This is a genomic window from Cupriavidus sp. DL-D2 (assembly GCF_039710735.1).
Lineage (GTDB): Bacteria > Pseudomonadota > Gammaproteobacteria > Burkholderiales > Burkholderiaceae > Cupriavidus.
In genome coordinates this window covers 1-57671 of record NZ_JBDKXK010000054.1, presented here as the reverse complement: position 1 = coordinate 57671, position 57671 = coordinate 1, and the positions used below count along the sequence as shown (strand labels likewise).

The window sequence follows — 57671 nt, the reverse complement described above, 5'->3', positions numbered from 1 at the left end:
TGTGCCACCACATCGCGGAAATGCGCCTCCAGCACCAGCGCCGCTTCATCGGCCAGCGCGAGCTGGTCGGCATCGAGCGGTGCCAGATCGAGCGCCGACGCCAGCCGCGCGGCGTGTGCGCCCAGGCGTTCGCCGTGCTCCAGCGGAATATCGAGCATGCGGCAGATGATCTCCACCGGCAACGGGAGCGCAAAATCCGCCACGATGTCGAACTCGGCCTGCGGCCCGATGCGATCCAGCAGTCGCTGCGTGGTGGCGGCAACGATCTGTCGCATGGCTTCCACCTGCCGCTGGTTGAACGCCTGCATCAGCAGCGCCCGCAGCCGCGTATGCGCGGGCGGATTCATCATCAGAAAGGTGCGGCTCAACGCCTGGAACACCGGCTGCTGCGTGGCGGCCTCGCCGTAGCGCGCCTGCACGCTCTGCAGATACGTCTTGCCCATGCGCCGGTCACGCAGCAGTGCGTCGATCACGGCATGGCGGCCCGTTACGAATACATTCGGACCAAGCGGCAGCAGCGGCCCGGCCTGGCGAATCTGTTCATACAGCGGATAAGGATTCTCGAAGAAAGCGGGGGAGGAAAACGACTGCAGATTCATGAGGGGAGATCGCGCATTGTTCTTGTTCGATCCGCGTTATATCAGCCACCCCTGCCTGCTTCCATGCAGGCTTTGTATCGTAGTGTGTCTGGCAGGGCCCAAGATACATGAGGATGCGGACGGTTTCGAATGGTTGCAAATTTGGAGCCATCCCTGTGTTTGCACCCCTCTCCCACTTCATGGGAGAGGGGTGCAAACCCGCGCTAGAATGGCCCCTCGCCCGCCGTCCCCGCCCTGCCATGCCCCGCCGTTCCGCTCCCCGCAAACTTCCGCGATCCCTGCGTATTGCCGCCATGGCCACGGCGGGCGTGCTCGCGTTGATGGCGGCCGGGCAGGCGTTCTTTGGCAAACCCGCGTCGAAGCCCCGTACGCCGCCGGTGGTCTCGAAACCTGCAGCCCCGGCCCCGGCGCCGAGCATCGAAACCGTTGCCTGGGAGACGCTGCGTCCTGCGGACTGGGATCCGATGAAGCCGTTCAAGGGCCTCGACATCGCGAAACTGGAGGACGACGATCCGCGTGCGCAGCAGGCGCTCGACGAGGCCAAGGTGTACTGGCAGAACGCGCCGATGAATCCTGCGCTCGACGGCCGCGGTGCGCGGATGACGGGGTATGTGGTGTCGCTCGAAGGCGAGGGGGAGGCGATCCGCGAGTTCCTGCTCGTGCCCTACTTTGGCGCATGTATCCATACGCCACCCCCGCCAGCCAACCAGGTGGTTCACGTGGTGGCGAACGAAGCGTCACGCAATTTCCGCACGATGGATGTGGTGACGGTCAGCGGCACGATGCGTGTCAAGGCGTCGCAAACGATGATGGGCGATGCCGGCTACCAGTTGACCGGTGCTGCCGTGGAAAATGTGAAGCCCGCATTCTGACGCTGGGCTCGCACGGACGCTCGATGTCATCGGTGACCGCTGGCCGCTGCGGTTCCCGGTCGTGGTGGCGCACTGGGCCAATGGGGCGAGCCGCAGCGCTTCACGCGTGGCGAACGTCACTCGGTATTGACCGACACGCGCACCGGCAAACCTGTGCCGCGCATGGCGCCCATGGACAAGGACGGCAATATCCTGTCGCCCGCCAATACCGAAGTGCACAAGGTGACCTGAGCCAACCTCGCGCAGCAGGCCGCTTATGCCGAGAGTAAGGTGACACTGGACAAGTAGATAGTACGGTCCACCCGCCCCGGTTTGCGGATCGGCCCCGAGGCGTGGCATCCCTGAATCGTGCGTGCGAATCTGAAAATCGCACCCTCCTTGCGCGAGCAATATGACTTCCGACGCTTCCACAACGTCGCATCACTTGAAGTCCTAAACCTCTGTGCAAGGAGCACATCATGAAGAAGTTGACCCTGCTCGCCAGCGCCGCAATCCTCGCATTGCCCGCCATGGCTTTCGCCCAAAGCACCGTTCAGAATGGCGCCGAAACCCGCGCACAGGTGCGTGCCGACCTGATCGCCGTGGAGAAGGCTGGCTACGATCCGGCCCTGTCGAACGACAACTATCCGGCTGACATCCAGGCCGCCGAAGCCAAGGTATCGGCCGAGGAAGGCATCCGCGCACCGAAGCCGCTGACGCGCGCCCAGGTCCGTCAGGATCTGGTCAATGTGGAGAAGGAAGGCTACGACCCGTTCCGCACGGACTACAACTACCCGGTGGATCTGCAGAAGGCCGAAGCCAAGCTGTCGCAGGCGCAGGCATCGACGGTGTCGAACGCGACGTATGCCACGCAGCCGCAGGTGCAGGCGAAGATGACGTCGATGAAGGCAGCCACTTACGTGCCGCGTATCGACCGTCCGCGTAACCCGTTCTTCGACGGCGCCTGAGTATGGGTGCAAGGCCACATGACCTGATCGTCGAGCCCGCCGCCGCACGCAATGTTCCGCGTGGCGGCTGGCGCCTGCCCCTGGTAGCGGCGCTGACCGCCGTCGGCGCCGGACTGGGCGGCATGGCCCTGGCGATGCTCCTGCACGCCATCCAGCATCTGGCCTATCACTACAGCCTGGCCGAGGTCATCGGCCACCAGAGTTTTCTGTCGGGTGTGGAACATGCCACGCCGCTGCGCCGGCTCGCTGCACTTGTTGTGGCCGGCATCGTGGCAGGCGCGGGATGGTTCCTGCTCTATCGTTTCGGCCGCCCGCTGGTGGGTATCCGGCGCGCGGTGGGCGACGCGGACGTCTCGCTGCCTGCACCACCCCGCATGCCTGTCTTCACCACGGTCTGCCACGCTTTGCTGCAGATCGTCACCGTCGCGCTAGGTTCGCCCCTGGGCCGCGAAGTGGCACCGCGCGAGATTGGCGCGCTCATCGGACAACGCCTGTCGGCAGCATTCGCCCTGCCCGCCCCCTGGCAACGCCGGATAGTCGCCGCAGGTGCGGGCGCCGGACTGGCCGCTGTCTACAACGTCCCGTTCGCAGGCGCCCTGTTCACGCTCGAAGTCCTGCTGCAAAGTTTTCAGCCCTCCACGGCGGTATTGGCGATTTTCATGTCGACCGTCGCGGCATTGGTCGCTTCGATGGGTCTCGGGTCGGAAGTCCAGTACACGCTGCCCGCATTCACGCCGGGCTTGCCGCTGCTTGCATGGGCCGCACTCTTCGGACCGATCGCCGGACTCGCCGCCCACCTGTTTGCCAAAGTCACCGCCACTGCACGCCTGCACGCCGCGCGTTCCTGGCGCCTGCCTGTGTTCTGCCTGCTGAACTTCACATTGATCGGTCTGCTGGCGATGGTCTTTCCCGAACTGCCGGGCAACGGCAAAGGTCCCGCGCTGCTCGGTTTCACTGGCCAGATCGCCATCGGCCTCGCCATCACACTGCTGGCGCTCAAGCTCGCGATCATCTGCTCCTCGCTGCGCGCGGGTGCGATGGGCGGACTGCTGACGCCCGGGCTGGCTTGCGGCGCGCTGATTGGCGTGATCGCCGCAGGGTTCTGGAACATGTTCCTGCCCAATGTCCCGGTGGGCGCCTGCGCCGTCATCGGTGGCGCAGCCTTCCTCGCCACGTCGATGCAGATGCCGCTGACGGCCATCGTGCTGGTAGGCGAGTTCACGCATCTGCAATACGACATGCTGCCAGCCGTGGCACTCGCCGTGGTGGGATCGGTGTGTGCGCAGCGGCTGTACGCCGCACACGTGTCCACGCCGGTGCCGGCAGCCGTCGTCCCGGCAGGCACCCGCGGCGCGGCCTAATCCTTGATCTGCGCGATCACCACAAGGATCACCGCTGCATTGCCGGGCTGCTGCGTCTGCGAATAGGCCGCGCGCGCATGTCCGGCCTTGTCGCCCAATACCTCCGCAAACAGGTCCGATGCACCGTCGAGCACGGCGGGTTGATCGAACACGCCCGGCGCGCTCGTAACGTGCCCTTCCACGCGCACGATGTGATCAAGCCGGTCGAAACTGCCGAGATACGCACGAATCTGCGCCAATACATTCAATGCGGCCAGCGCCGCCGCTTGCTTGCCTTCTGCAACGCTCAGGTCGCGGCCCACCTGCCCGGTCCACGCCACCTTGCCATCACGCAACGGCAACTGTCCTGATATGAACAACAGATCGCCCGCACGGCTGACGGCGGTGTAGCTGCCCAGCGGTTGGGGCGGCGGCGGCAGTGTCAGGCCGCGCGCGGCCAGTTTCGATTCGATGGTGCTCATGGCAGTCTCCGGGGTAGTCATTGATCAAGGGATGCGAACCTGCGGCCAACTATAGGAACCGCCCCGCCGCGGATAAACCCCGGCGCTGGCACATGACTTGATACGCTGAGGAACAACTCAAGTCGCACGCTTTCCCCTATCATCGCGAAATCAGCATTTACATTGCATCTTTCATCTTGTTTCGAGATGAAATCCATCTCGCCGGCTGCGCCTTATCTGGAGACTGCAACATGACTTCGCCCACCTGGTCCGCTTCGTCCGCTTCGATCTTCCTGAACCGTCTTGGCCTGACCTCACCGATCATCCAGGCGCCGATGGCCGGCGTGAGCACCCCGGCACTGGCCGCCGCCGTGAGCAACGCGGGCGGCCTTGGGTCTCTCGGGGTCGGTGCGATGGATGCCGAGGCCGCCCGCAAGGCCATCGCCGAAACCCGCGCGTTGACGTCCAAAGCCATCAATATCAACCTGTTCTGCCATACGCCCGCGCAGGCCGACAGCCAGCGCGAACTGGCATGGCTCGACTACCTCGCATCGGTCTTTGCGGAATTCGGTGCCAAGCCGCCCGAATCGCTGCGTGAGATTTATCAGTCGTTCCAGACCGATAAAGCCATGCTGCAGATGTTGCTCGAAGAACGCCCTGCCGTGGTCAGCTTCCATTTCGGGCTGCCCGACGCTGCCAAGATCCGCGCGCTGCACGACGCCGGCATCTACCTGATGGCGTCGGCCACCTCGCGGGAGGAAGCACGGCTGATCGAAGCGGCGGGCATCGATGCCATCGTCGCGCAGGGTATCGAAGCCGGCGGCCATCGCGGCGTGTTCGATCCGAAGCAATACGACGAAGGACTCGGCACGATGGCGCTGGTGCGCGTGCTGGTACGTGAAACACGCCTGCCCGTGATTGCGGCGGGCGGCATCATGGATGGTGCCGGCATCGCAGCGGCGCTAGCCCTCGGTGCGGCGGCCGCCCAACTCGGCACGGCTTTCGTGGCGTGTCCCGAAACGTCGTCCGATGCCGCGTATCGCGCCATCCTGGCCTCGGCGCAGACACCACCTACCACGCTGACCCAAGCCATCTCGGGCCGCGCCGCACGCGGTTTCACGAACCGCTTCACGGCACTCGGCATGGCGGCTAACGCGCCAGCGGCCCCGGACTATCCGATCGCCTACGATGCCGGCAAAGCGCTCCACGCCGCCGCCAAGGCACAAGGCTCGGCAGCTTTCGCCGCGCAATGGGCGGGACAAGCGGTGCCGCTGGCGCGAGCGCTGCCGGCTGCGGAACTGATGCGGGTGTTGAATGGGGAGTTGGCCGAAGCCGTTGATGGGTTGGCGGGATTGCGCGCGACGTTGCGCTGACCACCGGCGATCGTTCGCGATCGCAACCGGTTTTTTTCAGGAGGCTGGTGCCAGTGGCACCGGCCTTTTTTGTTGCGGCGTTGACTGGCCTCGGACTGCACTTGTTCCCCCCACGCACAAGTCTTTGTGCCGCCAGGCCGTTCAACTGAGGCGGATCGTCACCTAAATTTGCATCCATCGACCACGTCGGTTCGATTGGCAAATCGCCAAGGTCAACCTAGATACGAGATCCCATCATGAGCACGCAAACCACCTCCTCCTCCAACGAAACCAAGGTCGCCATCGTCACGGGCGCCTCGCAAGGCATCGGTGCCGAGCTGGTCAAGGCCTATCGCCAACGCGGCTACCGCGTGGTGGCCACGGCCCGCAGCATCAAGCCGTCCGATGACGCCGATATCCTTGCCGTGGCAGGCGATATCGCCGATGCGGACACGGCCCGCCGCGTGGTGTCCACCGCCATCGAGAAATTCGGCCGCGTGGATGCGCTGGTGAACAACGCCGGCATCTTCATTGCCAAGCCGTTCACGCAATACACCGCCGAAGACTTCGCCACCAAGACCGGCGTGAACCTGGCTGGCTTCTTCCACATCACGCAGCTCGCCATCAGCCAGATGGAAAAGCAGGGCCGCGGCCACGTGGTGAGCATCACCACGAGCCTGGTGGACCACGCCATCGACGGTGTGCCTTCGGTGCTGGCCTCGCTGACCAAGGGCGGCATCAACGCCGCTACCAAGTCGCTGGCTGTGGAATATGCCAAGCGTGGCATTCGCGTGAACGCGGTGTCGCCTGGCATCATCAAGTCGCCGATGCACGCCCCTGAAACCCACGCTGCACTGGGCGCGCTCCACCCGATGGGCCATATGGGCGAAATGAGCGACATCGTGGACGCCGTGCTCTTCCTGGAATCGGCACCGTTCGTGACCGGCGAGATCCTGCACGTCGACGGTGGTCAGAGCGCCGGCCACTAAGACGCATCACACATCAAGGGTAAACCCTTAATCATCCTTCAGGTAGCCGTGAGCGCACTCTCCTAGACTGGAAGCTTTCGCCACGGCTACCTAAGGAACCCTAATGGCCACGATCGAAGTGAAGGTGCCCCAGCTCTCCGAATCGGTTTCGGAAGCTACGCTGCTGCAGTGGAAGAAGAAGCCCGGCGAGGCCGTGGCCATCGACGAGATCCTCGTGGAACTCGAAACGGACAAGGTCACGCTCGAAGTGCCTTGCCCCGCAGCCGGTGTACTGGCGCAGATCGTTCAGCCAGATGGGGCGACGGTGCAGGCCGAACAGGTCATCGCCGTGGTGGACACCGAAGCCAAGGCCACGGCGGCGGCCCCTGCACCTTCCTCGCCTTCTGCTTCTCCAGTCCCTTCACCAGCCCCCTCCCCTGCACCCTCCTCAACACCTGCACCGGTCGCAGCTTCAGGCGGCGGCGCTCCCGCATCGGCCACGGCCGACTACGATGTGATCGTGATCGGCTCCGGCCCCGGCGGGTACATCGCGGCCATCCGCGCGGCGCAGCTCGGCAAGACCGTGGCTTGCATCGAAGAGTGGAAAGACCCCAGCGGCAAGCCTCGCCTCGGCGGCACATGCCTCAACGTGGGCTGCATCCCGAGCAAGGCGCTGCTGGCATCGTCCGAACATTTCGAGCAGGCGCAGCACGATCTTGCGGATCACGGCGTCAACGTCAAGGGTGTCTCCCTGGATCTCGCCAAGATGATCGGCCGCAAGGCGGCTATCGTCGACAAGTTCACGGGCGGCGTGGAGTTCCTGTTCCGCAAGAACAAGGTCACCTGGATCAAGGGACACGGCAAGTTCAAGGGCCGCGCGGCGGACGGCGTGGTCACCGTGGAAGCCATCGAGGGCAAGGACGCCAATTCCTATACCGCACGCAACGTCATCATCGCCACGGGCTCCAAGGCGCGACACCTGCCTAACGTGCCCGTGGACAACAAGATCGTTTCCGATAACGAGGGCGCACTGTCCTTCGATTCGGTGCCGAAGACGCTGGCCGTGATCGGCGCTGGTGTGATCGGACTCGAACTCGGGTCCGTCTGGCGACGGCTGGGCGCGGAGGTGACGCTGCTCGAAGCGCTGCCGACGTTCCTGGGCACCGTGGACGAAGCCATCGCCAAGGAAGCCGCCAAGCAGTTCAACAAGCAGGGGCTGGCGATTCACCTCGGCGTGAACATCGGCGAGATCAAGACCTCGGCCAAGGGCGTGAGCATCGCCTACAAGGACCGCGATGGCGCGGACCAGAAACTCGACGCCGACCGTCTGATCGTCTCCATCGGCCGCGTGCCGAATACCGACAACCTCGGTCTCGATGCCGTGGGCTTGTCAGCGGACGCACGTGGCTTCATCCCGGTGGACGACCAGTGCCGCACGTCGGTGCCCGGCATCTACGCGCTTGGCGATGTGGTGCGCGGACCGATGCTTGCCCATAAGGCCGAGGACGAAGGCGTGATGGTGGCCGAAGTCATCGACGGCCAGAAGCCGCACATCGACTACAACTGCATTCCGTGGGTCATCTACACCGCACCGGAAATCGCCTGGGTCGGCAAGACCGAAGCCCAACTCAAGGCCGAAGGCCGTGCCTACAAGACCGGCCAGTTCCCGATGACCGCCAACGGCCGCGCGCTCGGCCTGGGCCGCCCCGAAGGCTTCATCAAGATGATCGCCGATGCCAACACCGACGAACTGCTGGGCGTACACATCATCTCGGTCAACGCCTCGGACCTGATCGCCGAAGGCGTGGTCGCCATGGAATTCAAGGCAGCATCGGAAGACATCGGCATGATCAGCCACCCGCATCCATCGCTGTCGGAGGTCATGCGCGAGGCCGCGCTTGCGGTGCAGAAGCGGGCGTTGAATATGTAGTTCTATCGACCGCTTCTTGGTTGACTCCCCTCTCCCACTGGCATGGGAGAGGGAGCGCATAGCAGAGGACGTTGGCCTTTACGACACGCTTGTTTTTCTCCCATAGCGAAGGGCGTTGGAATACTCCGAAACGCCCTACCCCAACACCCCCACAAATCGCTTCCGATAGTCCGCCGGCGTTACCCCCACCACGCGCAAAAATGCCCGCCTGAACGTATCGATGTTCGTGAAGCCGCAGGCTGCCGCTGCCTGCTTCGGCGCGATGATGCCTTCCTCCAGCAATTGCCGCGCGGCGGCTACGCGGGCGCCCTCCACCCAACTCGCGGGTGTGACACCGACCTCTTCCTGGAACAGACGAGACAGATGCCGTGGACTGACGCCGAGGCGTGCAGCCAGGCTGGGGACATCGTGCGGTTCGGCGGGATGGGCGGCGACCCAGCGCTGGAGTTCCTGCAGTGCCGAACGATTGGCAGCGGGTGTTTCGCGGCGACTGAACTGCATCTGGCCACCGGGCCGTCGAAAGAACATCACCAGTTGGCTGGCGACGCGCATGGCGATATCCCGGCCCAGGTCTTCCTCCACGAGCGACAACGCCAGATCCATGCCGGCCGTGACCCCTGCCGCGGTACGCAGCTTGCCATCGCGCACGTGGATGGCATCGGCATCGACAGTGACATGCGGGAACCTTGCGGCCAGCGCGTCGGCGTCGGCCCAGTGCGTGGTGATGCGGCGTCCATCGAGCAGACCGGCCTCGGCCAGCAGGAACGCCCCGCTGCACACCGAACCATAACGCCGCGTCGTCGGCGCCACACGGCGCAGCCAGTCGAGCAATGCCGGGGCCACCTCCGCGTCTGCGGCGTGGGGTGCGCCCGCCACAAGCAGTGTGTGGATGCGAGGCAGTTTGCGCGCCCTGGGATCGTCCTCGATGACGATGTCCGGCATCAGGCGCACCCCCGACGAGGCCCGCACCGGCCCGCGACCAAGCGCCACGAGATCGAGGTGATAGATCTCGGCCCCGGCCTGGCGGTTGGCCTCGGCAAACACATCGAGTGGCCCCGAGACGTCCAGCAACTGCACACCCTCGATGGCGAGCAGGCCAATGTTTCGCGAAGCCGGCATGGCAGCGTCCTGTTAACGTCAGTTTGTCCTATATCGTCGTATTACGACGATTGAAGCCATCCTACCGCGCTCCTACACTCGCTTCAACCCCAAGCGAAGGAGTCCACCATGCGCTTCACCACCGGCGACATCGCCATCCCCGACAGCCAGCTGGCTCGCGAGATCACCGAACTCGTGCGCGATACCGAATCACCGCTGTTGTTCCATCACTCCAGCCGCGTCTATTACTGGGCAGCGTTGGCCGGTAAGCATCGCGCCCTGTGCTATGACCCCGAACTGCTCTACGCAGGCGCCATGTTCCATGACATGGGGCTGACCCATGCACATGGCAGCGCCGACAAGCGATTCGAAGTAGATGGTGCCAACGCCGCCGCGGACTTTTTGCGCAGCCGGGGCATCGGCGAGCGCGAAGTGGAAAAGGTATGGACGGCCATCGCGCTGCATACCACGCCGGGCGTCCCAGAATTCATGGCACCTGAAATTGCGCTAGTCACGGCGGGTGTGGAGATGGACGTGCTTGGCATCCGCTACGACACGTTCGCCGATGCGGATCGCGAAGCCGTGGTGCATGCGCATCCACGCACCGAACACTTCAAGGAGGACATCATCCAGGCGTTCTACGATGGCATCCGTCACAAGCCCGATACCACGTTCGGCAATGTCAAGGCCGATGTCATTGCCGACAAGGAACCGCACTTTCATCGTGGCAACTTCTGCAGCGTGATCCGCTGTTCGGCCTGGAAAGGGTGAAGCCGTCGACTCAATCGGTATGAGGAAGACAGGCACGCAGGACACCGGCCAGCATCTCGGCGCTAGCCGGCTTTTCCAGCACCAGATCGATACCGGCGGCCCGGCACGCCTGTTCTATGGCCGGACTCACAGTGGCCGAGATGGCGACGATCGGTAGATGCGGTACTTTGTTACGTTGTTCCCGGCTCCGGACGGATCGGGCCAGCGTGAGGCCATCCATGCCGGGCAGGTCGATGTCGGTCAGCAGCATGGCAACATCCTGCGCCTGCAGCGCGGCCCAGGCCGCATGTCCGTGCTCGCACGACACGACCTCGCACGGCATGGCCGCGCGCAGTTGCTCCGCCAGCGCCATCAGGCAAAACGGATGATCGTCGGCCAGCACGATGCGCGGCAGCTTGTTGACGCGCACGGCAGACGATGCCGTACGCGTGGTGGTGGCCGGCGGCGTAGCGAACGTGGGCTGGACGAACAATGCAAGGCTGGGCATGGCGCGGACCGGACGCATTCCGGATAGAAACAGTGATGGTTGCGATCCCTGTATTGTGCGCGCCACGCTCTCTCGCAGGTTGCGGAAATTTCCGCAAATCACGGTGGAAAGTTCTCAATTTCTCATTTTTTCGACTTACCCCGTGACCCGGTTCATCAGAACATCGCCGCGTGTCCAGCGCCGGAGATTGTCGAGGAACATTTCCACCACGCGCGCGGCGTTGCCATCGGAGAATCCCGCGCTGTGCGGCGTGGCGATGACGTTGGGAAGCATCCAGAGTGGCGACGTGGCCGGCAGCGGTTCATGCGCAAAGACATCCAGATAGGCGCCGCCGAGATGACCATTGCCCAATACCTCGATCAGCGCCGTTTCGTCCACGATCTCGCCACGTGCCACGTTGACCAGTCGCGCACCCGCTGGCAGGCGCTGTAGCGCGGCGCCATCGATCAGCCCACGCGTGCGGTCGGTCAGCGGGCAGGCCAGGATCAGCCAGTCAGTCTGCGGGAGGATCGCGTCGAGGACATCGAACGTGGCCGTGGCGAACCCCTCGCCGGCCGGCGTGGCACGCTGCCTGATCACGGTGACGGACAGGCCCAGCACGCGCAGTACCGCGCCAATCTGCTGGCCGATCGGACCCCACCCCAGGATCGTCGCTCGCTGGCCCTGCAGATCGCGCGGCATGCCGCTACCGATCAGCGGCGCCCATCGTTGCGTGCGCTGGGCATCCATCAGTTGCGGAAAATGCCGGGCCAGCGCGAGCACACCCGCCAGCGCGGTTTGCGCCACGACTCCCGCGTTAGATCCCGACGACGTGGTCACGTCCACGCCACGTTCCCGCAGTTGCAGGAAGATCGCGCGATCCGCGCCGGCCGAGTGCGTATGCACCCAGCGCAACGACGGCGCCTCGCGCATCGCGTTGTAGAACCGTTCCGTGGCCGGCAGGACCTCATGCTTGGTCGACAGTCCCGTGACGTCGCGGGAGACGAAGGCGACATCGGCATCGATGGAACGCGGATCGTCGATGTCTGGTGCGGACACCGGCTCCCACGCATGACCAGCCATGGCGTTGTCGATGGCATCACGATGGGCATCGAGCGCTGCCATCGACAACAGGATGCGCAGCGGTGCCGCGCCGGATTCGGACCTCGTCGCCATCGATCAATCCACCGTGGCGCCGGACGCCTTCACCACGGCCTTCCACTTGACGAACTCTGCCCGCGTGAAGTCCCCGAACTGTTTTGGCGTGCCGCCCACGGGATCGGCCCCCTCGCGGATCATCTGCGCCTGCAGGGACGGCAGGATCTCGTTGACCGTCTTGTTCAACCTCGCCACCACCTCGGGCGACGTACCCTTCGGTGCGAAGAAGCCAAACCACGATCCCGCCTCGAACCCCGGAAAGCCCTTCTCCGCGATGGTGGGCAGATCTGGCAGCGAGCGTGACCGCTTGGCGCTGGTCACTGCCAATGCCCGCAGCTTGCCGGCCTGGATATGGGACATGACCGAAGGAATCGTCGCAAACATGAACTGCACCCGGCCGGAGAGCAGGTCGTTAAGCGCATCGGCGCCCTTGTAGGGGATATGCGTGGCCTGCGTGCCCATACGCTCGGTCAGCATGAATCCCGACAGATGCGATGACGTGCCCACGCCGGTAGAGCTGTAGTTGAGCTTGCCGGGATTCGCCTTGGCATAGGCCGCGAATTCTTCGAACGTCTTTACCGGCAGCGACGGATGGACCACCAGCACATTCGGCACATCGGCGATCTGCACCACAGGGACGAGATCGGTCAGCGGGTCGTAGTTGAGCTTCTTGTAAAGCGTCTGGTTGATCGAGATCGGTCCCACCGAGTTCACAAGCAGCGTGTATCCGTCAGCCGGCGCACGCACCACGTACTCGGTGCCGATATTGCCGCCTGCACCGGGCCGGTTGTCCACCACGAACGACTGCTTCAATCGTTGTGCCATCTGCTGGCTGACGCTGCGGGCGAGCATGTCTGTTGTGCCGCCGGCGGTGAAGGCCACTACTACGCGAACGGGCTTGACGGGATAGTCGTCGGCCATGGCAGGCGTGGCCACTGTCACGCCCAGGGCCAGCGCGCAGGCCGTGAGCAATCGGGAATGCAGCGTTGGGGGGACGATTCGATGCATGGTTGTCTCCGTAGAATTTTTTGTTTTGTATTGTTTTGCTCCCCTCTCCCACGCAGTGGGAGAGGGGTTGGGGGAGAGGGCAACGAGGTTCTGCTTGCCGACCTGTCTCAATTTGCACTGCTGGCCCTCTCCCCCGCCTCTCTCCCGCTTGCGGGAGAGGGGAGAAACCGGGAGAAAACCGAGGCTCAATCCCGATATCCCGGGTCCATCCGGTCCAGCTTGCGCAGCAGAGCTGGCCACTCCATCACGCCATAAGGCCGACGCGTGCCGGGCTGGTAGTTGTTCCACGTTTCCTGCAGCACATCGGCGGGCACTTCCTGGAAAGGCGTGTTGCACGACATCGCCGCTACCTGCGAGCGGCAGGCCAGTTCGAGCCGGTGCATCCAGTTGAATGCCTCGCCCACGGTGTTGCCCACGGTCAGCGCGCCGTGGTTGCGCAGGATCAGTGCCTCGCCCCGGCCCAGGTCTTCGATCAGCGATGCCTGCTCGGCGGTGTCGAGCACCACGCCCTGGTAGTCGTGGTAGCCGATCTTCAGGAAGCGCATGGACGTCTGCGTGATTGGCAGCAGTCCGCATGCGAGCGAGGACACCGCCATCGACGCCCAGCTATGGGTGTGGATCACGCAGGCCACTTCGGGGCGCGCATGGTGGACGGCGCTGTGGATTACGTAGCCCGCCTTGTTGATGCCGTAGTTCAGCTCACCGAAGTCAGGCTTCGACAGAATCTTGCCGTCATGGTCCACCTTGATCAGGCATGAGGCGGTGATCTCCTCGTACATCATTCCGTAGGGATTGATCAGGAAGGCATCGTCCTCGTCCGGTACGCGCACGGAGATGTGGTTCGCCATCATGTCGGCCATGCCGTAGAGCTCGACCAGCCGGTAGCAGGCGGCCAGGTCCACGCGCGCCTGCCACTCCGCCTCGCTGCACTGGTCGCGCATCGACGGAATGTTCAGCACACCGGGTTTCGTCATGGGGTGTCTCCTGGATGGGGTTCGATTGGGTATGTTGTTTGCCCGAGATTCAATCCGAGCCGAGGGCAAGGTCAGCCGGCCGGCGTTTCTCGATATGGAACTTGAGCAGCGCAGCACTGCGGAAAATGCCGTGCGCGAACTTGCCATAGGGCAGCGTGGCGAACAGTGCCATCACGATGCCCAGGTGTATGGCCAGCAGCGCGGCCATGGCGCCGGTATCGCGGAAGGCAAGCAGAGCCAGTCCGCTCGCGCTGGTCAGCAACAGCAGCGCGATAAAGCCACGGTCCATCGGCTTCTGCGCAGCGTCCATCGTCTTAGGGTCCCGACGCAGGTTCAGCCAGAGCAGCCCGGCCGGCCCGATCAGCAGACCGATACCGCCTGCAATGCCCAGCAGCACCGGCACGCTCGTGACTGGATATGGCGCGTGGAGATCCAGCAGGTAGTGATACAGCGTAGCCACCGTGGTAGCGGCAAAGCACAGCATGAAGCCGTAGAACGTGAAATGGTGGAAGCGGCGACGCAACAGCGTGAACGCATCGTCATCGTTGTTGCAGCCCTTGCCATGACCGCCATCCAGATACTTGAGCCGCAGCGCATCGTGTGCTGCACCACCGGCCGCCGCACCGTGCGATTCCCCGTCGCGCGTGCCCGGCGTGACCTGCCGCCAGAACCGCGTCACGCCGATACCCAGCGCGAGCATCGCGAACAGGAATACCGCACCGAACATCGCGGCCAGCAGGTTGTGCGGAAAGATCGCGTAGAAGTTGCCGGCCAGCGGCGCATGCCACAGCGAGCCGCGCATGGCCAGCACCATCAGCAGGAACAGCACCAGACCACCGGCCAGCGCCAATGCCACGGTCATACCGGCGCGACGATAGAGTCCGCCGAGCGCCGCCGGGAACGCGAAATCTCCGTAGGTCTGTACGCGCACCTTCGCCATGGCCTGCGGAATGTTGACCGCGAATTCGTGCGGCGGCGCGTACTGGCAGGCGTGATAGCACGCGCCGCAGTTGTGGCAGAGATTGGCAAGGTAGTGGATATCGGCTTTCGGGAACTCCAGCCGGCGCGTCATCGCCGGGAACACGGCGCAGAATCCTTCGCAATAGCGGCATGCGTTGCAGATCTGCAGCGTGCGTGCCACTTCCTCTTCGTCCGCAGTCAGCGGCAGCAGGCCATGGAGTCCACTGGCGCCAATGGTGTCGATGTCGCCGTTGGCCAGCGCCGCCGCCTCGCGCGTCAACGCTTCAAGATGTTGCATAGTCCTTTTCCTGTGATGCCACACCCGTTGCAGCGCGTGCTGCCTGGGTGCCCGCGATCCGGCCGAATGCGGTGCCGATGGCCATGCCCACACCGGCCGTGTAGCCCTTGCCGAGCACGTTGCCGGCCATCATCTCGCCCGCCACGAACAGGTTGTCGCTAGGCTGACCGCCAAAATGCACGGCCGCCTGGTCGTTGACCTTCAAACCCAGGTACGTGAACGTGATGCCGGGCCGCAAGGCATAACCATAGAACGGCGCGGTATCGAGCGGACGCGCCCAGTGCGTCTTGGCCGGGGTCACGCCCTCGGTGTGGCAATCGTCCAGCACGGTGTGATCGAAATTTCCCACGCGGCAGGCGGCGTTGTATTCGCCGATCGTGCGCATGAAAGTGGCCTCGTCCAGCCCGAGCTTGCGGGCGAGTTCGGGCAGCGTGTCGGCCTTGACACCGGGGAACACCGGCGGCATGAAGCGGCCCACGGCCTTGGCGTCGATGATCGAATAGCCGATCTGCTGCGGCTGCTGCGCCACGAGGCGGCCCCAGATGGCGTAACGCTTGGGCCAGAAATCTTCGCCTTCATCGTAGAAGCGCTCGGCATTGGCGTTGAGCACCACGCCCAGCGACACACAATCGATCCGCGTGCAGATACCGCCGTCATAGAGCGGCGCGCGCGCGTCGATGGCCACGCAGTGCGATTGCGACGGATCGCCGATGGCGTCGGCGCCCGCCTCGATCATGTGCTTGAGCAGCACGCCCATGTTGAAACGCGTGCCACGGATCAGGAAGTTGTCGGCCGGCCATTCCCCGCGCTCGTTCTGACCCCAGGCTTCGCGCAGCCATTCACGATTCGATTCGAAGCCACCCGCCGCCAGCACGCAGGCACGCGCCGCAATGCGCTCGTTGCCGATGTACGCCGCGACGAAGCGACCTCCGTCCAGTTCGATGCGATCGACCGGCGCGTTGTAGCGGATCCTCACGCCCAAACGCTCCGCGCTGCGGTAATACGCGTTGACCAGCGCCTTGCCACCACCCATGAAGAACGCATTGGTGCGCGCCACATGCAGCGCGCCCGACAGCGGCGGCTGGAAATTCACGCCATGGCTGCGCATCCAGTCGCGGCAGGTCGATGACGCCCGAATCGCCAGGCGCGCCAGCTTTTCGTCCGTCAGGCCGCCCGTGACCTTGAGCAGGTCCTGCCAGTATTCCTCTTCGGGATAGGCATCGATCAGCACGTCCTGCGGCGCGTCGTGCATGCAGCGCAGGTTACGGGTATGCGAGGAATTGCCGCCACGCCATTCGCGCGGCGCGGATTCGAGCAGCATCACGCTGGCGCCCGCTTCACGGGCCATCAGCGCCGCGCACAGCGCAGCATTGCCGCCGCCGATCACCAGTACATCGATCATCGGCGAACTCATGCGCAAGCATCCTGCCGGCAGGTCTTTTTGAGGAGTGGGAACACGATGTTTCATGCCTTCGTGGGTCTGTGCAGCGACTGTATCCGCGCGACGGATCGCTGCTAAGCCCTTGTCTGGCATGGGGGCATCACGATTTGTGATGGCTGACGGGAGACCGGCAAGTGCTGCCGGGGCCCACTACGCGCCCGAGTAATTCCTGCCTTTCAGGCAACCCCCTCCACCAACCTCGCTCCCCGCCACTCTCCTGATCGCACCAGTCCGCGCGCGATGTCGCCCAGCACTACGCGCAGGGCCAGGGCGGCTGGCGAGAGTTCGTCGTCGGATAGGCTGCAGAGCAGGTTGCGGCGCATGACGGCCGGGTCGTCTATCTGGGCGAGGTGGAAGCGCGTGGCCGCGTCGGGATAGCGGCCCACGGCGGCCCACGGTTGCAGCGTGGCGCCGAAGCCCATGTCGACGGCGTCCATGAGCATGGCCAGGGAATCGACTTCCTGCGTCACGTGCGGCGCCACCTTGGCGCGGGCGAAGGCGGCATCGAGCGTGCTACGCAAGCCGTGTACACCCGTGGGCATGATCAGCGGCACCTCGGCGAGGCCCGCCATCTGGCACAGCGTTGGCGGATCGGCCTTGCCTTGTGGCAGTGCCTGGCGCGACTGGATCAGGAACAGGGTTTCCTCCAGCAGCGGGATGACGGTCCAGCGGCGCGCGGCGTGGGTATCGAACAGCACGGCCAGGTCGAGCTGGCGCGCGTTGAGCATGGCGGTGAGATGGCCGGAAAGGCTTTCGACGACGTGCAGCCGTACGTCGGGATAGCGCTCGCGCATGGCGCGGATCAGCGGCACGCCGATCACCGATGCCGTGGTGGGAGCCAGCCCCACGCTGACGGTTCCGGAGAGCCGGGCCTGATGCGCGGCGCGGCGCGCCTGTTCGGCGTGGCGCAGCGTGAGTTGGGCTTCGTGGAAAAAGGCGAGGCCCGCCTCGGTGGGCGTTACGCCCTGCGGCGTGCGCCGCAGCAGCCGCGTGGCAAGCTCGCCTTCGAGACGGCTGATCTGCTGGCTGACCGCGGACTGCACCATGTCGAGTTCAAGCGCGGCGCGGCTCATGCTGCCGAGTTCCACGACACGCACGAAGTATTGAAGCTGGCGCAGTTCCATCTGTCTCCCCAGGGCTTGGCCGATCCGCCCGGCAACACGGTTACGCAGGCGTTCGGCTTGTCGTTCTGGGGCGTCTTATACCAGATGCAGCGCGGCGAATGGTGCTTCTCGCGCTTTGGTTGCGTCAGGCTTCGTCGGCCCCGCTGTACCAGTCCACGGCCTGATCGGAGTAGACCAACCCCTTGGCGGCAAGTCCCGGGCGCATGTTGTACATGTCGAGTCCGAGTACGCCCGATGCAAGGGTCTCGCGTTTGGCGCCTTCGAGTGCCTCGCGCTCCAACGCCTTGCGCGCCACCTCGCCGGCCTGCGGACGAGCAACCACCACCACGCCATCGTCATCGGCCACGATCACATCGCCGGGCCGCACCTGCGCGCCAGCACAGATCACGGGCACGTTGACCGTGCCCACGGTTTCCTTGACCGCGCCCTGTGCCGAGATCGCGCGCGACCAGACCGGAAAGCCCATCGCGTTGAGCGTGGCAACGTCCCTGCAACCAGAGTCAAGGATCAGACCACGCGCGCCGCGCGCCTTCAGCGACGTGGCCAGCAGATCGCCGAACACGCCATCGGTGCAGTCGCTGGTCAGCGCCACCACCAGCACGTCGCCGGGCTGGATCATCTCCACCGCCACGTGAATCATCCAGTTGTCGCCGGGATGCATCAGCGCCGTCACGGCACTGCCCGCGATGGCCGAGCCCGACTGGATCGGACGCAGGTACGGCTTCATCAGCCCCGTGCGGCGCTGGGCTTCATGCACCGTGGCCACACCGAGCTTGCCAAGCGTCTCGATATCGCGCCCATCGGCGCGCAGGATGTTGCGATAGGCAACCGTTCTCATGCCAACACCTCCGATACTTGCGGAAAGACGCGTGCGTAACCTTCCCCATACTGAATCTTGCGATCCGAGTTGCGCGTGGCCTGCGCGCCGCGCTGCAACGCCACGCGGGTGTAGTACTCCCACAGGTGTTCCTGCGCGGCCATCGTCGTGAACGCGCGCTGCTTCTTCTCCCACACCGAGGAGATATCCAGCAGCACATCGGGCTTCCAGTTGCACTGCTCGGGCTGATGCGGCTCGAACAGGAACACAGGCGGCGCGCCGATCACGGGCACCTCGGGCTTGTAGCCGTGCGCCTGCGCAATGACGCGGGCTTCCTGCGCGACGTGCGTCGCCAGCGGATGGTCGAAGTTGTAGATGTCTTCGCGCGAATGGCTCAACACCAGTTCCGGGCGAATCTCGCGGTAGATATCGGCCAGCCGCAGCAAGGCTTCGTCGGGCACGCGCAGCGGGTAATCGCCAAGGTCGAAGCATTCCAGCGTGCCGCCGAGAATGTCTGCCGCCTTCTGCGCTTCTTCGAGACGCGCCGCCTTCACGCGCTCGATGGTCATGCCGGGCTGGCGCCACATCTTGGCCGATTCACCGCGCTCGCCAAACGAGAGGCACGCGATGCGCACGTGGTAGCCGCGCTCCGCGTACAGCGCGATGGCACCGCCCGCACGCCAGACGAAATCAGCCGCGTGGGCGCTGACGACGAGAATCGAAGGCCGGGTTGAGGTTTGCTCGGACATTGGGGACTTCCAGTTTCAATCGTTGATGCTTGAATGCGGGTCAATCAGGGGCTCAATCAGCGGTGATCCCGGCCTTCTTGATGACGTGTTGCCAGGTGGCCGTCTCGGTCTTCACGAACTGGCCGAACTGCTCGGGCGTGCCGGACACGATGGTCACGCCAAGCTGGTTCAACTGCTTGCGCACCTCGGGGTCAGCCAGCGCCGTATTGGCCGCCGCATTCAGTTGCTTGATGATCGGCGCAGGCGTCTTGGCCGGTGCCACGAGGCCCCACCACACCGACGCCGTGAAGTTCGGCAGCCCTTCCTCCTTAGAGGTCGGCACGTTCGGCAGCAATGCAGAACGGTTGGCGCTCGCCACCGCCAGTGGGCGCAGCGTGCCAGCCTTGATATGCGCCACCACTTCCAGCGGATTGATCGGCATGAACGTGATGCGCTCGCCGATCAGGTCGGTGATAGCCGGGGCGCCACCCTTGTAGGGCACGTGCAGCACATCGATATCGGCGGCGTCCTTGAGCAGTTCGCCGGCGAGGTGACCGGAACTGCCGTTGCCCGCCGACGCATAGTTGAGTTTGCCCGGATGCGCCTTGGCCTGCGCCACGAGTCCCTTCAACGAGGTGATGCTCGACTTGGCTGGCACCACGACCACCAGCGAGGCTTCGCCCACGCGCGCCACCGGCGTGAAATCCGTGGCCGGGTTGAAACTGAGCTTGGGGAACAGCGCGGCGTTCGTGGCCAGGCTGTTCGACGCCATCATGATCGTGTAGCCATCTGCCTGCGCCTTGGCCACGTAGTCGAGGCCGATATTGGTGCTGGCGCCCGGCTTGTTATCGACGACGATGGGCTGCTTGAGCACGACGCTCATGTGCTGGCCCACGGCGCGCGCCACGATGTCCACGGCGCCGCCGGCGGCATACGGCACGACCAGGCGGATCGGCTTGTCAGGATAGGCGTCGGCGTGCGCCACGGCACTCCCCAAAGCCAGCGCCGCCGCCAGCGAAACCAGCATGGGGCGGCTCCCGCCCATTGGAAAACGAATACGAGCGAGCCCGCGCAGCATGGTTGTCTCCTGTGAGTCTTGGTTTAGAACGTGCTCGCATTCTGAGTTCGGGTCGTGATACTGTCCAATACGTTTTCAGATGGCTGGTTATTCCGAATCCCTATCATGGACTTTCGCCAACTCCGTTATTTCGTGGCTGTGGCCGAGGCGCTGAGCTTCAGCGAGGCAGCCCGGCGCCTCCACATCAGCCAGCCGCCACTGAGCGTGCAGATCAAGGCACTTGAGGATGAATTGGGGAGTCCGCTGCTGGAGCGCTCCCGCCACCACGTGGCGCTTACCCCGGCTGGCGAACTGTTCCTGGAGAAAGCGCGCGCCGCGCTGGCCAACCTGGACGAGGCGCGCGAGGTGGTGAAGCAGGTGGCATCCGGCGAGGCTGGCGAGATTCGTGTGGGCTTTACCGCATCGGTGCCGATGCAGGACATGTTCCCGCGCGCCGTTCACGCGTTCCGCGAGGCGCATCGCCATGCACGGCTCGAACTCGTGCATCTGTCCACGGGGCAGCAACTGCAGCAACTGGAACACGGCGAGATCGATATCGCGTTCCTGCGACCTTCCCCTCAATTCCGTCCGCCCGCGAGCATCACCGTGCGCGAGGTGTTAGTGGACCGTCTCGTGGCCGTTCTGCCCGTTGCGCATCCGCTGGCCGCGCAGGATGCCGATATCGATATCAGTGCGCTATCGGCTGAACGTTTCTTGCTGTTCCCGCGCGGACTCGGCTGTGGACTGTTCGATCATGTGACGACGCTGTGCAATCGCGCAGGTTTCGCAGCCAACGTTGCACAGGAAGCGAGGGAAGCCACCACGATCATCGGTCTGGTGGCGAGCGGTGCGGGGGTATCGGTGTTGCCGGAGATTTACTCACGCACCGGGATTCCGGGCGTAGCGTATCGGCCGATCGCGGGGCCGGATGCGGCCAGCCATATCTTGATGGCGCATCGGACGGGGGTGCTGTCGCCGATCATGGGGAGGTTTGTGGGGTATTTTTGACCGCCGACTTTCGCTCGCCACTTGTTTGCTCCCCTCTCCCACAACGTGGGAGAGGGGAGCAAACCAAGAGAGAACGAGGTAAATCAAACCTCTTCCGACGGCTGTGCCTTCGCTGGCACCGCCACCTCCGCGTCCAACTGCATAAAAATCCACGCCGACGCCGACGTAATCAGCCCCACGCACAGGAACGTTGCATGGAAGGCGGGCAACACATCGAAGTGATGCGAGCCGATACCCGCCTGGAACGTCGCGAGCAGCGCCCCGGCTGAGGTCACCGCCAGGCTCATTGCCAGCATCTGCACCATCGACAGCATGCTGTTGCCGCTGCTGGCCGTCACGCCGCTCAGGTCCTTGAGCGTGACCGTGTTCATGGCCGTGAACTGGATCGAATTCACCGCACCGAAGATCGCCAGTTGCAGCAGCGTGAGCGGCAGTGGCAACGTGGGCGAGATCAGCGCAAACGATGCCATCACCAAACCCACCACGAACGTGTTGACCACCAGCACGCGCCGGTAGCCGTAGCGTTCGATCAGCCGCGTCGCCAGGCTCTTCGACGCCATGCCGGCCACCGTCACCGGCACCATCATCAGGCCGGCATTGAGCGGCGAATATCCAAGGCTGATCTGCAGCGTCAAAGGAATCAGGAACGGCATGGCGCCATTGCCGATCCGCGCGAACAGGTTGCCCATCAGCCCTACGCTAAAGGCATGGATACCGAACAACTGGAGCGGAAACAGCGGCATGGTGCTGCGGCGCGCGTGGAACACGTAGGCGGTGAGCGCCGCCATGCTCGCGATCAACAGCATCAGTACCGTGGCGTGCTGGAAGCCCATGCCCGCCAATCCGTCGAGCGAAAAAGACAGCGTCACCATCGCGATGGCCAGGAACGCGTAGCCGGCCACATCGAATCGCCCGATGCCGGGCAGCCGGGCGTTGGGCATGTAGCGGATGGTGGCCAGCGCGCCGATGATGCCCACGGGCACATTGATCAGGAAGATCCAGTGCCAGGAGAAGGTCTGCGTGATCCAGCCGCCAAGCGTCGGACCGATCAGCGGACCGATCATGCCAGGGATGGCCACGAAGCTCAGCGCCTGCAGATACTGCTCGCGCGGAAACGTACGCAGCACCGACAACCGCCCCACCGGCAGCAGCATCGCCCCGCCCGCGCCCTGCACCACGCGCGCGGCGGTCAGGAACGGCAATGTGGGCGCCCACGCGCACAACAGCGATCCCAGCACGAACAGACCGATGGCAATCTGGAAGATCGTGCGCGTGCCGAATTTATCGGCCAGCCAGCCCGACGCCGGAATGATCACCGCCATCGTCAGCGAATACGCGATGATCACCGACTGCATGCGCAGCGGGCTCTCGCCCAGACTGCGCGCCATCGACGGCAACGCGGTGTTGACGATGGTGGAGTCCAGCGTCTGCATGAAGAACCCCACCGCCACCACCCACAGCATGATGCGCAGCTTGGGATCGTGAGGCATGGAAGCAGAATCGACGGGGGGTGTGACGGACGGCATGACGGCTGAGGGCGGGGGCTGCCGGCGTGATGCCGGCCAGAACCGCCACCTTAGGCGCTCGGCACGGCGCTGGCAAGGGGGGCACGATGACCGCTGCTACATCGATGCCCGCAATCCCACGAAGAATCGCCGCCCCGGCGCGGGTTCGTAGTAGCGCCCGTTGGCCTCGTTGACGATGACCGAGCCGATGTAGTGCCGGTCCGCCACGTTGTCGATGCGCCCGAAAACGTAAAGCTGCGTGGCCCCAACCTTGAACGTGTAGCCGGTCTTCAGGTTGACGATGAAATAGCCCGGCGCGGCCTGCGTGTTGAGATCGTCCGCATAGACCCTGCTGTCCGCCTTGGCTTCCACGCCCACCATCCATTGTCCCCACGGCCGGTAGGCCACCTCGGCGCCCAGGCTATGCCGTGCCGTGCCCGGCAACCGGTTGCCCGCCGCCACGGTCGCGCCCTGCGCGTTGACGAACGATTCGCCGAAGTACGCCGACAAATAGGTATAGCCGAGTCCTGCGGTCAGCCGCTGTGCCGCGCCAAACGCGCCGCGCCAGCCGAGTTCCAGTCCGCGCCGGCGCACGCCGTCCACGTTCTGGTAGACCGTGCGGCCGTTGTCGTTGGATTGCGGCACCACCTCCGAATGACTATCTGCATCGAACAGCGCCACGTCCACCCGCTGGCCGCCCGACTGCCACTTCATGCCGATCTCGCCCTGCCGGCTGGTGGATGCCTGCAACCCCAGGTTCGCGCCCGTGCCGCCAGGGCCATAGGCCACCTCCGTCAGCGTGGGCGTCTCGAAGCCACGCCCGAGGTTGGCGTAGACATTCAGTGTTTCATGCGCATGCCAGACGGCGCCGAGCACCGGACTGACGTTGTGGTACGTGGACGTGCCGCTGTCGTCAGGGCTGGCTGCCGTGATGTAGTGATCGTCGATCCGCAGCCGCACCATGCTGGCACGCACGCCGCCAACGATTTCCCACGCTGGATGCACGGTCCAGTTGAACTGGGCGAAAGCCCCATAGTCTGCCGCTTCATCAGTCTCGTCACGACGCAGCGCGCCCTGCTGGCCGTTGTTGTTGACGTAGCCATGGCGGGCATCGCGCATGCCATTTGCCTCGATACCGGCCGTCCATTGCAGCGGCAGCCCGTTGGCCGTGGTCTTGCGCGACCACGACAAGGCACCGCCGCCGTAAGTACGATCGAGATCGACGATGCCACCCGCCGAGGTCGGCGCCGCGCCACTGAACCCGAGCCGCTGGGTCAGTTGCCGACCGCCGCCATAGAGCCGGAAGTTCAGGTTGTCCTGCTCCGTCAGTCGATGCTCGACCACCACACCGGCCTGCGTCTGCTCCACATCCTTGCCGGTATTGAACTGCGTGGCGGCGGCAATCGACTGGCGCGGATTGGCTTCGGCCTGCGCGCGGGTGAGCCCGAGTGGGTCTTCGGCCAGCGGCTGGCTGAAGTAATTGAACTGGCCGGTGATCTTCGTGGATGTGGTCGGCTGCGCCACGATCTTGGCGTTGAGTTGATAACGGCGCGCCGCGCTGTGATCGCGATAGCCATCGGTCTGGTAGGTCCACGCATCGAGCGTGGCACCGAGCTTCTCATTGCCGCCGCCCAGCATCACACCGGCCTGCCACTGTCCATCGGAACCAAACCCGGTGGAGGCGCGCCCGGTGAAGCCGGACTTCGGCGGATCGGGCGTAAAGACCTGCACCACTCCGCCCGACGCATTGCCATACATCTGCGCGAACGGTCCGCGCAGGATTTCCACACGGCTGGCATTGGCGAGGTCGAACGTGGACGCCTGCCCTTGCCCGTCCGGCATCGTGGCCGGGATGCCATCGACAAACAGCCGCACCCCGCGCACGCCGAAGGTAGAGCGGCTGCCAAACCCGCGCACGGCAATCTGCAGATCCTGCGAATAGTTCTGGCGGTCGCGCACGGCAATGCCGGGGCTGGTCAGCGTCAGCTCGGACAGGCTGACCAGCGGCGACGTGGCCGTGAAGGGATTGACCGGAATGCTGTCGATGGCGGCGGGCGCATCGAAGCGGCGCTGCTCGGCGCGGTTGGCGCTGACCACCACATCGGGGAGCGTGGTCTCGTCGGCCCCGGCTGGCAACGACAGCGTGGACAGGACGATGGCGGGCGGCAGGAGCCAGCCCTTCAGCGCAAACGAGACAGACAACGAAAGCGGGGACCTGCCGGTAGCGTGCATGGGGCGCGTTCCGCAAAGTGGAAACCCGAGGGAATGCTTTCTTGCGCGCCAGGCTCTCGACAGGACTGTGACCCCCGGCGCGTGGCGCATAGTCTACCGGCACTTGCCTCGCCTGCGCCGTCGGGCAAACGCTGACATGCGACATGCGCACGACGTCTGGCGATGCTACCCTCGCGGCACCACAGCCCTCCCCGCCCCTATGCGCGCCATTCTCGAAGTCTTCACCGTGTTCCTGCGCCTGGGCCTGACCTCGTTCGGCGGGCCGGTGGCACATCTCGGCTATTTTCGGGAAGCCTTCGTGACGCGCCGCCGCTGGCTGAGCGAGTCGTCCTATGCGGATATCGTGGCGCTGTGCCAGTTCCTGCCGGGTCCGGCCAGTAGCCAGGTGGGCATGGTCATCGGGTTGTCCCGCGCCGGCTACGGCGGGGCGCTGGCGGCGTGGCTGGGCTTTACGCTGCCGTCCGCCGTGGCGCTGATCCTGTTTGCGATGGGGCTGTCCCGCTTTGGCAACGTGATCCCGGCCGGCGCGTTGCACGGCCTCAAGCTGGCCGCCGTGGCCGTGGTAGCGCAGGCCGTCTGGGGGATGGCTCGCTCGCTATGCCCCGACACGCCGCGCCTGACGATGATGGCGCTGACGGCCATCGCCGTGCTGTTGTTGCCGTCGCCGTGGGTCCAGGTCGGCGCGATGGTGCTGGCGGGGGTCATCGGCACGCGGCTGTTCCGCGCCGAAGCCCCCGCCTCCCATGAGCCGCTGGCGATTCCGGTCGGACACGGGGTGGCCGTAGTCTGCCTGCTGGCCTTCGCCGCGCTGCTGGTGCTGCTGCCACTGGCCGCGCAGGCTTCTGCCCATCATGCGGTGGCACTGTTCGATGCATTCTTCCGCGCCGGCGCGCTGGTCTTCGGCGGCGGCCATGTGGTACTGCCCCTGCTGCAAGCCGCCGTGGTGCCGCCGGGGTGGGTCGACGCCGATACCTTCCTCGCTGGATACGGCGCCGCGCAGGCCGTGCCGGGACCGCTGTTTACGTTCGCTGCATTCCTCGGCGCGGCGGATACGCGCATGGGCGGATGGGCGGGTGGATGGCTGGCCGTGGTCGCGATCTTCGCCCCGTCCTTCCTGCTGGTCTTCGGCGCGCTGCCATTCTGGGAGCGGCTGCGCCGCAACGCTGCCACACGCGCGGCGCTGGCCGGCGTCAACGCCGCCGTGGTGGGGCTGCTGCTGGCGGCGCTCTACGATCCGGTCTGGATCAGCGCCGTCCACTCGGCCCCCGACTTCGCGCTGGCGATGCTGGCCGTGATCGCGCTGACGGTATGGCGCGTGCCGCCGTGGCTGGTGGTGGCTGGCTGCGCGCTGGGCGGATGGGCATTGGGCTAGGCCGGCCGCGCGTCATCGTCGTAGCTCGCCGCGAACTCTGCGGACGGGGCGATGGGCGTGATGATGTCGAGCATGACGCCGTTGGGATCGGCGGTGATGAAGTGGCGCTGCCCGAATGCTTCGTCTCGCAGCGGCAGCAGGATCGGCAAACCGGCGTCTTTCAGGCGCGCGTGCACGGCATCGACATCCTCCACCTCGAAATTGATGAGCAACCCCGCCGCCGTCTTGCCGCGTCCCTCGGCGGGGATCGTTTCATGGTCGGCGTCGAGGATGGCGAGGTTGACCTGTGCATCGGCCTCGGCCTGAAGGTGGACGTACCAGTCCGCCTCGAACAGCGGCCGAAATCCGAAATGGCGCTGGTAGAACGCCGCGGTATCGGCCACGTTGCGGGTCATGATGACGGGGTAATAGCTGGTGGTCTTCATCGTGTTGTCTCCAAGGGTTGGCCGAGGCGGCGCGCCTGACGTAACATACAACCTGTATCTTTCTCCATCATATACATACAGGCTGCATGTATGCAAGACGCAAAAGCGCGATCCAACCAGGAACGCACGCAGGCCACTCGTACTGCCCTGCTGGCGGCGGCGCGGCAGTTGTTCGTGCAAAAGGGCTATGCCGGCACATCGACGCCCGAGATCGTGGCTGCCGCCGGTATCACGCGCGGCGCGCTGTATCACCATTTCGCGGACAAGCAGGCCCTGTTCCGCGCCCTGCTCGACGATGAAGCGCGCGCCGTAGCTGCCGAGATCGAACACGCCGCGCCCATCGACCTGCCCGTACGCGATGCGCTCGTGGCCGGCAGTCTGGCCTACCTTGCGGCGATGACAGTGCCGGGACGCACGCAGTTGCTGCTCGTCGACGGACCCGCCGTGCTCGGCCCCTCGGCAATGTTCGCGCTCGACGCCGAGCATGCGGGTCGGACGTTACGTGAAGGACTACAGGCTGCGCTCGGCCATAACCTGCCGCACGATGCGACATCGGATGCGACAGTGGATGCGCTGGCCGCCCTGCTCTCCGCAGCCTTCGACCGCGCCGCGCTGGAGGTGGCAGCCGGTGCCGATGCAGAAGCATTCCGCACGGCCATGATCGGACTGGTCGAAAGCACCGTGCCGACGGCAAGCGCGCCATGACACCGGCCCGCCGGTTGCCGCTCGCGGCAGCCATCGCCGCAGCATTCCTGCTGGCGGGATGCGCCACGCCAGCCGCGCGTGCCGCGCCGCCAGTGACTTTCATCGACGTGGTGGAACGCGACTGGCATACCGACGTCTGTATCCGCACGGTCGATGCCGACGCGCAACTGCTGCGCGTCACCGTGGGCTACGACGGCTCGAACTATCTCTGCTTCGGATTCGGAGATCGCCACTATCTGATGAGCGGCGAGCGCGGCCCGATGACGCTGCTTTCTGCGCTGCTACCCGGTGAGGGCGTGCTGCTGCTGACGATCCTGCGGGACACCCCCGCTGCCGCGTTCGGCAAGGACAACGTGGTACGGCTCGACGTGGACGCCGCAGGCATCCAGCGCCTGCGCGCCTTCCTGAATCGCAGCGTGCAAACCAATGCCAGCGGCGCGCCGGTGAGTCTCGGCGACGGCCCTTACACGGGCGGGCTGTATTTCGGGGCCACGGCGCGGTACGCGGGCTTCTACACCTGCAATACGTGGACTGCCGATGCGCTCCGCGAAGCCGGCATTCCGATCCTCGGCCCGGTGCTGTTCGCGGAAGGCATCATGCGCCAGATCCGCGACGTTCCCGACGCAGCACCCTGACCCTCAGCAGGGTCCGGGATTGCAGACTGTGGTCGTGCCTGGAGCCGGCGTGACCACGGTGGTGCGCTGCGGAGGATTGGGATCGCTGCTGCTGACCGACACGCAGCCGGTCAGCCATATCGGTACGAGCAGGAGGACGGCGATTTTCGGCATGGCGTTGACCAGGTGCATGGCATCAGGACCATTGAAGAACTTGGCGACCCCAATGTCAAACGCCGACTCGCAGTCGATTGCGAGTGGTGCACCAAGAACCACATCTCCGGGAACGAGGTCCGCTTGTCGCCTGCGTGCGACACCCCACGACATCCGCATACGCAATCGCCCGCACTCTGATAGGGTCGCTCCGTGCCATGGTTAGCGCGACCGCATATCGGGGACTTCGTCATGCAGAAGAAAATCGAAAAGCCGCAGTTGTCCACACCAGCGCAGATTCCGGCCGCGCAACACGGCACACGGCGCATTGCCAACGAGCGTCCCGCCACCGTCGCGCAACGGCGCATACAGGATCTGGCCGACGCCAGCCCCGCGTCCTCGCGCATGCGGGCCTGGCAGTCGCAGTCCGATACCGGCACGCATAGGACGGCCGTGCGCCAGGCGGCCGGCTTGCAGCCCGTCGTGCAGCGCAAGGAAGATCTCTACGGCGACCCCGAACTCGCCGCCAACAAGGACAGGAAGCAGGCGGAGGGGATTGCCGGTAAGCCGCTCCATGCCCCGCTCAAGTATCAGCGTTATCGCAAGCTCAACCGCATCGCTGGCGAACTGGACAAGCGGTCGGCCGCGCCTCGCATTACCCCGGTGGTGGCCGGACTCAAGACGTTCTTCGAGTACATCGAGGCCAAGCCGGATCTCGCCGCCGACACGGCGCCAGAAAACTCGGCGATTCACGACCGGTCACTGGAGGCGGTACAGGACGCCGCGACCAGCGGCACCGCAACCACCGCACAGAACTTCGAGACCTACAGCATGCTCGGGCCGCTCGACTACTGGATGCACGATCAGACCAGCTCGGCCGACATCAACACCGAACTCCGCAAGCTCCGCCTCAAGATGGCGGAACGCCCTGGCGTCAGTATCGTCGCGCATCGCGGCGGCGGCCCGACCAACCGCACACGCGGCGGCCTGATCAAGGACACTGACTCGCGCCGGCTGAACCGCCCCGCAGAGAACTCGAAGGCCGCATTCGATTCGGCTTACACCGAGACCACCCGCGACGCGACGCCCCGGCTCGATGGCATCGAATGCGACGTGTACCTGTCCCGCGACAATGTGCCGATGGTCAGTCACGATGGCAATATCCGTGAGCAGCTATCCGACGCCCGTCGCACGCTGCATGCGGCGTTGGTTGGCGATGAGGGCAATCCGGCCTATGTCAGCGACCTCGACGCGGCCCAGTTGCAGGGCATTCAGCGGACCGACAATCCCGACAGTGCTTTCATTTCCCTCGATGGCCTGTTGAGCGCGTCCGTGGCCGTGGCGACCACCTACTACAACGCGACTGGTCATCCGCTGCGCATCGAAGTCGAAATGAAAGGGCGCCCGAAGAACAGCCGCGACGATCTTGCCGTGGCGGCTTATGAGAAGACCATGGATGCCGTGGTAGGCAGGAGTATCAGCAAGTTCAAGAAGGCAAACCCGCAGCCCTATTGGGAGATTATTCTTTTCAATAATCTCAAGGACCGCGCCAGCGACTTCGATGCGATCCGCAAGCGCAAATCGAGACTGGGACACCTCTATACCGGGCTTGGTTCGGCGAATCCCGACACCGGCAGGGAAGCCAATGCGGACGAACTGCGCATGGCCGCGTCCACGGCCAACCTCGCCGCCATGAAGGACGTCGACGACATGATCGTCACCTACGTGCCCGGTGCCGAGCGTCCGTATGACTCGCCCAAAGCGCAGTACGGCAAGCTCGACTTCGACCCCTGGCAGAAGAAGTCCTACAAGGACGGGGTCAACCGCGACATGCAGGACAATACCGGCTCGCAGGCCACGCTGATCAAGCAGATCCTGCGGGAAACCCGGGACAAGAGCAATGTCCACCTGCTGACCGATATTCCCGCCAACGCCGCGAAGTACAAGCTGTACCAGCAGGACACGCGCGCTGCGGCGCTCCTGGCGGCGTCATTGAACGCCAAGGCGAGAACGCCGATGCATGCTCAATGGCGAACATTCACGACTGCGCAGAAGGCGGACGTGAAGGCGTTGGTCCTTGCGGAACGGGACAAGTATCCGGAGGTTCTGCGCCATATCTTCCACGGGCTATAGCCGCCGGTCCGCCAACCGCGGGCCCTCTCCGCTACGGATTTCCGCCCCCCTGCTGCTGCGGCTGCTGCGGCTTCCTCCGCAGGATGACCCAGGTGCGAATGAACGACCGTGGCTGGGTCGCCTGCTGCTGGAGCGCCGCAAGGCGTTCCGGATGGTTGGTCAGATCCACGCTGCGCGCGCGCTGCCGGCGCGTCTGCGGTGCGGTATCCCGAATGGCGGTATCTGCGGTACGCCCGTACCGGAGCATCTCGTGCGACCGGTAGAGTGTCTTGATCTGGGCGCCCCTGACGGCACCGTGCAGGTTTGCAATCACGCCCAGTGCCTCGGCGTGATGTTCCCGTGGAACATTCTGGCCGATATCCTGCCGTACCTGGTCGTAGGTCAGATCGTCGGCATCGCCATAGGATGGCAACTCCAGTCTTCGCCCGTATAACGGCGTGGCATGCCAGATCGCCGGGTCAATGAAGCTGACACGCCCGTGCGCGGGCAGGTCTACACCCTCGATGGTGTCCGGCTTGCCCTGGTTTGCCTGGCGCGTATCGGCAAGCAAGGTGTGCGCGCTCTGCGGAAAATTCTGTTCGTAAGGCGCATGACCCTGGTTGTCGTACGCGTATTCGGGAGAGGCGCCCGCCTGCGGATTGTTGTAGGTGAGATTGACGAAGAGCGTCTCGCCGATCGAGTCCTTGTGGAGGAGTCCGCCCCGGTCCGGCATTCGGTTGGGATAGAAATCGACATCGATATACACGTCGTGGGTCTGGCTGATACTCGTCCAGTTGGCCAGTATCCACTGATATTGGCCCGCGCCAAGCAACGTGGAAAGAACGTTCTGCCTGATGCGCGCCCGTAGCGCATTGTCGTTGACGAATCTCGCCGTGATGGCCTGCGCCACCTGCGGTTCGATAGGCTTGTTCGAGGGTTCGAGGTTGAGCGCGTTCTGGGCATCGGTCTGCAGCACGAAGCTTGCCACGCGTAGTGGAGTGCCGGGACGGATCACCAGATCGAACGCGAATCTGTTGCCGAGGTCTCTCATCAAATCGGCTTGATGATTGAAGAACTCCAGGTCCATCTGGGCCACCTCGATCGCCGGCATGCCCTTGCCAAGGTCTCGCCAGTCGGTGTCGAGGATCTCCGCCCAGCAGAGTGCCCCAACCCCACCGGGAATGGGTGCATGCTGGTTCAACCATTGCTGTCCCGCCGCAGACAAGTCGATCATCACTTCCTGGCGCTCTACACGCCCCCGGTAAGTGGCACCCAGCGCGTCACGCATATCGCCGGGTAAGGGCAACACCGGATGCTGCGGCCCGTAGAAGCTGTTGCTATTGGCAAAGCGCACGCGCTGCACGGGCGCGTTGCTGCTGCGCACGGGCTGCCGCACCAACGCTGGCTCACTGTCGGGCATCTGCGCCACGCGTTGCACCGGCGCCTCCGGCGAGCGCATGGCCATGTCGCCCATCCGCTCGGCCTCCGCTTCGAGCGAGGCATCATCGTTGACGGCAGTCCCGCCAGCGAGCTGCGCGGTAGGCCGTACACGGCCCTGGGCCTGCTGCACCACGTGCCAGGCTTCGTGCGGAAGGTGTCGCTCCTGACCCGGTCCGAGATGAATGTCGCGTCCCTGCGCATAGGCATGGGCCATCATCTGCGCGGGCTTCGACGAATTGAAGTGGACCCGCACATCGGCAAGTGATTGCCCGGATAGCCCTTCCAGGTTGGTTTGCAGGGCTGGCGGCAGACGATTGCGCGCGCCCGCATCCGCCACCGCCTGCATGGGATGGCTGGGCGCCCGGCCGGACTCCGCCGATGCATGGCCTTCCTCCCGGTCGGGTTCGCGTTCACGTTCTATGTAAGTCGGCATGACGAAATCTCCCCCGTATGGGTCATACGCTACCGCCTGCGGGAAACGCGCAGGTCATTGTCCCGCTTCCCGCGTGCAACAGTACCTTGATAGTTTTTTAATTCTGAATTTTTTCCATGTAGTTTTCCTACAATCTGTCGGGACGCTTCCGGCTGAAGAGGCGACAAGAGCCCGCAGGGCAGACATCTCGTCTCGCAGACAGTGTCATCGGGCAACAAGACTGCAGTAATACTTTTGACGGGTATTGGATGACTGGAAAGAAACGAGGAATGGGGCCTCGGTGCAGCATTGGCGCAGCCAGGGCCACGGCGTGGCCCGTATCGACACCTGTCAATGGCACGATATCCGCGCGCGGCTTGCCGGTCCCCTGCACATGCCGTCCCAGGCCATCGCGCCGGGGACGCTCCGCCCTTCCCTACGGAACTCTGCAGTGCCCACGGTGCGCGCGGCCGGCACGCGCCAACAGCGGCCATCCCACGCGCCATACGGAAGACATTGCGCGCGCATTGCACGATGGTCCGGCGCAGTTGCTTGCCTTTGCGCTCATGCAACTGGATCGCGCCACCCAGTCTCCGGGGGATGGCGGCGAAGCTGCGCTGCGTCATGCCCGGCAACTGGTCAAGGATGCGCTGCAGACCACGCGCGGCGTGATCGGCGGGTTGCAGCAAATGGCGCAGAGCAACTTTCCGGCGCTGCCGCGGCCGCTGGCACACCAGTGCATCGAACTCGCCGCCGAGGTTGCGCGCATGACCGGATGTGCCATCGACACCGACTGCCCGACCCTCGCCACCCTGCCCCCACCGCTCGTGTGCGAGCAACTGATGCGTGCCGCGCGCGAACTGCTGCTCAACGCGTGCAAGCATGCGCCCGGCGCCCATGTCTGCCTCGGACTGCGCGAGACCGCCGATTACCCGCCCGGCATCGCGTTGACGGTGTCCGATAACGGCCCCGGCTTCGATCCGGACCTTGCATGTACACCGATGCGCGGTCACAACGGTCTGCGCGACTTGCCGTCGCGCCTCGCAGCAATTGGCGCGCGCTTGCGGCTGGACGCACGCACCGGCGCGGGCGTGCATGCCTGCATCGAGTGGTGGCCCACCTCCCACTCGGAACGCCGCGCCGAGCCGAGATCCGAATTCCGGGCGGAGTGCACCTGCCCCGTACTATCGCCATGAGCATCCGGGTTGCCCTGGCCGACGACCACAGCATGATGCGCGAGGGGTTGGCCGCCCTGCTTCAGCGCGAGAGCGATATCGAGGTGCTTGCCCAGGCGCGTAACGGCATGGAGATGCTGCAAATTGCGCGCGTGCAGCGCCCTGACGTCCTGGTACTCGATATCGCCATGCCCATCCTCAACGGCGTGGAGGTCATCCGTCGGTTGAGCGCGGAGTCCACGCCCTGCAAGATGCTCTGCCTGTCCGTCAACGACCGGCCCGCCGACGTCATGGCCGCACTGGACGCCGGCGCGTCGGGCTACGTACTGAAGGAGAATTCCTACGACGAGCTCGCACGGGCGATCCGCCGCGTGATGGCCAATCAGATCTTTCTCAGTGGCGAGTTGATCGGCACCGTGCTCCACGCGAGCCGCCAGGGCGGCACGGTGGTGGAAGCCATCCGCTTGCCGCAGCTGACGGCGCGCGAGCGTCAGGTCGCGCAGATGCTGGCGGAGGGCCACAGCACCCGGACCATCGCCCAGATGCTGTTCCTGAGCGACAAGACGGTGGCCAGCCATCGCGAGAACACCTATCGCAAGCTCGGCATCAGCACCATTGCGGAGCTGACACGCTATGCGATGCGGGAGGGTCTGAGCACCTAGCATGGTTGCGTGGGAGGTAGTCATGGCCTCTCCGCGCGCGGTTTGAGCAGGGGATACAGCATGCTCAGGATCACGACCACCAGCACACCGACCAGCAGCCGGCTGGCGATCTCGGACGAGGCGAGGTCGGGATCGCATCGCAGCAGCAATCCGCCGATCACCAATGGCACAATGGCCGCCAGCAGCAGGTAGAGCTGATAAGGACGGCCCAGCGCGCGCACGCGGCACGAGAAGAGGTACAGCACGAGCGATACGGCCGCCACGAGTATCAGCAGCCAGAACACGCCACGCAGAGCCCAGCGCCAGTCGCACACCACGTTGCACAGTTGGCTCACCGGTGCCTCGTTGGCCAGGATAGTGCTGCGCACGGTCTTCTCCGTCTGCGCCAGTAGCAGCGGATTGGCGAGCGGTTGCGGCCATAGCGCCACGCCACCGAAGTTGTCGTTGAAGTAAGCCAGGTCGTCGGCCAGTTGCTGCGGCTCGGCGCTGCCCACCGAGATCAGCGGCAATATGCGCCGCACCATGATGGCCCGATTGGTGCCCACCAGGTCCGTCGTGGTCTCCACCGCCTCGCGCAACACCTTCTTGCTGCGCGTGGTGGGTTCCGGCAGCAGCACGATGTACTTCACCGTCACGTTGGTATTGCTGTGGTACGCCCCCGATGCGGCGGTAATGCGCCCGTCCTGGAAGCGCGGGTTTTCGGCGAACACGAGGATGTCGAACAGGTCGCCGAAGGTCCAGCCCGGCGGGCGCGGCAGCGCGACCGCCGCCGACGGCTCCTTGCTCTTCGTGCCGGCACGGTTGGCAGGATTGGCTGCCGCGCTGGAGCTTCCCGTACCGTTGGCATCCCGCAGTGCCGGCACCAGGTCGCCGGCGCTGATCATCAGGTTCAGCGTGATCGGCCGCTTCTGTTTGTGCAGTTCGGCAATGATCGACCGGATCAGACGTTCACGGAAACTCGCAAAGGTGGCGAACCCTGTGTCGGCGGGCGAAGGCAACTGGTCGAGGAACAAGGTCACACCGTCGCCAAGGTAGGTATCGCTGGCCAGCCCAGGGATGCGATCCTGCCAGCGCGCGCCGAAATCGCTCAAGCGCGTGTTGAGCATCTGTGCCGTGTGCAGGGCCACCTGGCCCGCGATGCGGCGACGCTGATCTTCCGGCAGGCGTTGCAGGAACTGCCAGTCGCGGCGATAGACTGTCATGTCCAGCTTGCTGCCGTAGCGATGGACGGCACGGTAGAACTCGATCTCGGCGGCGCCTGGCTGCAATTGCAGGATATTGCCATCGTCATCGAATGGCTGCGCGTAGTTCACCAGACGGTCGTACAGGCTGAAATCGAGCTTGGGCCCTTTCTCCGCATCGCTCCAGTGCGGCACGAATCCGTAGACCTGGCCATCGGCGGCATCGGTAAAGCAGTTGCAGCCGGTGCCCTGCCATCCGGGCGCGTTGCTCACTGCGGCATCGTGGCTCTGACGTGCCTGCTCGATCAGCCAGTTGCGGACCCGGGCCGGTAACAGGGTACTCGGCAGGTCCTGCCATTTGACCGGAGCCTCGGAGAGTTGCACCGGTGCCTTGGGCGAGGGACCCTGCCATGCCACGGCACAGCGGTCGCGCCACTGTTCAGCGGTGGGTGAGGCCTGCCGATTCGTCTGCGCCACGCGATCGGTCAGCGCGGCCGCATAGGTGCACACATGCGCATCGAGCGCTGCGGCGAACATCGCGCGCGTAGGATATTCCACCCCGACGAGCGGCTTGAGCAAGATCTCCAGTTGGGCGGAGCCCGCGGCGGACAATTCGTCGAGGCCATCGCCCTCGGTGACCACGGGCGCGGCATTGATCGCGGCTGGCACATCGACCGCACTGGCGCCCCCTTCTGCTGTGGTGCCGGCCGGGGCATCGGATGCCGTGGTATCGCCTTCGGTAATGACGGGATTGACCTGCTTGAGCAATTCCTGCGTCAGCACCCACGTATCGATCCGGTTCGGGCCGCGTACCGGTGTTTGGGTGGCGGCAATGGAAACCGTCTGGATGGTGGTCACGGGCGCGGTGCCGGCTGGCGTGTCAGGCGCCTTGCCGGCCGGCTTCGGCCCGCGCGGTGCCACGACGTTGATCGAGAAGGTCTGGCGCAGGCCCTGCCCGGTCTGGTCGTGCAGCGCCACCACGAACGACTTGCGTCCGCGTTGGGTGGCAGTGCCGGTGACAGTGCCATCGGCGGTCAGGCTCAGCCCGGCGGGAAGGCCGCGCCGGGGATCTTCGCGAATCTCCTCGAACGTATAGGGCGGCTCGCCACCGGTAGCGATGAATCGGTAGCTGTAGTGCTGATCCACCACGGCATTCGGCAACGAGGTGACGGCCGTCTTCTCCAGCGCCAGCGGTTCGCTTGGCCGCACGCAGGCCAGCGGCGGAAACGTGTTGGGATTGATCGGTGGGCAGGCCTGGCTGGACGCCGGAAGCATTGTCGAGGGCAATACGGCCGGCGCCGAAGCGGGCGCGGGCGTCGCTGCTGCGGGCGCTGCCGGTGCGGATGCGGCAGCCGGGGCACGACTGCCAGCGGCCGGCGCCGAGGCCGACGCGACGCTCGCATCCGAGGCACCCACGGAACTTGCAGGCTGCGCGGGTAACAGTCCGTACAGGACCACCAGCAGCACCCAGACAACAAGGCCGGTCCATGCGCGCTTCATGCGGTTCTCCCTTCCTTGCGCATCTCCCGCGTCAGTCCCGCCAGCAGGTGTGCACGCGTGAATTGCGTGACGCCTTCGCGATTGGCCTGCAACACTGCAAACCGCAACACGTTCACCATCGCGCCGCCGGACAGCTCATGCTGCTCTGCCAGCTCCACCAGGTCGATGTCGTCGGCCAGCCGCCCCGGTTGCGACAGCATGCTGCGCCATAGCCGCAGACGCTGGGTCGCGTCGGGCATCGGAAAATAGATCATGGATTGAAAGCGGCGCGAAAACGCGTCGTCGATATTGCCGCGCAGGTTGCTGGCCAGGATCACCACGCCGGGAAAATCCTCCACGCGCTGCAACAGGTAGGCCACTTCCTGGTTGGCATGCCGGTCATTGCTGCTCTGCGTGGCCGAGCGCTTGCCGAACAGCGCGTCGGCCTCGTCGAAAAACAGGATCCAGCGGCGGCTCTGCGCCTGGTCGAAGACGCGCGCAAGATTCTTCTCGGTCTCGCCGATGTACTTGGAGACGACCATGGAGAGGTCGATGCGATAGACGTCCGCCTGGGCGCCCTGCCCCAGCAGCGTGGCGGTAAGCGTCTTGCCGGTTCCGGGCGGACCGTGGAACAAACAGCGATAGCCGGGCTTGACGGCCTTGCCGATGCCCCATTCGTCCATCAGCGCGGGGCCCGCCTGCAACCAGGTCTGGATCATGGCGAGCTCGTCCATCACCTCGGGCGCCAGGATCAGGTCGTCCCACGCGAGGGCCGTGGTGATGCGCTTGGCCGGAAACTGCGCGTTGTAGTCCGGCTTGTGCCAGACGCCGGTCTGCAGGCGCTGCAGCGCTTCCGCGCTCAGCAGTAGCGCACCGCTCAACTGTGGCTCGCCGCCCACGTCTCCGTCGAGCGACACCAGCCCCCCACGGGCGAAGGCGCGCTGCGCATCGAATAGCTCCAGCGTGGCGATGCGCTCTGCCAGGTCGTCACCGGCAACCAGGAATGCCGCCGTCTCGCCCGTCGGCAGGAAGCCCGCGTGGCGGGATGCCCTGGCGCCGCCGAACTCGCTGAATCCGCGATCGAAATCGCGGTTCTTGACGAAGAACAGGTCGAGCGCGGCGGGCCGCAGATGGGGCGCCATGGCCAGCGCCAGCACCAGCCGTTCGCACTCGCCCAGATCATATTGCGCGACCACCTCGGCCAGCGCACTGCCCGCAGGCAATGCCGGAGCCGGCGGCAATGGCTCGGGCGCACTCTCGTGGGCGAAATGCTGGCGGAAGCGCTGGTCGAGCGCTGCCTCAAGCCAGTCCAGCTCACGCTGCAATGCCTCGGTATGGCGTGCGCGCACGGAAGCAGCCATATCCGGATGCGCGGATTCAGCGCCAGTCGACATAGAGCACCTCCCGCATCCAGGGCAGCTTGATGGTGCCGAAGGACCACGGCAGGCGGTCCAGCAGCATGTCGAAGGCCCCCGTCTTCAGCACCAGCCGCCAATGCATGCCGCCTTCCGTATGCTCGCGCGCAAGCCGGCCTTCGCGCTGCAGGAAGGTCTGGCGCAACCCGTCGCGCGAGGTCTTGCCGAGCGCGGTCCAGTGCGCTACCACCGCGTCCAGCAGACTGTCGAGCACTGCAATCGTGGCGTCGTCCAGCGCGTCGTCCAGATCGCCCGCAGCGTCGCCGCCCAAGGGTGCGGACTGCGCCATGCCGCAGAGCAACTTCGGCAATACGCATTCGGCCTCGCTGGCCCCGTCATGCCCTTCCGCCAGATACGCCAGACAGCGCACCGCGCGCGAGGCGGCCGCCGCGTCGCGAAACGCGTTGCCTTCCAGCAAGTTCAGCATGGCGAACAGCCGCTGGGTGTAGGTGGCCAGCAGCACGAGGCCGCCATTGTCGATATAGTGCGGATCGTCTGCGGACATGGTGTGCATGGGAAAAGACTGCCGGGACGCTGCGGCGCCGATGGCCGGCGGTGCGGCTGTCCCGCCGGGCTGAAGCGCGCTGGTCCCGCGCATGGGCTGGCGCACCTCCCATTGTTCTGCGGGGCTGGGAGCGCGGTCGAGGATCCGTGCGGCGGCCCGCGATATCGCCGTGCCCGTCAACGAGAGCCAGCGCCACGGCGCCAGGGCCGCCGCGACGCGGGCGAGCCATTGACGCAACGGTGCACTCCGCGTGGCGTGGGCAGGCTGCGCCAACGCGGCCGCAGCTTCGCCCGACGCCATGCCGGCGGTCTGTTCCCGGCAAAGGTGGATCGCATAGCGCCGCGCGAGCATGGCGGGCGCGATCGGCAGATCCGCCGCAAACACGTGCCCCGTCAGGAACTGCCAATGGCTGCGCTGGCGTTCACCCGCCGTCCGCTTGGGCAGCAATGCGGCCTGCACCGACTGCAGCACATCGCTGGTCCGGCGCAGGGTACCGATGTCACGCGGACGCAGGACGGCAAGCAATTCCCAGCGCTGTGCCGGGGCGGTGCGCGCCATCCACGTCGCGCACAGGGATGGTTCGGCGAGCCATTCGCTCAGACGGTTGCGCATGATCCAGTCCCGCCGCACGCGCGGCACTTTCGCAAATGCCGCGAGATGCGACAGGCGACTTTCCAGGGTCGTGACGGTATGCAAGGCTTCCCAGCGAAAATTGCGCGCCGACGGCCGTCTTTCAAAAGGATGCAGCACGGGCGCGGTATGGCCTGGCGCACGGTCAGTCAGTGAACGCTTCAGCGGCCGCTTCGGGGCCTGCTCGTGCGCAAGCTCGACGGGAGGCTCAAGGCGACGCTCGAAGGGACTTTCGAGGGGGCTTTCGAGGGGGCTTTCGAGGGGACGTTCGGGAGATCGCTTGCGGGGCCGCATCAAAGGCCACCTCGGTGGCTGCCGCTGCGGCCGTGCCGGGCGCACACCAGACGTTCCGCGCTGCCATGCCGCCACCGCCCGCTCCCAGAACCGTTGCCAACCGCGCTGGTCGGTCGGCGCACGCTCTCCCAAAGCCAGTTGACGCAAGGTGTACGCCACCAGCCATGCCTGCAGCGCAGACACTCCCGCACGCCGGCCGCGCCCGGGCCGCGTGCCACGCGACACCGCAGCCAGCGAGAACTGCCGCAAGGATTCCGCCCAGTGCGCGCCACGCGTCGCTGCCATCGTGGAGGCCAGCGCGCGGGACGTCTGGGGGATGCCTGACGTCGCGCTGACCTCGAGCTTGTCAGCGGTCTCGGTGGCACCTGCCAGTATCTGCACGATGCGCCAAACCGTGGCAATGCCATGTTGCGGGAGCCAGCGCCCAGTCTCGCCACGACGCAACGCCACGCCTTGCAAGTGGATGCGAAGCTCGTTCGGCACACGCGCATGCAGATCGTCGATCAGCACCTGCAGAGCGTGCCCGCGCAATGGCGCACTGCCATCGAGCGCGGCCCCAAGCCGACGCAGTGCAGCCTCGACCGGGCGCTCGCCGCGCGCCGGTGCGATGGTCGGCGTAGTGTCGGCCACAGCGGCATACGCTACACGCGCAGGGTTCACCACCGAAACAGCATCGTTCGCCGGCAGGGCGCGCGCTGTGTATGACGTGTCCAGATGCGTTCGATCATCTGCCGGTGCCGTACGCTTCTTCCTTCGCCCAGACCGCTCGACTGCCGCAATCACGCCACCCAGTAGCAGTTGGTCAAGGCGTGGCAGCATGCGCGCCGGTCGCGCCCGGCCGCCTGGAGGGGGATGCCCGCCATCGCCATACGCCTCGGCATGCGCCACGGGCTGCAGTGATGGCCGCCACTGCCCGAATCCACCCTGCCCCAGTTGCCGCACCAGCGCAGCACCGAGTTCACGCTGAAGCCGGCGCAACCCATCCGCGCTCAGATTGCCCGCGCGCTGACCCCACAGGAGACGGAACGCCGAGACCCGCCACGCTTGCTGCAACTGCTGTACCTGATAGGCACTGAGACGACCGCGCGCCTGCAAGGGTGCCAGCACCTGCGCGTCGAGCGTGCTCAGGCTGTCCGCCAGCTCGCGATAGCGCACGCCGATCAGGGCTTGCAATCCCTCATGCGGCGTAATGCGGCTGAGCCGCGCGAGAACGTAGTCGCCTGGCTGCAACCGCTGCAGCATCGACCACAGCCGCGGCCCGATGCGGCGTGCCAGCAGCGCAAGCCACGCGGACAACGCCCGCCCCGCCATGGGGCTATGCGACCAAGGCAGATGGCCGCGCTGGAGATAAAACAGGAAGTGTTCCAGCGCCTGGTGGTCTGCCGGTCGCGGGGCGGTCGCGGCCGCAACGTTCCCTCCGGTCCCAATGACCCGCTGGGCCCAATCGGTCAAACTGGCCCCTCCGCTCGCACGACGCGCCCGGGTCAGTGTCTCCACCAGTTGCGCCTCCAGTACGGCGGCCCACTGGCTCTCGCCGGCGTCTTCCGCCAGCGGGCCAGTATCGATCTCCAGCCGATCGATGCGCCAGTGCTCGCCAGGCGGAGACAACCGTGTGAACACCCGTGCGATCACCTCGCGTCCACGGCCGTTGAGAAAGCGGCTCAGGCGCGCCTGATAGGCGTGCGCGGCCTCTCGCTCCATGGCGCCAACGCTGGTCCACGACAGCGTCTCGATGGCATGTCCGGTTACGTGCGGCAGGCGCAGCGGTGCATTCATCGCGCGTCTCCGCGCCGTGACGCGCTCAACCGATGGCGCATGGCCGCGGCACAGGTATCGAGATGCGCCACGACGGCGGCGTCATCGGGCGCATTGGCCTGTGCCTGCCGTGCACGCAGCCATGCTTCGAAATCCCGTTCAAATACAGCCAGATCTTCCGCGTCGAGCCAATGGACATGCGGCATGAGGTGCGCGGGGCAACCGAGCGCGATGGTCTCCTCCGCGAGATCGCGGAAGCTCTGGACCGCGCCACGCGCTGTCCAGCCAGGCAGGATCACGCTGAGCCGATGAGGGTAGAAGTCAGCCGGCACGTCCGCTTCGGATGGCGCATCGCCGAGCGGCCGCAAGAGGATATGCTCGACCAGATGCAGGCCCTCGGACTCGCGTTGCAGGCGGCAGGCAAACTCGTGAAGATACAGGGCAGGCGCCAGCACGCCGCCCGGCCCTTCCCTCACCGCGAGCGGCCACCAGGCGCCGTGTTCGTCGGGTCCAAGCCAGAGCTGCGGCGCGCCATCCCCGCCGGCACCCTGGTGATAGCGCCCGCCGTGCGCGGCACACCGCAGCAACGCGCCAGGCCAGCTCTGCGGCGCGAGATCGGTGAAGTAATACGCGAGACGATCCGCCACCTGACCGAGTTCCGTATCCTCGGCATAGTGTTCGGCGATGCGCGTGCGCAGCGGCGCACCCATCGTCAGCGCTTCCAGATCGGACGGTGGCTCGGTGGCATTGCGCCGGGTATGGGCATGGGCATCGTCGATACGCATGCCAAGCGCCGACAGTCCGCCTGCGAGCAACCGGCTATGGGTCTGCGTGAAACCAAGCAGCAGGCCGATGCGTTCCTGCAGCGGCGCGGTATTGCCGCGCCGGCCCAACGATGGCCGGCTATAGTCGAATGCACCCGCGCGGTCCCGCGTATGGCGCACGATGCGCTGCACGAAGCGCCGCTTGCATTCGTACAGATGCGCTTGCCAGCCCGCGGCATCGAAGTAGTAGCCAAAGCCCTGGATGCTGTGCTGGTCGCAATGTTCACCGTGCAACGCGAGGAGCAGGTCGAGCACGCGACTGCGGCGCTCCAGCGCGTCGTCACCCGCTGCCAGCGCACGGGCTGTCTCATCGCCCTGCTCGGCACAGACCCCGGCCAGGCCCGGCACCTGCGCCGGGCCCAGCGGCTCCCACCAGTAGCTGCTGTCCGGCTGCGGCGCCAGGCTGAACAGCTCGCGCAGATGCTGTAGTTGCGCATTGCCATGCGCCATCCACTGTTCGAGCAATGCCAGATAAGCGCCAAACTGCGCCTGGCGTTCGGCATCGGCAAGTGGCGCCGAGTGGGCCTCACGGTACAGCGGCGGAAGGTGGTGCCAGGTGGACAGGTAGGGGATCTCCGGCACGTAGTGGCCGGACGGCCGAGGCAGCAGTTGACCCGCATAGGCGCGTGTGCGTGGTGGCACGCTGGCGATGCGCGCCGCCTGCCGTGCATCGGCCAGTTGCGCCACCAATTCACGCGCATCGAGATGGATGCGGCTACCACGCCGGCTGACGGTCCAGCCCGACAATGCCGCTTCCGTCTCCGGCCAGCGCAACTGCAGCGCCCAGTCCTCGCCCTGCCATTGCAGGCTGTCGGCACCGTCGTCGTCGTGACCGTCGCCTGTTTCCGCATTGCTTGCATCCTGCAGCTCGAGCCGCAGGTCGCTGATATCGGCAATGCCGTCGATCTGGCTCAATGCGCGCGCCAGGTCGCTGAAATACAGGCGGCTGTCCCGCCGCGCGGACGCGTCTGCGGTATCGCGCCGCAGGTCCTCCTCGGCAATCCAGCCGCATTGCAGTGACGGGCCTTCGAACAACCGGCTCGTGCCTAGTGGCCGCCCGAACGCGTCGCGCTGCGCCAGACGCGCCTGCACCGGTCGTCGCGGGGGCGCCGCGCTGACCAGCCGCGCACAGCGCTGCACCAGTTCCACCAGGATGTCATTGAGGTCGCGCGGCCCTTCCACGCTCATCTGTATCTGCAACGCGCACCAGCGCGGGCGCAACACCTGTGCCAGCGTCGCGATGTCCTCGCCCAGGTTGCGCTGCGCACGATAGGCGCGGGCCGTATCGCGTGCTGCGGCAACATCATCGCCATCGTGTACGCGCAGGGCCATGCGCCATAGCCCGTCGTGGTCCGGCATGGTGAGGCGCAACTGATGCACTGCCGGCACGCGATCGAGCAGGTAGCGCATCAGGTCGAGATCGGTGGTGGGCCGGCACGGCAGCGCGTCTTCCACACCGTGGAGGGCGTGACGCCGGTAGTGAATGCGGCCATCGGGCGCGGTCAACAGGTCCGCGATCTCGGCGTCGGCGCCAAACACGTTCTCGGTGATCGTGTAGCACAGCGCCTCGAGCAGCGTGACTCCGGGGTCGTGATAGTTGTAGTCGGTCCACCACTCACCGCTCAATGCCTGCGTCAGCGCAATGCCGTGCTGCCGCAGGTCCGGATAGCTGAACGGCGGGTCGTCGCTCAGGCGCTCGATGGTGGCGCTGTCGGCAGCGGGCTCCAGCGGCGACGGCAGGGCCGTAGGCACTACCGACGCGGTGGGCGAGGCGCGACGCAGCAGGATGCTCATGACTGGCCCTCGCTCATGTGGGGATCGAACCAGAGCTGGGTGACCTGTGCCTGGATGTGCACGCCGCTGCCGAAATCGCAGCCGCTCCGGATCTGCAACCGGTAGCGCGCATTGCGGCCGCTGGTGCCGTTCCAGCGCAGTTCGAGCCGGTCGCAGCGCCGGCTATAGAAGCCATGGGTACTGCGGATGCCACGCTTGCGGTTGAAGAAGTCGAACAGGCCGAGCGTCGGGTTGTACGTATTCATCGCAATCGCATGCACCAGGCCAAAACGCCCCTTGCCGCGCTGCCCCGCGCCCGCCACCACTTCGAGCGCCTGACACCCTTCAAGGTCGTCGGTCAGGTCCTGCCACTCACCGTTGGCCAGCAGCGGCACCGCGTGCTGGCGTGCAAGCGCGCCCTGCCGCCCCGTGGCGCGCACCACGCCGGCCACGTCGAGGGTCGCGCGCGGATTCTCTGTCCCCACGCCAATGCGCCGGTCCTGGTCCAGGCACAGCACCGCTGGCGGCAATGCCTGCGCCTGCGCCGCGCCGGTATCGGCAACAGCCCCGTTCGCCAATGGGCTGGTGCGGCCCTGCACCAGCAGTTCGTCGTTGGCACCCAGCCCGAAGCGCCATGCCGGCCGCTCCGGGTCCTGATCGCGGAAGAAGCTGACCAGCGCGTCGTGGCCGAGCGGCGAGTACACCTCGAAGCCATGCTCGACGGTCTTGCGAAAGCCCTCGTCGCTCATGTTGAGCATGGAGTCGATCAGATCGGCGAAATGGTCCTCGTTTGGCAGCGCGCCTTCGCGGAAATAGCGCTTGAGGGATTCTCGGTTCCTACTGGTCATCACGCACCTGCGCGGAAGGGTTCGGCGCGGCGCGGCCGACAATGAACGTGCTGCCAACCTCCAGCCGCCGGATACCGGTGACGTGCGGCACCAGCGGGCCGATGTCGTCGTGCAGCTCCAGCAGGTGACGGCGCGTCGGCAACAGCAGGCTCCACGGCTGCGCGGGTCGCAACGTACGCGCTTCGCCCCGGATCGTGTGCGTGGCGGTGTCATGCAGCACGTTGAACTGGCGGTCGTTGCGCACGATATGGAGCATCGACAGCTTGCCCACCGCATCCACGCCGGGCTGGGCGCGCAGGAATGCCTCGAGCGTGTCGGCCCGCACGCTCCAGTCGAAATCGGCGCCGATGCCATCGGCGTGCCAAGGCGACAGGTATTCGACGAGCGCCTGGTTCAATTGGCGCAACATGGCGCCGGGATGGCTGCCTGATACCAGTCGCAGGATGCAGCGCACCTGCGCGCGCTCATAGGCGGCATTGCGCACCAGCACGCGTGCCCCTGCCGGCGCGCAAGCCTGCAAGTGCGCGCGCATCGCTTCGAGCAGCGCAGCATCGAAGCGCGGCGCCTCGGTGCTGCGGAACAGCTCGCCCGGTTGCGGATGCGGTACCACGGCGAGCAGCACCTGCCCGGGCAGATTGGCCAGATGCTGGTGGCGCCGGCCGGCGGGGTCGATCAGCGTGGCCTCGTGGTGGGCGAAGCACCGGGCCTTGAACACCGCCGGAAACGCGTCGAGCAGCAGGCGCTCGTAGTCCCAGCGCGTCACCGCGCGCAGCTTGTGACGCAATCGCTCAGCCCCGCGCATGCGCACTGCCTCGGGCCGGTCCGCCGCGCGCCATCCGTCCGCCGGCCCCACCTGCACCACCGCACGCAAGCCGGGCACACGCTCGCCGGGCATGTTGATGGTGCCCGGCGGCACCGCGATCGGGGCCTGGTCACTCTCCGGCAGAACCGTGCGCGTTGCCGTGATGGCCTGGGCATGCACGCCATAGAGGCCAGCCAGCTGCGTGAACCCCCAATCTGCGCCGAGCCGCAGCCAGTAGCACGCTCCCGGTAGCGAAGCACAATTGGCGGTCATGCCGGCCGGAAGATTCAACTGCACGATGCCGGAGCGCAGCAGTCCCTGGGTGCCGTCGGACAGCACCATATGCGGTGCCAGCGGCTGCCAGTGGCCATCCTGCCAGGTGGCCCAATGCAGTTCCGGCACGGCATCGCCCCAGCGCTCCGCAGCCTCCTCGCGGCGCAGATGGAAGAACAGGCTGAGCGTGCCCTGCAGATCGTCTCCACTCAGGCCAATGAAGAGATTGCCGTCGCCAGCATGGCGCGGCAGCAGGCCCGGCGGCTGTCCATGCTGCGGCACCATCGCAGCGATGCCGTACGGGTACAGGTGATAGGCACGCTGCAACAGGCTTTGGTCCGCGTCGCTGCCGTCTCCGGGTACAAGGCGGATATCCTGGGTTGACTGGTAATGCAGGGCCAGCCCTTGCAGCGTCGGCGTATACGGCTCGCGCGGCAGCGCCGCAGGACGCTTGAGCTTCGTGTTGCGGGTGAGCGTGGTACTCAGCAACGTGGGGTAGAGTCCATGGCCGAAGGCCGTGGGCGGCTCGGCCAGATCGAGCCGGAAGAATCCGTTGCGGCTGCCCAGTCCGTACAGGAACGGCTGTGCCGCCGGCCGCGGTGGCGTGGCGCGATGGAGCCGGCGCAGCGCGGCGCCCGGAAACACCAGGCGGTGCTCGCGCAGCAGGCGCTCGCGTCCATGCACGGTGGAGAACATCGGCAACAACGCCTCGTTGCCGTTACGCCACTGACCGTCCGTCAGCACCGCCGTGCCGAGCCGGAAACCGCTTGCCCGCCAGTCACCCGGATAGCGCGCGTAATGTTCGGGAAAGCCGCCGGAGAGGTCTGGCAGGTTGGCCCAGTTGAAGGACAGATGCAGCAGTTGCAGAGGCTTGCATGCGAGTTCCTGGCTTCCGAAGACCAGGTAGCCACCGGGCATGGGCGTCGGCCCGAAAGGCAGGAACGGCTTGGACGGATCGAGCCGTCCAAGCTGGTTGTAGAGCACCACGTCACGCAGGTCATCCACGTTGACCGTGAGGTTGATCTCACTCAGCGCGTATTGGCCGAGCAGGCTGAACGCGTACAGCCTGCCGCGCGTCTGCACGGCCATTTGCAGCATGGCCTGCGCCGGCCATTGCACACCGTGTACCGTCGATATGCAAGGCACGACCGGAGGCTGGTCGGCGCCAAGGCGAAGCACGAGCTCCATCCCACCGCCCCAGGTATCGGAAGCCGGCGCGCGCCGATGCGTGAATACCTTGTCTACCGTCAGCCATCCGGTGGCCGTGCTCAGCCGGGCCTGCCATACGCTGGCGAAGACGCGCTCGAAGATCAGGTCACGTTCGGGCAGCGCGGCCTCCGCGCCGGGATTGAGCGGCGGATAGATCAGGATCAGCGGATCGTCGATCTCGACCCGCGGCTCGTCACGGATATCGGCCGTGCCCTCGCCGGCACCATCCTGGCCGCGCAGCGCAGCCGCATGCGCGCGCAACGCCTGCAGGTCCACCAGCCGCAACTGCTCGTCGCCGGCCACCATCCATACCGCGAAGAGTCGGCCGAGACGTTCGGCAAACACGGCGGCATCGTCGCAAGCCAGGCACGCTGCCACCAGAAAGGCGAGTTGCACATCGGCCTCGAATGCGGGCGCGCGCTTCCATGCCGCCTGTGCAAGCGTCTCGGGGTCGAGCGCAGGGGCCGCCCCGCCCGGCCGTGGCCGCCCGGGAAAATGCTGCGCCTCATAGGCGGCATAGGCACGGAAGGCATCCGTGAGCCATGCAACGTCGCGTTGCGCGCGCGACGTACGCAGTGCGCGCACCAGCGACTCGTCGTTGGCCGCCGGGTGCGCAAACTGCAGGCGGACACGGATTTCGCGCTTCCCCTCCTTCAACCGCAACAGCGGCGAGGCCAGCGCGAAGCCCAGCAAGGCGTCCTGCGCCAGCGACGCGGAGCCGCGTACCGTCCCGCCGAGCAAGGGCCACCACGCGGGACGATCCACATAAGCGGCGTCCGGCGCCTGCAGCGGCAACTCCTCGACCTTGAGCCGGGTAGCAAAATCGAACTCTCGTTCGGGAGAAATCAGCGGATCGCGCTCCACCCGTTGCGTGCAGAGCGCCACCACGCGCGTACCGGTCAGCTCCAACGGCCCGTCGGCAGCAAAGGTCAGCACCTGGCCCTGCGCGTCCTTGCCGCCCACGAACCGCGTGCCGGCCGCAATCGGCACGATCCCCCTGTGACGCGGCTCCCGCTCCAGCAGCAGATGCACGTGCTCGGGCAAACCGGGGCGCGGCGACAGTCGCAGGACATCGCGATAGTAGAAATCGATCAGCCGCTCCGGAAAGCGGTTGAGTGGCGCACGGCTGTACTGGAACAACTGAAGCGTGGCCAGCAGCAGGCCCATGGCCGGCTCATGACGGCCGCCACCCAGGCTGCGCTCGAACAGGGCCTGCGCCTGCGGCTGCAACCGTTGAATCGCCAGCGTCAGTGCCAGCCAGGCACGGCGCAGCCATTGCCGGCGTGCGCGCCGGTCGTCCGGCGCCGGCGCACCCGTCAGCGGCGTCACGCGCGCAGCGCTGTCGGGGCGCAACCACACCGGATGCAGTGGCGCATCGTCAGCACCGCCGCCAGGCAAACCGAATGCCGCGCGCCCCGCGGTGACCACTCCCGCGAGTCCCTGCTCGATCTGCGCGAGCAACGCCTCGCCCAGCGCGGATCCGGCTACACCCTCTCGTCCGGCCAGCCACCAGCACCACCCATCGTAGGTACGCACCAGGCGCCAGATGCGCGCCCACAGCGCGGCCTCGCCCTCGCGATCCAGGGCCGCGACAAATTCCTGCTCAAGCCGTGGTAGCGGAAATGTCGCCACTTCGGCCAGCACCACGCTCTCGTCCTGGCGCAGCGCGGTGTCCCAGCGGTCAGCACCGGCACCGAACCTCAGGCTGGCGGCCTGCGCGAGCGTGATGCGCACGCGTTCGGCCAGGCCGATCTCGTCCGGCAGCACATGGTCGGGGCGCAGCGTATCGGCCAGCCGCTCGTCTTGTCGGGTCCCGTTGGACATGCAGGCTCAGTAGGTGGCAACCGGCGATGTCGCCTGGTCGAGATACAGCGGATAGACAAGGTTGTGCCGCGTATTGGTTGTCCGCACGATGTAATGCAGACGGAAATCGACCCGCCCTTCCAGCGTCAGCAACGTCGTGTCGATACGGTCCAGCAGGATGCGTGGCTCGAAGAACAGGATGGCCTTGCGGATCATCTCCTTGAGTTCGGTCAGCGTGCTCTCGTTGAGCGTCTCGAACACCGCGCGACGCACCGCACAGCCGTAGGTGGGCTGCATCACGCGTTCGCCCGGATGGGTCCGCAGCAGAATGCGCAGGCTCTCTTCGATATCGTCCACACCCGCCACCATGCCCACCTGGCGCGTGCGCGGATCGAACTGCAATGGAAACTGCCAGCCCCGGCCCAGAAACGGACTCATCGTCAGCCTCCGATCAGCACGGTGGGCAGGCCCAGCACGATAGCGCCGCCATGCGCCGTCGCGTCGCCGATGCGCGCGGCGGGCCGGCCACCGATCAGTACCGTGGCCGAGCCCTGGACGATCACGTCCGGCGGACCCACGCACACCGCGTTGTCGCCGACCACGGCGGCAGGGAGCTTGCCGATCAGCACGGTGGGCACGCCGGGTCCGATGACCGGACCGCCCACATGCGGAATGGGCGGCAGGCCCGGGGTCTGCATCGGGCAGGTGTGCAAGTCCGTGAGGCGTGCGGCGGGTGGCATCTCGTTCCCTCAGTTGATCATGACCAGGGCGCCCTGCACCGTAGTCTGCCCTGCAGCGGACAGTTCCGCAGTAGCGGCGCCCTTGCCGACAAAGCCCACCTGGGCTTCGCAGTTGATGTTCAGGCCAGACGCCTTGACGTCCGCCTGCGCGGTCATCTCGATCGCCAGGCTCGCAGTCATCTTGATGTTGCCCTGCGCGTTGAGCGTGATGTCGTACGGGCTATCGCAGGCAATACCGCTTTCCGACAGCTTGATGCTGTTGTTGTGCTGGTCCTGGATCAGGATCGACTTGGCGGTATCGTCCAGCACCACCTTGTTGTGGCCTGGCGTGGTGACCGTGATGATCTTGTTTTCCTCGTCGAACTCGATCACATGCTTTGCGCGCGTGACGATCGCCTTGGTATTGTTGGCCGCCTCGATGGCGTAGGGCGGCTTGTGGCTGCCGCTATAGACCGCTCCCAGCACCACCGGGTGGCACGGATCGTCGTTGAGGTAGCCGACGATCACCTCGTCGTCCACCTCCGGCAGGAAGAAGGCGCCGAAGCCGTTCGACGCATATCCCTGGATCAGGCGCGCCCATACCGGCTCGGTCTCGGCCTGCATGACCGGCAGCTTGATCTGGATACGCTGCGCATCGAGCGGATCGCCATCGAGCTTGACCACCACGCCGATCTGCAGCCCCGATACGCCAGGCAGCAGGCCCGACGCCAGCGGCGCCTCCACATCGTCGCGGCGGGCGTGCCACTGCGGCTCCATGCCGAATTCCACGTCGGAATGCCAGAAGCCGCTCACCAGCGCGTGTTCCACGGCGGTCACAAACACCTTGCCCGCGAAACGGGTGCCCACGCCCGAGACCCCGACGATCGCGCCGGGCTTGGCCAGCGCCGTCCCCATGCAGCGCAGATGGCCGCGAATCCGCGCGAGTTCCGCCTTGGTCTGTGTTGCCTTGGCCCACGTGGTCAGGGAATCCGCCACCTGTGTGGTCGACGATTGCAACCCGAACGTGGCGGGGCTTGCCACGGCGGCCAGCGTGGCACCCGTCAGGTTGCCTTGTCCGCTCAGTGCACCGGGCTTGGCTGCGCTACCCTGCACGACCTTCTGCTGCGACGGATCCCACGCGGTGGCCAGCGCCTCGGTGTACTGCATGCGCGCGTCGATGTCGGCGCTGAACTCGTAGAGATCGCGTCCCCACTTGATGCCGAACACCGGCTCGCCACTGGCATCGGGCGGCGCCACCGTGACCGCGCCGTCCTCCACATTCACCAGCATGCCGTTGAATTCGGCGCGCGCGAGCAGGAAATCCCAATCGCTGCTGTAGTACTGCACAAGTTCACCGTAGCTGATGCTGGTGGATGTGACCGTGGCATCGAGTCCGTGCGACGACAGCAGCGTGGCCATCACGTCGCTATCGGTCTGGTCGACATAGTTGGCGTTGCGGCGGCCGCTCGTCATCCTTGTGGCCACGTCCCGGCATTCGATGGTCAGGCGCGAATCGTTCTGGCCGTCGATCTTGACGCCAAAGCGCACCACGATGCCGCTGAAGATCTGCGTCTCGTCGTCGCCATAGCCCGCGCTGATGGCGATCTTGGCGCCGGGGATAAAGACCGACTGGTCCGCGCGCTTGAACTTGCCGGTGGGCATGTCGCCGTCGCGGATCACCACCTCGGCCCACGGAATGCGGTTGAATGCATGCCGCACCGTAATGCCGAGTAGCGGCAGGTTCTGGTACTTGGTGCCGTCGGCCTTCACCGTCACGCGCAGCACACCCTCGGCATCGATCGTCGGGTAGTCAGCCATGGTTACTCCAGCGGCGGGAAATGGAGTTCCATACCCGGTGTCAGCGAACGGAACTGGCGCAGCCCGTTGTAGCGGGCCACCGCCGTGTAGTAGCGGCCGTCGCCGTAGATCTTCTCGCACAACAGCGGCAGCGTATCGCCATCGCGCACAAGTACGAGGTGACTGAGGTCGGGCGAACTTGTTCCGGCCTCGAGTTCGGCCTGCTTGTTGCTGGTGTACGAATCGAACGCGAGCGCCGCCGTGGCGCGCAGCGGCGAGCCGCTTGGGCGGAACAGCGTGTAGTCGACACTGAAGCTCGTGAGGCGTCCCTGGAACAGCAGCTTGCCCCAGATGATCTGCACGATGCTGGGTTCATGAACGACTCCCTTGTACGCGTAGATCACCTTGCTCAGCGACTGGAGCTGATCCTCCACTTCTGCCGGCATCGTGCTGTCCTTGGGGCGCGGTACCACCCCCGACCCGTCAAACACCGGCGAAAACGACAGCTTGCCCGGCTGCATATGGCTGAACTTGCGTCCCGATCCCGTATCGCCCATCGGCTTGCGCTGCACGAAGCAGGTGCGGCGCTCGTGCTTCATCTGCGACGGATTGATGAGCAGCGAGATCGACGTGCCGGGCCCATCCTGTTGCGAGATGGTGCCGTCATCGGCCTCGGTGCAGGCGACGATCTTGAGTGGCGTAAGCGCGGCCGATGCATCCGTCATCTAGCGCTCCCGCAGCGAGGCCATCTGCACGCGCAACGTGCGCAGCAGATTGCGCGCCTCGCGATGCTTGTTGCTGGCGTTCTCATCCGCCGCACAGCAGTTGTCGCCCTCGTCCGAGTTGTCGGTGTCGGAGTTGGTGTTGCCACCGGCGCTGGCCGATTGCGCGGAAGTACCGGCGTTGCCGCTCAGTTCGGAGCGGATCACCATTTGTCGGATCTCTAGCGTCATGTCTCACATCTCCCGCACGCAGTTGAGATAGGCGAATTCGATGGTTTCGATCGTCACCTCGTTCCTGGTGGAATTGAGGTCATCCACGCTCCAGCGCACCGGGTACGCTGACGCGAAGGTCCAGCCGCGAATCTTCACGCCGGTCTCATCCAGCAGGTACACCTTCACGTCCTGGATCTCGATGGGCTGGGTCATGCCGTTTTCCAGGGTGTCCTTGCACCAGCCCACCAATGGCGACTTGTCGTTGGCCACGCCGCGCTTCATGACCAGCTTTTCCTGGCGCACGCCCTTGGGCAGCTTGTAGACAAACGCGTTCTGGCCACCCGCCTGCACGTCCTCGGTCTCCATGGTCACGCCCATGCCGGAGACCTCCTGGAACGAGCAGTCGGCGCCCTGGCCGAAACGCGTGAATTCCACCTGGAACGAGAACGACACCGGCATGAAGATGCTGGTGCCATCGCGCGATTTCTCGAATTCCATGCTCAGCTGTTGGCGATGGTCAGCCCTTCGTGCGCGATCTCGATGGTCTCGACGGCCACTTCATTGCCCTGCGCCTTCAGGTCCGTGCCGGTGATCTTGGCTGGCCACGCGTTGTTGAGCGTCCAGACCATGGTGGGGCTACCGGACTCATCGAGCAGGCTGATGATCACCGGCACCCGCTTGATGGTGTTCATCTTGATCTGGTTGAACCAGTCCCAGAACTTGTTGTCGGCCTTGAACACGCCCTTCTTCATGGTCACGTTGCCGAACTTCTTCAGCCCCGGCATCTTGACCGTTGAGAACACCGGGCTGTCGCCCTGGCGGTATTCGATCTGCTGGGCTTCCATGTCGAGGCCCGAAACCTCCTCGAACGACATCACCGTGGAATCCCACTTGACCTGGAAATGAAACTTCGGAAGCGGCCAAACTTCCTTCGATTGTGCGGAACCGTCATCTGCCATGACACTTCTCCCTAGTTACGCCGTCAAAAATGGAAAGTCCGTCAGGATTTCTGCATCTGCTGCTGGAACGTGATCTCGATGAACTCGGCGGGCCGCACCATGGCCACCAGCACCGTCACGCGCAGGATGCCCTCCAGGATGTCGTCGGGGGTCATCGTCTCGCCCAGTCCCACGTGCACGCTGAAGGCGTCCTCGGGCACGGCACCGGCCAACCCGCCGCGGCGCCAGATACTGGTCAGGAAGTTCTGGATCATGCTTCGGATGGTGACCCACGTATTCGCCACGTTGGGCTCGAACACCAGCGCCTTGGCGGCCAGCCGGCACGATTCCTCAAGCATGATCATGGTGCGGCGCACGTTGATGTAGCGCCAGTCCAGGCTGTTGCCGTCGAGCGTACGCGCCCCCCAGACCAGCACGCCCTCGCCGATAAAGCTGCGGATCGCGTTGATCGACTTGCCCTGCGTCGTAACGTTGAGTTCTTCCTGGTCGGCGGACGAGATCGACACCGAAGGCGACACCACGCCCGCCAGGCTCACATTGGCAGGCGCCTTCCAGACGCCGCGCGTGTTGTCCACCATCGTGTAGATGCCAGCCATGGCCGAACTCGGCGGCAACAGGTTGAGCTGGTACTTGACTTCGCCGAGGATCGTGTTGAACAGCGGGCTGATCGACTGCAGCGTCTTGTTCAGCAGCACCTTGTGCGTCAGGATCGCATCGTCGGACAGCGGCGGCGTGGCCGTGCTCCAGTCCTTCGAGATATCGGCAATCGCGCCGGACTGATCGCGCACCTTGGGCGGCGCGTCGTCGGGGAGGTTATCCGGCAGGCCAAGGTCCGCGCGCAGCAACTGCGCCAGTACGTCCGGGTTGGCGATGTTCTCGTAGCTGATGTCCTTGTCGCCGGTGACGGTGGTATTGAGCCACGGGTAGTAGGCCGCCGCGAAGTCGAGGAAGTTGATGCCAAGCGCGTTGCGGAACTCCGCTACCGGATCGCCGGCCGGATCGGTACGCGGCTTGTCGCCACCCCAGATGTCCAGGATCGCCACCCGGTTGCGCATCTTGTCGCCGCAATGGGCCAGCATGGCCTGCTGCAGATCGATGCAGACGTCCTTCTTGAACTTGATGGCCTCGGGAATCACGAGCATGGTCGGCTCCTGCTCCTTCAGCAGTTCCTCCACACCCGCCTTGAACTTGTCGGGATCGAGGTCCTCGTCATAGCCGCCGACCGACACGATGTAGCACGGGCCGCCGCCGTTCTGGAAGAAGTGGCGCAGCGCGGAGTACAGCAGGTAGCCGCCGCCATCCTTGCCTTCCGGCATGGCCAGCACGTAGTCCTTGCCGGCCACGCGGAACGCCGCGAGTGCCGACGGGTCCGTCTTCTCGGCAATGGCGAAGCGCGGAAACGGCGCATAGCCGAAGTACTGGTGGTACTCGGCCATCGAGCTGATGCGCCACGGCTTCATGGCGAGCGGCTTGTTGCGATTGTCGGCAATCTGCGTATGGCCCACGAATGCCGGTACCGCGGTTGCCACCTCCACCACGGAGTTGGGGAAGGCGTTCTTTTCTACGATATAGACGCCAGGCGTCTTCATTGCACCCATGTAAAACTCCCGATGAAAAGGTTAGCGATTGACAAAGATCTCCGATACATCGCGGAGCACACCATCGACGACTTCCCGACGCAGACCCGCTGGCGCGGCCAGCGGCAGGCGTGGCACCAGCAGGCGCCCGGCCGGCCCCGTGCCGCGCCGCAACTGAAACCGGTGTCCCGGCCGCTCTGCGAGCGCAAGCGGCGCACACGCGCGGAACACCACGGCGGTATCGCCATTCGGCAAGGTCTCTTTCTCCGGACCGGTGAACGAGACGCCATCCGCCGCATCCACCACCGCCAGTTCGTCACCCCACGCACCCAGCAGCAGGTACTTCCAGATGGTCTGCCTGACCGGCAATGCCAGGGTCTGCTCGACCGGCGCCGCCTGCAGCCAGGCGTCCTGGTTCGCGCAATCGGGCACCGCCAGCGGCATCACCACGCGAACCGGCGTGCCGAGCGCACGCACATCGGTGTAGTACGCCCACAGCGGATCTGAGGACGCCAGCGTGAACACCAGGCCGCCTTCCGGCCACGACGCCCGCTCCCGCCACAGCGCCTCGCGCCGCGCATCGCTCGCCAGCACGACATAGCGCTGTGCATCGCCGCGCAGCAGCAGGCCGAAGCGGGTCATCAACGCGGCACTGTCCGACTCTGGCCGCAGTTGCAGTCCTGCCGGCCAACCCGCCTCGAAATAGGGATGGCGCACGCTGAGACGGCTGACGATGCGATAGGTGTCCATGATGGTCCGTGCTCACTGGGGCCGCGCGCCCACATCGGGCTGGGTGACCATGGGCTCTCGACGGCGAACGGTGGCGGGGTCCAGGCAGATCAGCCGCACCCGGTACAGCACCGATGGCAGGTAATGGTTGCCATGCACGCCCCAAAGACTGTGCAGGTCGCTCCGGCTCAGGTTTTCGATATTGACCACGAGGCGGTCGATGCGGTCATCGAGTCCGGGTGCGTTCTGGTGATCGAACACCGGCGAACCCTGGAAGAACGTAATGGCTTCGGACAGCAGGCGCAGCGCCTCGGGATAGGCCTGGCCACTGAAGGTGGCCGCGCACATCACCAGAAGGTTGAGGAACAACGGTTCCGCGCCGCGCACCGTGCTGGTCTGCACGGCGCCACCGGGCGACACGCGATGGGCCGCGGTATCCCGCTCCACACAGGCCAGGAACAACACCAGCTTGTTGCTCACGAGCGTGACCGCCCCACCGCCAGGCTCCTGGAGGTTGGACACCACGACCATATCCTCCGCGGTGGCAAGACGCCGGCGAAGGTGCTGGTTCAACTGCGTACAGAGAAGGCCGAGCGCGCTATCTAGCACAAGCGACTCGGGTAGTTGGAGACGACATTCACCGCTCACTCCTGACATCAGCGACCTGCGACGTGGACGATATTGCGCCGCGTACGTCATTTGAGGCCATCAGGAGATTGCTGAAATTCGCTTCGGAATTTCCTAGGAATATGACCTATCCAGGCTGCAGCATTGGATAGGTGAACAGGAAGAAGTGCAGAACGTTCAGGCCAAAGTGAGCCGCGATGGCTGCAGACAACCCACCGAAGCGATAAGTGATGCCGTAGCCGATTCCGGCGAGGGTGCCTAGAGCCATCCACTGCCAGCCACCGGCAGCGTGGGACGCACCGAAGAGAATCGCAGTCGTTCCAATCGCGATTGCACTTTGCCAACGCCAGCCTTGGAGCAGGCGTTGAAGGCCGCCCTGCAAGTACCCCCGGAACAAGGCTTCCTCAGCGAACGTGACCAGGAGCAGGTTGTTAATCAGCCAGATTCCAGAGCTAGCCGGCAATTTTGGCGCCCAGGCTACCGTCCCCAAGATCAGTGCGGCTCCCAGGCAAACCAACGCCGTGGCCATCAAACCTCCCAGCGCCGCGAGAATAGTCTTCCAAAAGGATGTCGAGAGCCTCAACCACGGCACGACAGCGAGTACCCAGACACCAATCAGCGGCTTGTCCAGATTGAGATACATGGTGAAAGGCACGGCGTCCGGGGTGAAGCGAATCGGCCCCAGAGCCTTTACGTTATGAAACCCTGGTAACCAATGCAGGCTGAGTCCGAAAGCCAGAAGGACGAAAAGTAAATGTCCGGCGCATCGAACATAGGCCTTGCTTTGGGTAATTGCATAGCCGCAAAGAAGAAGCCCAACAAGCGAGTCCACTGCGAAGCGGTCTAGCTGTCCGATATAGAAGGCCGTGAGATATCCCCACAACAGCAGGACAAAACCGAGCCGGCGTAATCCGGGGACGAATGTTGTCGGTATCGCCAGAAAAATTGCGGACCAGGGTATGTAAGCCATATTGCAAAACTAGTGGGTGTATTCGAGGCGGGTTCGGGTCAGGGTACGCGTGGAGATCAGCCTCCCTCCCTGTCTTTCGATAGCGAGTGCCATCACGCCAGCGAGCAGAAGCAATGCACCCGTATTGAGGGTCATCAGCACCGTGGTGGCGAGAATGACATGAAGACGCTCCCTGTTTCGTTACTGAACAGGAAGACGAAAGGTGTGCGCTGCGAATGAATAACCGCTAATCCAGTCCCGTGAATGGAATATAACTGTTATGGAACGACGTCTAATAACATACCAGGCATGAGGAAAGGGAATACCGCCGCGCTCTCGAGGCGTGCGCCGACCCGGATGGGCCTGTCAGTTTTTTTGTGTGCAGGACAGCTAGAGGCTTGCCG

The 57671-nt window shown here is 65.3% G+C and carries 49 protein-coding genes and 1 pseudogene (1 of these 50 running past the window's edge); 15 read left to right on the top strand and 35 right to left on the bottom strand.

All coding sequences use genetic code 11. The annotated features are described in order from the left end of the window. Positions 1-599: the 5' end (the start) of a cytochrome P450 gene (locus ABDB81_RS22910; RefSeq protein ID WP_137928516.1), read on the bottom strand. 607 nt of this gene lie to the left of the window's left edge; the window shows 599 of its 1206 coding nt (coding positions 1-599); its start codon is at positions 597-599; its stop codon lies beyond the left edge, outside the window. A gap of 239 nt (positions 600-838) precedes the next feature. Here ABDB81_RS22910 and ABDB81_RS22905 point away from each other — a divergent pair, with 239 nt between their 5' ends. The 3 genes from ABDB81_RS22905 (at position 839) to ABDB81_RS22895 (ending at position 3779) form a co-directional block, all read left to right on the top strand. Further along, on the top strand, positions 839-1471 hold the full coding sequence (locus ABDB81_RS22905) for a DUF3299 domain-containing protein (protein WP_346813681.1): 633 nt from the start codon (positions 839-841) through the stop codon (positions 1469-1471). 458 nt (positions 1472-1929) lie between these two features. Continuing rightward, the gene (locus ABDB81_RS22900) at positions 1930-2418 is read left to right on the top strand and encodes a DUF4148 domain-containing protein (protein WP_160473587.1); all 489 of its coding nucleotides are present in this window, start codon (positions 1930-1932) and stop codon (positions 2416-2418) included. A 2-nt stretch (positions 2419-2420) separates the two neighbouring features. Continuing rightward, positions 2421-3779 (top strand): chloride channel protein, encoded by a 1359-nt coding sequence (locus ABDB81_RS22895; protein ID WP_346813680.1) that lies wholly within the window; start codon positions 2421-2423, stop codon positions 3777-3779. Here ABDB81_RS22895 and ABDB81_RS22890 read toward each other — a convergent pair. Then, complete coding sequence (locus ABDB81_RS22890) at positions 3776-4240, bottom strand: RidA family protein (protein ID WP_137926875.1); 465 nt, start codon at positions 4238-4240, stop codon at positions 3776-3778. The genes ABDB81_RS22895 and ABDB81_RS22890 overlap by 4 nt on opposite strands. Positions 4241-4470: 230 nt before the next feature. Between ABDB81_RS22890 and ABDB81_RS22885 the strand changes: the two genes are divergently transcribed. The 4 genes and pseudogenes from ABDB81_RS22885 (at position 4471) to lpdA (ending at position 8469) form a co-directional block, all read left to right on the top strand. Continuing rightward, complete coding sequence (locus tag ABDB81_RS22885) at positions 4471-5592, top strand: nitronate monooxygenase (protein WP_346813679.1); 1122 nt, start codon at positions 4471-4473, stop codon at positions 5590-5592. Positions 5593-5828: 236 nt separating this feature from the next. Beyond that, the gene (locus tag ABDB81_RS22880) at positions 5829-6560 is read left to right on the top strand and encodes an SDR family oxidoreductase (protein WP_346813678.1); all 732 of its coding nucleotides are present in this window, start codon (positions 5829-5831) and stop codon (positions 6558-6560) included. Between the two features lie 103 nt (positions 6561-6663). Next, a pseudogene (locus tag ABDB81_RS22875) lies at positions 6664-6879 on the top strand (biotin/lipoyl-containing protein); the annotation flags it as partial. A 174-nt stretch (positions 6880-7053) separates the two neighbouring features. Then, a complete protein-coding gene (gene lpdA, locus ABDB81_RS22870; protein WP_346813694.1) occupies positions 7054-8469 on the top strand; it encodes a dihydrolipoyl dehydrogenase in 1416 nt (471 codons plus the stop codon). A 135-nt stretch (positions 8470-8604) separates the two neighbouring features. Here lpdA and ABDB81_RS22865 read toward each other — a convergent pair whose 3' ends face one another. Continuing rightward, a complete protein-coding gene (locus ABDB81_RS22865) occupies positions 8605-9588 on the bottom strand; it encodes a GlxA family transcriptional regulator (RefSeq protein WP_160473583.1) in 984 nt (327 codons plus the stop codon). Between the two features lie 108 nt (positions 9589-9696). Here ABDB81_RS22865 and ABDB81_RS22860 point away from each other — a divergent pair, with 108 nt between their 5' ends. After that, positions 9697-10338, top strand: coding sequence for an HD domain-containing protein (locus ABDB81_RS22860; protein WP_160473582.1), 642 nt, complete (start codon positions 9697-9699; stop codon positions 10336-10338). A 10-nt stretch (positions 10339-10348) separates the two neighbouring features. Here the strand turns inward: ABDB81_RS22860 and ABDB81_RS22855 are convergent, their stop codons facing one another. The 10 genes from ABDB81_RS22855 to ABDB81_RS22810 form a co-directional block, all read right to left on the bottom strand. Then, complete coding sequence (locus ABDB81_RS22855; RefSeq protein WP_346813677.1) at positions 10349-10825, bottom strand: response regulator; 477 nt, start codon at positions 10823-10825, stop codon at positions 10349-10351. A 135-nt stretch (positions 10826-10960) separates the two neighbouring features. Next, on the bottom strand, positions 10961-11980 hold the full coding sequence (locus ABDB81_RS22850) for a D-2-hydroxyacid dehydrogenase (protein WP_346813676.1): 1020 nt from the start codon (positions 11978-11980) through the stop codon (positions 10961-10963). A 3-nt stretch (positions 11981-11983) separates the two neighbouring features. Then, positions 11984-12970 (bottom strand): tripartite tricarboxylate transporter substrate binding protein, encoded by a 987-nt coding sequence (locus ABDB81_RS22845; RefSeq protein WP_137926882.1) that lies wholly within the window; start codon positions 12968-12970, stop codon positions 11984-11986. Between the two features lie 185 nt (positions 12971-13155). After that, the gene (locus tag ABDB81_RS22840; RefSeq protein ID WP_160473580.1) at positions 13156-13944 is read right to left on the bottom strand and encodes a class II aldolase/adducin family protein; all 789 of its coding nucleotides are present in this window, start codon (positions 13942-13944) and stop codon (positions 13156-13158) included. 49 nt (positions 13945-13993) lie between these two features. Continuing rightward, positions 13994-15202 (bottom strand): tricarballylate utilization 4Fe-4S protein TcuB, encoded by a 1209-nt coding sequence (tcuB, locus tag ABDB81_RS22835; RefSeq protein WP_346813675.1) that lies wholly within the window; start codon positions 15200-15202, stop codon positions 13994-13996. Next, a complete protein-coding gene (gene tcuA, locus ABDB81_RS22830) occupies positions 15189-16604 on the bottom strand; it encodes an FAD-dependent tricarballylate dehydrogenase TcuA (RefSeq protein ID WP_346813693.1) in 1416 nt (471 codons plus the stop codon). The genes tcuB and tcuA overlap by 14 nt, the downstream gene beginning before the upstream one ends. Positions 16605-16819: 215 nt before the next feature. After that, positions 16820-17767 (bottom strand): LysR substrate-binding domain-containing protein, encoded by a 948-nt coding sequence (locus ABDB81_RS22825; RefSeq protein WP_346813674.1) that lies wholly within the window; start codon positions 17765-17767, stop codon positions 16820-16822. A gap of 124 nt (positions 17768-17891) precedes the next feature. Then, the gene (locus ABDB81_RS22820; protein WP_346813673.1) at positions 17892-18605 is read right to left on the bottom strand and encodes a 4-carboxy-4-hydroxy-2-oxoadipate aldolase/oxaloacetate decarboxylase; all 714 of its coding nucleotides are present in this window, start codon (positions 18603-18605) and stop codon (positions 17892-17894) included. Then, positions 18602-19333, bottom strand: coding sequence for a PIG-L deacetylase family protein (locus tag ABDB81_RS22815; RefSeq protein WP_346813672.1), 732 nt, complete (start codon positions 19331-19333; stop codon positions 18602-18604). The genes ABDB81_RS22820 and ABDB81_RS22815 overlap by 4 nt, the downstream gene beginning before the upstream one ends. Positions 19334-19385: 52 nt before the next feature. Further along, complete coding sequence (locus tag ABDB81_RS22810; RefSeq protein ID WP_346813671.1) at positions 19386-20390, bottom strand: tripartite tricarboxylate transporter substrate binding protein; 1005 nt, start codon at positions 20388-20390, stop codon at positions 19386-19388. Positions 20391-20495: 105 nt separating this feature from the next. Here ABDB81_RS22810 and ABDB81_RS22805 point away from each other — a divergent pair, with 105 nt between their 5' ends. Then, positions 20496-21377, top strand: coding sequence for a LysR substrate-binding domain-containing protein (locus ABDB81_RS22805; protein WP_346813670.1), 882 nt, complete (start codon positions 20496-20498; stop codon positions 21375-21377). A gap of 83 nt (positions 21378-21460) precedes the next feature. Here ABDB81_RS22805 and mdtD read toward each other — a convergent pair whose 3' ends face one another. After that, positions 21461-22867 carry a multidrug transporter subunit MdtD gene (gene mdtD, locus ABDB81_RS22800; protein ID WP_137926890.1) on the bottom strand — a complete coding sequence of 469 codons (1407 nt, stop codon included), beginning with the start codon at positions 22865-22867 and terminating at the stop codon, positions 21461-21463. A gap of 132 nt (positions 22868-22999) precedes the next feature. Further along, on the bottom strand, positions 23000-25114 hold the full coding sequence (locus ABDB81_RS22795; protein ID WP_346813669.1) for a TonB-dependent receptor: 2115 nt from the start codon (positions 25112-25114) through the stop codon (positions 23000-23002). 199 nt (positions 25115-25313) lie between these two features. Here ABDB81_RS22795 and chrA point away from each other — a divergent pair, with 199 nt between their 5' ends. Further along, positions 25314-26486 carry a chromate efflux transporter gene (chrA, locus tag ABDB81_RS22790; protein WP_346813668.1) on the top strand — a complete coding sequence of 391 codons (1173 nt, stop codon included), beginning with the start codon at positions 25314-25316 and terminating at the stop codon, positions 26484-26486. On the opposite strand, the gene ABDB81_RS22785 is transcribed toward chrA, so the two are convergent. Continuing rightward, positions 26483-26911: a VOC family protein gene (locus tag ABDB81_RS22785; protein WP_346813667.1), complete on the bottom strand. Its 429-nt coding sequence runs from the start codon at positions 26909-26911 to the stop codon at positions 26483-26485. The genes chrA and ABDB81_RS22785 overlap by 4 nt on opposite strands. A 90-nt stretch (positions 26912-27001) precedes the next feature. Here ABDB81_RS22785 and ABDB81_RS22780 point away from each other — a divergent pair, with 90 nt between their 5' ends. Further along, entirely contained in the window at positions 27002-27616 is a 615-nt protein-coding gene (locus ABDB81_RS22780; protein ID WP_346813666.1) for a helix-turn-helix domain-containing protein, read from the top strand. Further along, on the top strand, positions 27613-28251 hold the full coding sequence (locus ABDB81_RS22775) for a DUF2459 domain-containing protein (RefSeq protein ID WP_346813665.1): 639 nt from the start codon (positions 27613-27615) through the stop codon (positions 28249-28251). The genes ABDB81_RS22780 and ABDB81_RS22775 overlap by 4 nt, the downstream gene beginning before the upstream one ends. A 3-nt stretch (positions 28252-28254) precedes the next feature. Here ABDB81_RS22775 and ABDB81_RS22770 read toward each other — a convergent pair whose 3' ends face one another. Continuing rightward, positions 28255-28404 (bottom strand): hypothetical protein, encoded by a 150-nt coding sequence (locus tag ABDB81_RS22770; protein WP_346813664.1) that lies wholly within the window; start codon positions 28402-28404, stop codon positions 28255-28257. Between the two features lie 231 nt (positions 28405-28635). Here ABDB81_RS22770 and ABDB81_RS22765 point away from each other — a divergent pair, with 231 nt between their 5' ends. After that, positions 28636-30516 (top strand): glycerophosphodiester phosphodiesterase family protein, encoded by a 1881-nt coding sequence (locus tag ABDB81_RS22765; protein WP_346813663.1) that lies wholly within the window; start codon positions 28636-28638, stop codon positions 30514-30516. A gap of 31 nt (positions 30517-30547) precedes the next feature. On the opposite strand, the gene ABDB81_RS22760 is transcribed toward ABDB81_RS22765, so the two are convergent. Next, complete coding sequence (locus tag ABDB81_RS22760) at positions 30548-32368, bottom strand: DUF4157 domain-containing protein (RefSeq protein WP_160473568.1); 1821 nt, start codon at positions 32366-32368, stop codon at positions 30548-30550. A gap of 248 nt (positions 32369-32616) precedes the next feature. Here ABDB81_RS22760 and ABDB81_RS22755 point away from each other — a divergent pair, with 248 nt between their 5' ends. Beyond that, positions 32617-33543 carry a histidine kinase gene (locus ABDB81_RS22755; RefSeq protein WP_346813662.1) on the top strand — a complete coding sequence of 309 codons (927 nt, stop codon included), beginning with the start codon at positions 32617-32619 and terminating at the stop codon, positions 33541-33543. Beyond that, complete coding sequence (locus ABDB81_RS22750; RefSeq protein ID WP_346813661.1) at positions 33540-34184, top strand: response regulator transcription factor; 645 nt, start codon at positions 33540-33542, stop codon at positions 34182-34184. The genes ABDB81_RS22755 and ABDB81_RS22750 overlap by 4 nt, the downstream gene beginning before the upstream one ends. Before the next feature lie 20 nt (positions 34185-34204). On the opposite strand, the gene ABDB81_RS22745 is transcribed toward ABDB81_RS22750, so the two are convergent. The 17 genes from ABDB81_RS22745 to ABDB81_RS22665 form a co-directional block, all read right to left on the bottom strand. Next, positions 34205-36865: an Ig domain-containing protein gene (locus ABDB81_RS22745; RefSeq protein WP_346813660.1), complete on the bottom strand. Its 2661-nt coding sequence runs from the start codon at positions 36863-36865 to the stop codon at positions 34205-34207. After that, positions 36862-38238, bottom strand: a complete 1377-nt coding sequence (locus ABDB81_RS22740; protein WP_346813659.1) for an ATP-binding protein — start codon at positions 38236-38238, stop codon at positions 36862-36864. Before ABDB81_RS22740 ends, ABDB81_RS22745 begins: the two co-directional genes overlap by 4 nt. Further along, positions 38222-41464 carry a contractile injection system tape measure protein gene (locus ABDB81_RS22735; RefSeq protein WP_346813658.1) on the bottom strand — a complete coding sequence of 1081 codons (3243 nt, stop codon included), beginning with the start codon at positions 41462-41464 and terminating at the stop codon, positions 38222-38224. Before ABDB81_RS22735 ends, ABDB81_RS22740 begins: the two co-directional genes overlap by 17 nt. After that, on the bottom strand, positions 41461-44061 hold the full coding sequence (locus ABDB81_RS22730) for a hypothetical protein (RefSeq protein WP_346813657.1): 2601 nt from the start codon (positions 44059-44061) through the stop codon (positions 41461-41463). Before ABDB81_RS22730 ends, ABDB81_RS22735 begins: the two co-directional genes overlap by 4 nt. Beyond that, the gene (locus tag ABDB81_RS22725; protein ID WP_346813656.1) at positions 44058-44888 is read right to left on the bottom strand and encodes a hypothetical protein; all 831 of its coding nucleotides are present in this window, start codon (positions 44886-44888) and stop codon (positions 44058-44060) included. The genes ABDB81_RS22730 and ABDB81_RS22725 overlap by 4 nt, the downstream gene beginning before the upstream one ends. Further along, positions 44878-48996: a hypothetical protein gene (locus ABDB81_RS22720; RefSeq protein ID WP_346813655.1), complete on the bottom strand. Its 4119-nt coding sequence runs from the start codon at positions 48994-48996 to the stop codon at positions 44878-44880. The genes ABDB81_RS22725 and ABDB81_RS22720 overlap by 11 nt, the downstream gene beginning before the upstream one ends. Positions 48997-49002: 6 nt before the next feature. Then, a complete protein-coding gene (locus ABDB81_RS22715) occupies positions 49003-49413 on the bottom strand; it encodes a GPW/gp25 family protein (protein ID WP_160473559.1) in 411 nt (136 codons plus the stop codon). 2 nt (positions 49414-49415) lie between these two features. Then, a complete protein-coding gene (locus ABDB81_RS22710; protein WP_160473558.1) occupies positions 49416-49715 on the bottom strand; it encodes a PAAR domain-containing protein in 300 nt (99 codons plus the stop codon). Between the two features lie 9 nt (positions 49716-49724). After that, entirely contained in the window at positions 49725-51512 is a 1788-nt protein-coding gene (gene vgrG, locus ABDB81_RS22705) for a type VI secretion system tip protein VgrG (protein ID WP_346813654.1), read from the bottom strand. Between the two features lie 2 nt (positions 51513-51514). Next, positions 51515-52216, bottom strand: coding sequence for a peptidoglycan-binding protein (locus tag ABDB81_RS22700; RefSeq protein WP_346813653.1), 702 nt, complete (start codon positions 52214-52216; stop codon positions 51515-51517). Continuing rightward, the gene (locus ABDB81_RS22695; RefSeq protein ID WP_160473555.1) at positions 52217-52444 is read right to left on the bottom strand and encodes a hypothetical protein; all 228 of its coding nucleotides are present in this window, start codon (positions 52442-52444) and stop codon (positions 52217-52219) included. Positions 52445-52447: 3 nt separating this feature from the next. Next, a complete protein-coding gene (locus ABDB81_RS22690) occupies positions 52448-52924 on the bottom strand; it encodes a phage tail protein (protein ID WP_160473554.1) in 477 nt (158 codons plus the stop codon). Positions 52925-52926: 2 nt separating this feature from the next. After that, positions 52927-53385, bottom strand: coding sequence for a phage tail protein (locus tag ABDB81_RS22685; RefSeq protein WP_160473553.1), 459 nt, complete (start codon positions 53383-53385; stop codon positions 52927-52929). Positions 53386-53426: 41 nt separating this feature from the next. After that, positions 53427-54983, bottom strand: a complete 1557-nt coding sequence (locus ABDB81_RS22680; RefSeq protein ID WP_160473552.1) for a phage tail sheath C-terminal domain-containing protein — start codon at positions 54981-54983, stop codon at positions 53427-53429. A gap of 21 nt (positions 54984-55004) precedes the next feature. Then, positions 55005-55712 (bottom strand): hypothetical protein, encoded by a 708-nt coding sequence (locus ABDB81_RS22675; RefSeq protein ID WP_346813652.1) that lies wholly within the window; start codon positions 55710-55712, stop codon positions 55005-55007. 12 nt (positions 55713-55724) lie between these two features. Next, on the bottom strand, positions 55725-56348 hold the full coding sequence (locus ABDB81_RS22670; RefSeq protein ID WP_346813651.1) for a DUF4255 domain-containing protein: 624 nt from the start codon (positions 56346-56348) through the stop codon (positions 55725-55727). Between the two features lie 97 nt (positions 56349-56445). Next, positions 56446-57288, bottom strand: a complete 843-nt coding sequence (locus ABDB81_RS22665; RefSeq protein WP_160473549.1) for a type II CAAX endopeptidase family protein — start codon at positions 57286-57288, stop codon at positions 56446-56448. Positions 57289-57671 lie beyond the last annotated feature (383 nt).

Excerpts from the sequence above, each read along its gene's own strand:
- ABDB81_RS22905 (WP_346813681.1), top strand. The coding sequence starts at position 839 with ATGCCCCGCCGTTCCGCTCCCCGCAAACTTCCGCGATCCCTGCGTATT.
- ABDB81_RS22900 (WP_160473587.1), top strand. The coding sequence starts at position 1,930 with ATGAAGAAGTTGACCCTGCTCGCCAGCGCCGCAATCCTCGCATTGCCC.
- ABDB81_RS22895 (WP_346813680.1), top strand. The coding sequence starts at position 2,421 with ATGGGTGCAAGGCCACATGACCTGATCGTCGAGCCCGCCGCCGCACGC.
- ABDB81_RS22890 (WP_137926875.1), bottom strand. The coding sequence starts at position 4,240 with ATGAGCACCATCGAATCGAAACTGGCCGCGCGCGGCCTGACACTGCCG.
- ABDB81_RS22885 (WP_346813679.1), top strand. The coding sequence starts at position 4,471 with ATGACTTCGCCCACCTGGTCCGCTTCGTCCGCTTCGATCTTCCTGAAC.
- ABDB81_RS22880 (WP_346813678.1), top strand. The coding sequence starts at position 5,829 with ATGAGCACGCAAACCACCTCCTCCTCCAACGAAACCAAGGTCGCCATC.
- ABDB81_RS22865 (WP_160473583.1), bottom strand. The coding sequence starts at position 9,588 with ATGCCGGCTTCGCGAAACATTGGCCTGCTCGCCATCGAGGGTGTGCAG.
- ABDB81_RS22860 (WP_160473582.1), top strand. The coding sequence starts at position 9,697 with ATGCGCTTCACCACCGGCGACATCGCCATCCCCGACAGCCAGCTGGCT.
- ABDB81_RS22855 (WP_346813677.1), bottom strand. The coding sequence starts at position 10,825 with ATGCCCAGCCTTGCATTGTTCGTCCAGCCCACGTTCGCTACGCCGCCG.
- ABDB81_RS22850 (WP_346813676.1), bottom strand. The coding sequence starts at position 11,980 with ATGGCGACGAGGTCCGAATCCGGCGCGGCACCGCTGCGCATCCTGTTG.
- ABDB81_RS22845 (WP_137926882.1), bottom strand. The coding sequence starts at position 12,970 with ATGCATCGAATCGTCCCCCCAACGCTGCATTCCCGATTGCTCACGGCC.
- ABDB81_RS22840 (WP_160473580.1), bottom strand. The coding sequence starts at position 13,944 with ATGACGAAACCCGGTGTGCTGAACATTCCGTCGATGCGCGACCAGTGC.
- tcuB (WP_346813675.1), bottom strand. The coding sequence starts at position 15,202 with ATGCAACATCTTGAAGCGTTGACGCGCGAGGCGGCGGCGCTGGCCAAC.
- tcuA (WP_346813693.1), bottom strand. The coding sequence starts at position 16,604 with ATGATCGATGTACTGGTGATCGGCGGCGGCAATGCTGCGCTGTGCGCG.
- ABDB81_RS22825 (WP_346813674.1), bottom strand. The coding sequence starts at position 17,767 with ATGGAACTGCGCCAGCTTCAATACTTCGTGCGTGTCGTGGAACTCGGC.
- ABDB81_RS22820 (WP_346813673.1), bottom strand. The coding sequence starts at position 18,605 with ATGAGAACGGTTGCCTATCGCAACATCCTGCGCGCCGATGGGCGCGAT.
- ABDB81_RS22815 (WP_346813672.1), bottom strand. The coding sequence starts at position 19,333 with ATGTCCGAGCAAACCTCAACCCGGCCTTCGATTCTCGTCGTCAGCGCC.
- ABDB81_RS22810 (WP_346813671.1), bottom strand. The coding sequence starts at position 20,390 with ATGCTGCGCGGGCTCGCTCGTATTCGTTTTCCAATGGGCGGGAGCCGC.
- ABDB81_RS22805 (WP_346813670.1), top strand. The coding sequence starts at position 20,496 with ATGGACTTTCGCCAACTCCGTTATTTCGTGGCTGTGGCCGAGGCGCTG.
- mdtD (WP_137926890.1), bottom strand. The coding sequence starts at position 22,867 with ATGCCTCACGATCCCAAGCTGCGCATCATGCTGTGGGTGGTGGCGGTG.
- ABDB81_RS22795 (WP_346813669.1), bottom strand. The coding sequence starts at position 25,114 with ATGCACGCTACCGGCAGGTCCCCGCTTTCGTTGTCTGTCTCGTTTGCG.
- chrA (WP_346813668.1), top strand. The coding sequence starts at position 25,314 with ATGCGCGCCATTCTCGAAGTCTTCACCGTGTTCCTGCGCCTGGGCCTG.
- ABDB81_RS22785 (WP_346813667.1), bottom strand. The coding sequence starts at position 26,911 with ATGAAGACCACCAGCTATTACCCCGTCATCATGACCCGCAACGTGGCC.
- ABDB81_RS22780 (WP_346813666.1), top strand. The coding sequence starts at position 27,002 with ATGCAAGACGCAAAAGCGCGATCCAACCAGGAACGCACGCAGGCCACT.
- ABDB81_RS22775 (WP_346813665.1), top strand. The coding sequence starts at position 27,613 with ATGACACCGGCCCGCCGGTTGCCGCTCGCGGCAGCCATCGCCGCAGCA.
- ABDB81_RS22770 (WP_346813664.1), bottom strand. The coding sequence starts at position 28,404 with ATGCCGAAAATCGCCGTCCTCCTGCTCGTACCGATATGGCTGACCGGC.
- ABDB81_RS22765 (WP_346813663.1), top strand. The coding sequence starts at position 28,636 with ATGCAGAAGAAAATCGAAAAGCCGCAGTTGTCCACACCAGCGCAGATT.
- ABDB81_RS22760 (WP_160473568.1), bottom strand. The coding sequence starts at position 32,368 with ATGCCGACTTACATAGAACGTGAACGCGAACCCGACCGGGAGGAAGGC.
- ABDB81_RS22755 (WP_346813662.1), top strand. The coding sequence starts at position 32,617 with ATGACTGGAAAGAAACGAGGAATGGGGCCTCGGTGCAGCATTGGCGCA.
- ABDB81_RS22750 (WP_346813661.1), top strand. The coding sequence starts at position 33,540 with ATGAGCATCCGGGTTGCCCTGGCCGACGACCACAGCATGATGCGCGAG.
- ABDB81_RS22745 (WP_346813660.1), bottom strand. The coding sequence starts at position 36,865 with ATGAAGCGCGCATGGACCGGCCTTGTTGTCTGGGTGCTGCTGGTGGTC.
- ABDB81_RS22740 (WP_346813659.1), bottom strand. The coding sequence starts at position 38,238 with ATGTCGACTGGCGCTGAATCCGCGCATCCGGATATGGCTGCTTCCGTG.
- ABDB81_RS22735 (WP_346813658.1), bottom strand. The coding sequence starts at position 41,464 with ATGAATGCACCGCTGCGCCTGCCGCACGTAACCGGACATGCCATCGAG.
- ABDB81_RS22730 (WP_346813657.1), bottom strand. The coding sequence starts at position 44,061 with ATGAGCATCCTGCTGCGTCGCGCCTCGCCCACCGCGTCGGTAGTGCCT.
- ABDB81_RS22725 (WP_346813656.1), bottom strand. The coding sequence starts at position 44,888 with ATGACCAGTAGGAACCGAGAATCCCTCAAGCGCTATTTCCGCGAAGGC.
- ABDB81_RS22720 (WP_346813655.1), bottom strand. The coding sequence starts at position 48,996 with ATGTCCAACGGGACCCGACAAGACGAGCGGCTGGCCGATACGCTGCGC.
- ABDB81_RS22715 (WP_160473559.1), bottom strand. The coding sequence starts at position 49,413 with ATGAGTCCGTTTCTGGGCCGGGGCTGGCAGTTTCCATTGCAGTTCGAT.
- ABDB81_RS22710 (WP_160473558.1), bottom strand. The coding sequence starts at position 49,715 with ATGCCACCCGCCGCACGCCTCACGGACTTGCACACCTGCCCGATGCAG.
- vgrG (WP_346813654.1), bottom strand. The coding sequence starts at position 51,512 with ATGGCTGACTACCCGACGATCGATGCCGAGGGTGTGCTGCGCGTGACG.
- ABDB81_RS22700 (WP_346813653.1), bottom strand. The coding sequence starts at position 52,216 with ATGACGGATGCATCGGCCGCGCTTACGCCACTCAAGATCGTCGCCTGC.
- ABDB81_RS22695 (WP_160473555.1), bottom strand. The coding sequence starts at position 52,444 with ATGACGCTAGAGATCCGACAAATGGTGATCCGCTCCGAACTGAGCGGC.
- ABDB81_RS22690 (WP_160473554.1), bottom strand. The coding sequence starts at position 52,924 with ATGGAATTCGAGAAATCGCGCGATGGCACCAGCATCTTCATGCCGGTG.
- ABDB81_RS22685 (WP_160473553.1), bottom strand. The coding sequence starts at position 53,385 with ATGGCAGATGACGGTTCCGCACAATCGAAGGAAGTTTGGCCGCTTCCG.
- ABDB81_RS22680 (WP_160473552.1), bottom strand. The coding sequence starts at position 54,983 with ATGGGTGCAATGAAGACGCCTGGCGTCTATATCGTAGAAAAGAACGCC.
- ABDB81_RS22675 (WP_346813652.1), bottom strand. The coding sequence starts at position 55,712 with ATGGACACCTATCGCATCGTCAGCCGTCTCAGCGTGCGCCATCCCTAT.
- ABDB81_RS22670 (WP_346813651.1), bottom strand. The coding sequence starts at position 56,348 with ATGTCAGGAGTGAGCGGTGAATGTCGTCTCCAACTACCCGAGTCGCTT.
- ABDB81_RS22665 (WP_160473549.1), bottom strand. The coding sequence starts at position 57,288 with ATGGCTTACATACCCTGGTCCGCAATTTTTCTGGCGATACCGACAACA.